Origin of the sequence: Pseudofrankia coriaricola (genome assembly GCF_001854805.1) — a bacterium.
Lineage (GTDB): Bacteria > Actinomycetota > Actinomycetes > Frankiales > Frankiaceae > Pseudofrankia.
The window spans coordinates 1-52,666 of sequence record NZ_MBLO01000037.1 but is presented as its reverse complement, the minus strand read 5'-3'; the positions used below and the strand labels follow the sequence as shown (position 1 = coordinate 52,666).

At 71.7% G+C, this 52,666-nt stretch carries 49 protein-coding genes; 31 read left to right on the top strand and 18 right to left on the bottom strand.

The genetic code is table 11. The features are described 5' to 3' along the window. Positions 1-535: enoyl-CoA hydratase/isomerase family protein (locus BCD48_RS08010; RefSeq protein ID WP_131803833.1), on the bottom strand; the 535-nt coding region annotated here is incomplete at its 3' end. Positions 536-757: 222 nt separating this feature from the next. On the opposite strand from BCD48_RS08010, the gene BCD48_RS08005 reads away from it, so the two are divergent. Continuing rightward, on the top strand, positions 758-1,555 hold the full coding sequence (locus BCD48_RS08005) for an enoyl-CoA hydratase/isomerase family protein (protein ID WP_071047672.1): 798 nt from the start codon (positions 758-760) through the stop codon (positions 1,553-1,555). A gap of 279 nt (positions 1,556-1,834) precedes the next feature. On the opposite strand, the gene BCD48_RS08000 is transcribed toward BCD48_RS08005, so the two are convergent. Both BCD48_RS08000 and BCD48_RS07995 read right to left on the bottom strand, forming a co-directional pair. Next, a complete protein-coding gene (locus tag BCD48_RS08000) occupies positions 1,835-3,295 on the bottom strand; it encodes an aldehyde dehydrogenase family protein (protein WP_198543142.1) in 1,461 nt (486 codons plus the stop codon). Then, positions 3,295-4,359: an NAD(P)H-dependent amine dehydrogenase family protein gene (locus BCD48_RS07995; protein WP_071047671.1), complete on the bottom strand. Its 1,065-nt coding sequence runs from the start codon at positions 4,357-4,359 to the stop codon at positions 3,295-3,297. The genes BCD48_RS08000 and BCD48_RS07995 overlap by 1 nt, the downstream gene beginning before the upstream one ends. 304 nt (positions 4,360-4,663) lie before the next feature. Here BCD48_RS07995 and BCD48_RS07990 point away from each other — a divergent pair, with 304 nt between their 5' ends. The 3 genes from BCD48_RS07990 (at position 4,664) to BCD48_RS07980 (ending at position 7,806) form a co-directional block, all read left to right on the top strand. Further along, a complete protein-coding gene (locus BCD48_RS07990) occupies positions 4,664-5,446 on the top strand; it encodes a PaaI family thioesterase (protein WP_071047670.1) in 783 nt (260 codons plus the stop codon). Between the two features lie 127 nt (positions 5,447-5,573). After that, positions 5,574-6,860 (top strand): phosphotransferase family protein, encoded by a 1,287-nt coding sequence (locus tag BCD48_RS07985; protein ID WP_241841583.1) that lies wholly within the window; start codon positions 5,574-5,576, stop codon positions 6,858-6,860. Next, positions 6,853-7,806 (top strand): DUF7064 domain-containing protein, encoded by a 954-nt coding sequence (locus BCD48_RS07980; protein ID WP_071047669.1) that lies wholly within the window; start codon positions 6,853-6,855, stop codon positions 7,804-7,806. The genes BCD48_RS07985 and BCD48_RS07980 overlap by 8 nt, the downstream gene beginning before the upstream one ends. A 119-nt stretch (positions 7,807-7,925) precedes the next feature. On the opposite strand, the gene BCD48_RS07975 is transcribed toward BCD48_RS07980, so the two are convergent. Beyond that, positions 7,926-9,011: a TIGR03857 family LLM class F420-dependent oxidoreductase gene (locus tag BCD48_RS07975; RefSeq protein WP_071047668.1), complete on the bottom strand. Its 1,086-nt coding sequence runs from the start codon at positions 9,009-9,011 to the stop codon at positions 7,926-7,928. Positions 9,012-9,188: 177 nt separating this feature from the next. Further along, a complete protein-coding gene (locus BCD48_RS07970) occupies positions 9,189-10,406 on the bottom strand; it encodes a cytochrome P450 (RefSeq protein WP_071047667.1) in 1,218 nt (405 codons plus the stop codon). Positions 10,407-10,850: 444 nt separating this feature from the next. On the opposite strand from BCD48_RS07970, the gene BCD48_RS07965 reads away from it, so the two are divergent. After that, on the top strand, positions 10,851-11,819 hold the full coding sequence (locus tag BCD48_RS07965; RefSeq protein WP_071047666.1) for a M48 family metalloprotease: 969 nt from the start codon (positions 10,851-10,853) through the stop codon (positions 11,817-11,819). A 49-nt stretch (positions 11,820-11,868) separates the two neighbouring features. Here the strand turns inward: BCD48_RS07965 and BCD48_RS07960 are convergent, their stop codons facing one another. Next, entirely contained in the window at positions 11,869-12,270 is a 402-nt protein-coding gene (locus BCD48_RS07960) for a BlaI/MecI/CopY family transcriptional regulator (RefSeq protein ID WP_241841582.1), read from the bottom strand. Between the two features lie 515 nt (positions 12,271-12,785). Here BCD48_RS07960 and BCD48_RS07955 point away from each other — a divergent pair. Beyond that, positions 12,786-13,388 (top strand): M50 family metallopeptidase, encoded by a 603-nt coding sequence (locus BCD48_RS07955; RefSeq protein ID WP_071047679.1) that lies wholly within the window; start codon positions 12,786-12,788, stop codon positions 13,386-13,388. Here the strand turns inward: BCD48_RS07955 and BCD48_RS07950 are convergent. Together BCD48_RS07950 and BCD48_RS07945 are read right to left on the bottom strand one after the other, a co-directional pair. After that, positions 13,381-14,334, bottom strand: coding sequence for an ABC transporter permease (locus BCD48_RS07950; protein ID WP_083418311.1), 954 nt, complete (start codon positions 14,332-14,334; stop codon positions 13,381-13,383). The genes BCD48_RS07955 and BCD48_RS07950 overlap by 8 nt on opposite strands. After that, positions 14,331-17,045 carry an alpha/beta fold hydrolase gene (locus BCD48_RS07945; protein ID WP_071047665.1) on the bottom strand — a complete coding sequence of 905 codons (2,715 nt, stop codon included), beginning with the start codon at positions 17,043-17,045 and terminating at the stop codon, positions 14,331-14,333. Before BCD48_RS07945 ends, BCD48_RS07950 begins: the two co-directional genes overlap by 4 nt. 509 nt (positions 17,046-17,554) lie before the next feature. On the opposite strand from BCD48_RS07945, the gene BCD48_RS07940 reads away from it, so the two are divergent. After that, entirely contained in the window at positions 17,555-18,463 is a 909-nt protein-coding gene (locus tag BCD48_RS07940; RefSeq protein WP_071047664.1) for an oxygenase MpaB family protein, read from the top strand. A gap of 109 nt (positions 18,464-18,572) precedes the next feature. Here the strand turns inward: BCD48_RS07940 and BCD48_RS07935 are convergent, their stop codons facing one another. Beyond that, positions 18,573-19,175 carry a TetR family transcriptional regulator gene (locus tag BCD48_RS07935; protein ID WP_198543141.1) on the bottom strand — a complete coding sequence of 201 codons (603 nt, stop codon included), beginning with the start codon at positions 19,173-19,175 and terminating at the stop codon, positions 18,573-18,575. A 53-nt stretch (positions 19,176-19,228) separates the two neighbouring features. Between BCD48_RS07935 and BCD48_RS07930 the strand changes: the two genes are divergently transcribed. After that, entirely contained in the window at positions 19,229-20,128 is a 900-nt protein-coding gene (locus BCD48_RS07930; protein ID WP_071047662.1) for an SDR family oxidoreductase, read from the top strand. Between the two features lie 43 nt (positions 20,129-20,171). On the opposite strand, the gene BCD48_RS07925 is transcribed toward BCD48_RS07930, so the two are convergent. After that, complete coding sequence (locus BCD48_RS07925) at positions 20,172-21,470, bottom strand: ABC transporter substrate-binding protein (RefSeq protein ID WP_083418310.1); 1,299 nt, start codon at positions 21,468-21,470, stop codon at positions 20,172-20,174. 30 nt (positions 21,471-21,500) lie between these two features. Beyond that, complete coding sequence (locus BCD48_RS07920) at positions 21,501-22,472, bottom strand: alpha/beta hydrolase (protein ID WP_071047661.1); 972 nt, start codon at positions 22,470-22,472, stop codon at positions 21,501-21,503. A 236-nt stretch (positions 22,473-22,708) separates the two neighbouring features. Here BCD48_RS07920 and BCD48_RS07915 point away from each other — a divergent pair, with 236 nt between their 5' ends. The 6 genes from BCD48_RS07915 to BCD48_RS07890 all read left to right on the top strand — a co-directional run bounded on the left by BCD48_RS07915 (position 22,709) and on the right by BCD48_RS07890 (position 27,630). Continuing rightward, entirely contained in the window at positions 22,709-23,962 is a 1,254-nt protein-coding gene (locus tag BCD48_RS07915) for a helix-turn-helix domain-containing protein (RefSeq protein ID WP_071047660.1), read from the top strand. A 188-nt stretch (positions 23,963-24,150) separates the two neighbouring features. Beyond that, entirely contained in the window at positions 24,151-24,612 is a 462-nt protein-coding gene (locus tag BCD48_RS07910; RefSeq protein WP_198543140.1) for a hypothetical protein, read from the top strand. Positions 24,613-24,623: 11 nt separating this feature from the next. Next, the gene (locus BCD48_RS53285) at positions 24,624-24,842 is read left to right on the top strand and encodes a helix-turn-helix transcriptional regulator (protein WP_241841581.1); all 219 of its coding nucleotides are present in this window, start codon (positions 24,624-24,626) and stop codon (positions 24,840-24,842) included. Then, positions 24,839-25,819 carry an NAD(P)-dependent alcohol dehydrogenase gene (locus BCD48_RS07900; RefSeq protein ID WP_071047658.1) on the top strand — a complete coding sequence of 327 codons (981 nt, stop codon included), beginning with the start codon at positions 24,839-24,841 and terminating at the stop codon, positions 25,817-25,819. The genes BCD48_RS53285 and BCD48_RS07900 overlap by 4 nt, the downstream gene beginning before the upstream one ends. 227 nt (positions 25,820-26,046) lie before the next feature. After that, on the top strand, positions 26,047-26,469 hold the full coding sequence (locus BCD48_RS07895; protein WP_071047675.1) for a YciI family protein: 423 nt from the start codon (positions 26,047-26,049) through the stop codon (positions 26,467-26,469). Positions 26,470-26,484: 15 nt separating this feature from the next. Beyond that, positions 26,485-27,630 carry an RNA polymerase sigma factor gene (locus tag BCD48_RS07890; RefSeq protein WP_071047657.1) on the top strand — a complete coding sequence of 382 codons (1,146 nt, stop codon included), beginning with the start codon at positions 26,485-26,487 and terminating at the stop codon, positions 27,628-27,630. A 13-nt stretch (positions 27,631-27,643) separates the two neighbouring features. On the opposite strand, the gene BCD48_RS07885 is transcribed toward BCD48_RS07890, so the two are convergent. Then, positions 27,644-29,116, bottom strand: coding sequence for an aldehyde dehydrogenase (locus BCD48_RS07885; protein ID WP_071047674.1), 1,473 nt, complete (start codon positions 29,114-29,116; stop codon positions 27,644-27,646). 241 nt (positions 29,117-29,357) lie between these two features. Here BCD48_RS07885 and BCD48_RS07880 point away from each other — a divergent pair, with 241 nt between their 5' ends. The 3 genes from BCD48_RS07880 to BCD48_RS07870 are packed head-to-tail and all read left to right on the top strand — an operon-like array spanning position 29,358 to position 31,821. Beyond that, positions 29,358-30,647 carry an aromatic ring-hydroxylating oxygenase subunit alpha gene (locus BCD48_RS07880; RefSeq protein WP_071047656.1) on the top strand — a complete coding sequence of 430 codons (1,290 nt, stop codon included), beginning with the start codon at positions 29,358-29,360 and terminating at the stop codon, positions 30,645-30,647. Beyond that, positions 30,644-30,979 (top strand): hypothetical protein, encoded by a 336-nt coding sequence (locus BCD48_RS07875; RefSeq protein WP_071047655.1) that lies wholly within the window; start codon positions 30,644-30,646, stop codon positions 30,977-30,979. Before BCD48_RS07880 ends, BCD48_RS07875 begins: the two co-directional genes overlap by 4 nt. After that, the gene (locus BCD48_RS07870) at positions 30,976-31,821 is read left to right on the top strand and encodes a TauD/TfdA dioxygenase family protein (RefSeq protein ID WP_071047654.1); all 846 of its coding nucleotides are present in this window, start codon (positions 30,976-30,978) and stop codon (positions 31,819-31,821) included. The genes BCD48_RS07875 and BCD48_RS07870 overlap by 4 nt, the downstream gene beginning before the upstream one ends. Before the next feature lie 34 nt (positions 31,822-31,855). Here the strand turns inward: BCD48_RS07870 and BCD48_RS07865 are convergent, their stop codons facing one another. Then, the gene (locus tag BCD48_RS07865) at positions 31,856-32,491 is read right to left on the bottom strand and encodes a TetR/AcrR family transcriptional regulator (RefSeq protein WP_071047653.1); all 636 of its coding nucleotides are present in this window, start codon (positions 32,489-32,491) and stop codon (positions 31,856-31,858) included. A gap of 218 nt (positions 32,492-32,709) precedes the next feature. Between BCD48_RS07865 and BCD48_RS07860 the strand changes: the two genes are divergently transcribed. The 6 genes from BCD48_RS07860 to BCD48_RS07835 all read left to right on the top strand — a co-directional run bounded on the left by BCD48_RS07860 (position 32,710) and on the right by BCD48_RS07835 (position 37,486). After that, positions 32,710-33,474 (top strand): SDR family NAD(P)-dependent oxidoreductase, encoded by a 765-nt coding sequence (locus BCD48_RS07860; RefSeq protein WP_071047652.1) that lies wholly within the window; start codon positions 32,710-32,712, stop codon positions 33,472-33,474. Between the two features lie 173 nt (positions 33,475-33,647). Further along, the gene (locus BCD48_RS07855) at positions 33,648-34,307 is read left to right on the top strand and encodes a carboxymuconolactone decarboxylase family protein (protein WP_116271452.1); all 660 of its coding nucleotides are present in this window, start codon (positions 33,648-33,650) and stop codon (positions 34,305-34,307) included. Positions 34,308-34,319: 12 nt separating this feature from the next. Beyond that, positions 34,320-35,579, top strand: a complete 1,260-nt coding sequence (locus BCD48_RS07850; RefSeq protein ID WP_071047650.1) for an aromatic ring-hydroxylating oxygenase subunit alpha — start codon at positions 34,320-34,322, stop codon at positions 35,577-35,579. After that, a complete protein-coding gene (locus tag BCD48_RS07845) occupies positions 35,576-35,908 on the top strand; it encodes a hypothetical protein (protein ID WP_071047649.1) in 333 nt (110 codons plus the stop codon). The genes BCD48_RS07850 and BCD48_RS07845 overlap by 4 nt, the downstream gene beginning before the upstream one ends. After that, positions 35,905-37,149, top strand: coding sequence for a metal-dependent hydrolase family protein (locus BCD48_RS07840; protein WP_071047648.1), 1,245 nt, complete (start codon positions 35,905-35,907; stop codon positions 37,147-37,149). The genes BCD48_RS07845 and BCD48_RS07840 overlap by 4 nt, the downstream gene beginning before the upstream one ends. 25 nt (positions 37,150-37,174) lie before the next feature. Then, positions 37,175-37,486: a DUF4286 family protein gene (locus BCD48_RS07835; RefSeq protein ID WP_071047647.1), complete on the top strand. Its 312-nt coding sequence runs from the start codon at positions 37,175-37,177 to the stop codon at positions 37,484-37,486. 144 nt (positions 37,487-37,630) lie between these two features. Here BCD48_RS07835 and BCD48_RS07830 read toward each other — a convergent pair whose 3' ends face one another. The 4 genes from BCD48_RS07830 to BCD48_RS07815 form a co-directional block, all read right to left on the bottom strand. Then, a complete protein-coding gene (locus BCD48_RS07830; protein ID WP_071047646.1) occupies positions 37,631-38,473 on the bottom strand; it encodes a TIGR03620 family F420-dependent LLM class oxidoreductase in 843 nt (280 codons plus the stop codon). Between the two features lie 227 nt (positions 38,474-38,700). Beyond that, a complete protein-coding gene (locus BCD48_RS51095; protein ID WP_071047645.1) occupies positions 38,701-39,264 on the bottom strand; it encodes a hypothetical protein in 564 nt (187 codons plus the stop codon). Between the two features lie 4 nt (positions 39,265-39,268). Continuing rightward, positions 39,269-39,853: an RNA polymerase sigma factor gene (locus BCD48_RS07820; protein ID WP_071047644.1), complete on the bottom strand. Its 585-nt coding sequence runs from the start codon at positions 39,851-39,853 to the stop codon at positions 39,269-39,271. 30 nt (positions 39,854-39,883) lie between these two features. Then, positions 39,884-41,344 (bottom strand): S8 family peptidase, encoded by a 1,461-nt coding sequence (locus BCD48_RS07815; RefSeq protein ID WP_071047643.1) that lies wholly within the window; start codon positions 41,342-41,344, stop codon positions 39,884-39,886. A 180-nt stretch (positions 41,345-41,524) separates the two neighbouring features. Here BCD48_RS07815 and BCD48_RS07810 point away from each other — a divergent pair, with 180 nt between their 5' ends. From BCD48_RS07810 to BCD48_RS45685, 3 genes are all read left to right on the top strand, one after another. After that, positions 41,525-44,449 carry a CHAT domain-containing protein gene (locus BCD48_RS07810; protein WP_131803831.1) on the top strand — a complete coding sequence of 975 codons (2,925 nt, stop codon included), beginning with the start codon at positions 41,525-41,527 and terminating at the stop codon, positions 44,447-44,449. A gap of 146 nt (positions 44,450-44,595) precedes the next feature. Then, complete coding sequence (locus BCD48_RS07805; protein WP_071047641.1) at positions 44,596-45,465, top strand: leishmanolysin-related zinc metalloendopeptidase; 870 nt, start codon at positions 44,596-44,598, stop codon at positions 45,463-45,465. Between the two features lie 57 nt (positions 45,466-45,522). After that, positions 45,523-45,870 (top strand): LuxR C-terminal-related transcriptional regulator, encoded by a 348-nt coding sequence (locus tag BCD48_RS45685; protein WP_083418308.1) that lies wholly within the window; start codon positions 45,523-45,525, stop codon positions 45,868-45,870. A gap of 71 nt (positions 45,871-45,941) precedes the next feature. Here BCD48_RS45685 and BCD48_RS07795 read toward each other — a convergent pair whose 3' ends face one another. Continuing rightward, complete coding sequence (locus tag BCD48_RS07795) at positions 45,942-46,880, bottom strand: ribose-phosphate diphosphokinase (protein WP_071047640.1); 939 nt, start codon at positions 46,878-46,880, stop codon at positions 45,942-45,944. A gap of 443 nt (positions 46,881-47,323) precedes the next feature. On the opposite strand from BCD48_RS07795, the gene BCD48_RS07790 reads away from it, so the two are divergent. From BCD48_RS07790 to BCD48_RS07765, 5 genes are all read left to right on the top strand, one after another. After that, positions 47,324-48,274, top strand: a complete 951-nt coding sequence (locus BCD48_RS07790; RefSeq protein ID WP_083418313.1) for an alpha/beta hydrolase — start codon at positions 47,324-47,326, stop codon at positions 48,272-48,274. Positions 48,275-48,364: 90 nt separating this feature from the next. Beyond that, positions 48,365-49,066, top strand: a complete 702-nt coding sequence (locus tag BCD48_RS07785) for a maltokinase N-terminal cap-like domain-containing protein (protein WP_071047639.1) — start codon at positions 48,365-48,367, stop codon at positions 49,064-49,066. A gap of 638 nt (positions 49,067-49,704) precedes the next feature. Beyond that, positions 49,705-50,475: a VOC family protein gene (locus BCD48_RS07775; protein ID WP_071047637.1), complete on the top strand. Its 771-nt coding sequence runs from the start codon at positions 49,705-49,707 to the stop codon at positions 50,473-50,475. 169 nt (positions 50,476-50,644) lie between these two features. Beyond that, a complete protein-coding gene (locus BCD48_RS07770) occupies positions 50,645-50,956 on the top strand; it encodes an antibiotic biosynthesis monooxygenase family protein (RefSeq protein WP_013423807.1) in 312 nt (103 codons plus the stop codon). Between the two features lie 609 nt (positions 50,957-51,565). After that, complete coding sequence (locus BCD48_RS07765) at positions 51,566-52,567, top strand: NAD-dependent epimerase/dehydratase family protein (protein ID WP_198543138.1); 1,002 nt, start codon at positions 51,566-51,568, stop codon at positions 52,565-52,567. The last annotated feature ends 99 nt before the right edge of the window (positions 52,568-52,666 follow it).

Sequence of the window (52,666 nt, the reverse complement as noted above, 5' to 3'; positions counted from 1 at the left end):
GGGAGCCGAGGGCGGGGCCGAGGAAGCGGGTGGCGGGCATGCCGAGTTGGGTGTTGCGTCCGACGACGGCGATGTCGGCCATGAGTGCGATTTCGAAGCCGCCGCCGAGGGCGAGGCCTTCGACCTGGGCGATGGTGGCTTTGGGGAAGCCGAGGAGTTCGTGGTAGAAGCCGAAGGTCTGGCGGTCGACGGTGAGGCGGCGGCGTTGGCTGGGTCGGCGGGGCTTGGTGGGCGGCGTGCCGTTCGTGGCGGTCGTGGTGGTGTCGGGGGTGGTGCCGTTGGTGGTGGTGGTGTCGTCGTACCAGCCGTAGGCGTTGCGCATGTCGGCGCCGGCGGAGAAGTAGCCGTCGGTGCCGCGTAGGAGGACGACCTTGGTGTTGTCGTCGGTGGCGGCGGTGTCGAGGTGGGTGGCGAGCTGGTCGCGCATGGTGGCGTCGTAGGAGTTGCGCCGGTCGGGGTTGTTCAGCGTGATGCGGGCGATCCCGGTGTCGGGGTCGCGTTCGAGCAGTACGCGTCTGTCAGTCAACGCGGTCATCCTTCTCCCGTTGCGCCTGGGTCCTGGCCATCCTAGGGTTAATGTCTAGATATTTCCAGCGAGCCGCGTGCGGTCGACCCTAGCGAGGCAGAGGGAGGCGTCACGTATGGACTTCCGTCTCAGTGACGAGCAGCTTGCCCTGCGCGACACCGTTGTGTCGTTCTGCAACGGCCATTCCGACGTGGCAGGCAGGATGGGCGGGGCGACGAAGGTGGTGAGCGGATGACGGGGACGGACCGGCCGCCCGCATACGGCACGATCAAGTACGAGGTGACGCCCGACAAGGTGGCCACGATCACGCTGAACCGGCCTGAGGCGCTGAACGCGTTCGACCGCCAGATGTGCGAGGAGATCCGCGACGCCTGGAAGCGGATCAAGGACGACCCGGCGGTCAACGCGGTCGTGCTGCGCGCCGCCGGCGACCGGGCGTTCTGCGCCGGTCTGGACGTCAAGAAGAGCTACGGCCAGCCGGACGACGTCTGGAACCACGAGGACCCCGGCGAGCTGCTCTCGCCCAAGTGGCGGAAGGTCTGGAAGCCGGTCGTCTGCGCCGTGCACGGCATCTGCACCGCGGGTGCCTTCTACCTCGTCAACGAGTCGGACATCGTGATCTGCTCCGAGGACGCCACCTTCTTCGACTCGCACGTCAGCCAGGGAATGGTGCTCGCGCTGGAGCCGATCGGCCTGATGCGCAGGATCGGCCTCGGCGAGACGCTGCGGATCGCGCTGTCGGGCAACGACGAGCGGGTCACCGCCGCCACCGCACTGCGCATCGGGCTCGTGACCGAGATCGTCGATCGCGACCGGCTGTGGGAGCGGGCCCACGAGATCGCCGCCGGAATCGCCGAGAAGCCGTCGTCGGCCACCCAGGGCACGGTCCGCGCCATCTGGGAGTCGCTCGACCGTCCCTACCGCGCCGCCATGGAGCAGGGACTGATCTACACCCGGCTGGGCAACCCGATCGGCATGGCCGAGGCCAGGGCCAACCCGCGGCTGAAGCGTCAGCCGAGGCTGCGATGACAAGCGTCGAGAAGGTCGGTCAGGTCATGCCGCACTGCCCGGCCGCATCGCCGACACCTTGATCCTGAAGCCGGCCGCGCCCGCGCCGTTCCTGGAGCTCCAGGGGAGCTGTCGCTCCGAGGATTTCACCAGATCACGAACGGCTCGCGCGTTTCGGGCCAAGGCGCGCGGCGCGGCGCCGACGGCGGCGTCCGGTAGCCCCGTGTGGAGGGCCACCGGCCGCCGTGGGACCGGCAAACAGTCAGACTGGGGTTCCCACCTGCCACGTTTCGGCTCGGGTCAGGCGGGCCAGCCGACGGTCTTGGTTTCGGTGAAGATCTCGAGTCCCTCGATGCCGCACTGGCGGCCGATGCCGGACTGCTTGTAGCCGCCGAACGGGGCGTCGGCGCCGTACCAGAGGCCGCCGTTGAGGCCGAGCGTGCCGGTGCGGATCCGGCGGGCCACGTTCTTGGCCCGCTCCAGGTCGCTGGACATGATGGCGCCGGAGAGGCCGTAGACGGAGTCGTTGGCGATGCGGACGGCGTCGTCGTCGTCCTCGAAGCCGATGACGACGAGGACCGGGCCGAAGATCTCCTCCTGGGCGATCGTCATGCCGGGGGTGACGTCGGCGAACAGGGTCGGCTCGACGAAGTAGCCGCGGTCGAGGTTCTTGGGCACCCCGCCGCCGAGCACCACACGGGCGCCCTCGGCGCGGCCCTTCTCGATGTAGCCGAGGACCCGCTCCTGCTGGCGCTTCGAGACCTGCGGGCCCTGCAGCACCGAGGGGTCGGTCGGGTCGCCGTACTTGACGCCCTCGAAGGCGGCGGTGGCCAGCTCGATGGCCTCGTCGTAGCGGGAGTTCGGGACGAGCAGCCGGGTCGGCATCGCGCAGCCCTGGCCGGCGTGCATGCAGACCATCGCGGCCCCCGGGATCGCCTGGGCGAAGTCGGCGTCGTCGAGGAGCAGGTTGACCGACTTCCCGCCGAGCTCCAGGAACGTCGGCTTCACCGTGGCGGCCGCGGCCGCCATGATGCGCCGGCCGGTGACCGTCGACCCGGTGAAGGCGACCATGTCGACCAGCGGGGAGGTCGAGAGCACCTCGCCGACGAGGTGGTCGGCCGACGGGACGATGTTGACGACGCCGGGTGGGATGTCGGTGTGCTCGGCGATGAGGCGGCCAAGGCGGGTGGTGTTCCACGGGGTGTCCGGCGCGGGCTTGAGCACGCAGGTGTTGCCCATGGCGAGGATCGGGCCGAGCTTGTTCAGCGCGATCTCGATCGGGAAGTTCCACGGGGTGACCACACCGACGACCCCGACCGGCTCCTTCCACACCTCCCGCGCCGACGGGTAGCCCATCCCGAACGCGTCCTTCTCACCGAGCTGCCGCGTCCACGGGAAGGACTCGATCTGCTCGGCGGGCCAGCGCAGCGCCTCCCGCAGCGGCGCGTCGAGCTGCGGCCCGTAGGTGGTGATCACCGGGCAGCCGACCTCGGCGACGAGCTCGGCCCGCAGCTCCTCGACCTCGGCCTCGATCGCGGCCTGCAGCTGCAGGATCGCCTTCTTGCGACCGGCGTGGTCGGTGGCCCAGTCCGACTGGTCGAACGCCGAGCGGGCCGCGGCGACGGCCCGCTCCATGTCGGCGCGCGACCCGTCGGCGGTGACGCCGAGGACCTCCTCGGTCGCCGGGTTGACGTTGTCGAAAACCCGGCCTTCCTCGGCGTCGACGAGCTTGCCGTTGATTAACATTCGCTGCTCGGACATCACTTCTCCGGATAGGTCGGCGACGAGACGATCTTTCTCGGCAGGGGGAGCGGAAGGTCGGCGTAGGTCACGATTCCGGGTGGCGCGGCGACGACGGCGGGAATGGCGTGCACCGCCGGCATGGCCGTCATCACCATGCCCAGAACCATGAAATCCGCGAAAGTGGTTCCCTGGAAGTCGGGAGGCGGCAGGATCTCGACCTTCGTCCGGATCGTCGGCCTGCCGTGGACCTCGATGACGTAACCGGTGTCGATCTTCCAGTTGGGTTCCAGGGACTGGCCCTTGCGCCACCGGAAACGCAGGTCGACGACGGTGCGGCCGGCCACCCTGCCCTGCCAGCTGCCGGCGATGCCCGCGACGCAGCCGGCGGAGATCTTCCAGGAGCCGAGGTCGAGATCCTCGGTGGTCTTCGCGTACTCCGCCTCGCAGACCACCTCGTCGAACTCGACGCCGAGCGCCGCGCCGAGCAGGCGGACGGCGTCCTCGAACACCGCGGTGCCCTTGGTGGTCATCGCCAGCAGGTCCGGGTCGTCGATGGGGCGGGCGAACCCGACCGGCAGCTCGGTCGCGGGGGAGTCGTAGCCGGTGGCGTCGGCCGTCTCACTGACCACGATCTTGTCGACGCGGTCGCAACCGGCGGCGGAGACCATCGCGATCAGGTTCGCCAGGCCCGGGTTGATGCCGGAGCCGAAGACGGAGGTCTGACCCCGGGCACAGGCCTCCTGGATGCGGCCACGGCCCTCGCCGAGGGAGTGGCCGGTGATGAAACCCGCCGTGCTGACGATGTTCGCTCCCGACTCGAGGATGCGCACCATCTCGTCGACGTCGAGCCACATCGGGTTGTAGATGACGCAGTCAGGCTTGAGTGTGAGCAGGGCGTCGACGTCGTTCGTCGCGGCCACCCCGGCGGGCGCCGTACCGCACAGCTCCCCGACGTCCTTGCCGACCTTCTCGGGCGACCACGCGTAGCAGCCCACTAACTCCAGGTCCGGATGGGTGAGTACCGCCTCGACCGACTGCCGGCCGACGTTGCCGGTGGTCCACTGCACAACCCGGTAGGTCATCGCGCATCTCCGCTCCGGACGCGACAAGCTGGACATGGCGCTCGGCGTCCTGCTGAAGGTTCTACCGCCTGAGAGACGAGTCATCTAGATGTATCGCGCATGTTGCCCGCGGGTGCGTCCCGCCGGGCAGGGCCGCTGACGGACGTGCCGCGGGCGGTCCCGTCGACCGTGACCTCCGGGGTGCCGCCGGGCGGCGTCACTCCCCAGGGCGTCCGTGTCCCAGCCCGCTTCCTCTGATAAATATATAGATGTATCGTGCCAGGGCTGTTTGGACCGGCCCGGTGGAACTGGAAAGGATGTCGCCGTGACAGCGGCCACCCACATCGTCACCGAGCTCGGCCTCTCCGTCGCCATCGACGGCCCGCTGGCGGTGGGACGCGCCGCGATCGTTCCGGAGGTGTGCGTTCCGGGGAGCGTCGTGCCGCGGACCTCGGTCCTGGCCACCTGGGCCGACGTGATCACCGGGACGCTCTGCATCTCCGCCGTCGCGCCGCGCATTCCGCTCACGCTCGATCTCGAGGTCCAGGTGTTCGAGCCGCCCCTCGAGGGCGACACGGTCACGGTCGAGGCCAGCATCGTCAAGCGGGGCCGGACCGTCGTCGTGTCCGAGGCCCGGTTCTACGTGCGGGGGTCCGCCGCGCCGGCCGCGCTCGCGCTGGCGTCGTTCATCGCGTCGCCGGACCCGAGCCACGTCTTTCCCCCCGACTTCCACCCGCCGCTGCGGCAGGAGGCCGGCCGGCTGTCGGTGCCGTTCGCCGAGCGGGCCGGGTGCGCGGTCAGCACCCCCGGGACGGCGGTGGTCCCCCGGAAGCCCGACGGGCTCAACTCGTCCGGCGGGATCCAGGGCGGCCTGGTCGCGCTGGTCGCCGAGGAGGCCGCGGCCTCGCTCGCCGACCCGCCGGTGTTCCTACGGTCTCTGATGCTGCGTTACCTGAGGCCGTTCGCGGTGGGGCCGGCCCGGGCGACGGCCGAACGCCACGGCGACACCTGCCTGGTGCACCTGACCGACGCCGGCGTCGACAAGCTGAGCGCCCTCGCGACCGCCCGCCTGGCCGACGCGCCCCGGCTGCGCGCTGCCCGGGCGTAGTTGTCCTGACCATGGCGTTGGCGGCGGTACGCACCGAACTCACGGCACCCGGCTGAATCCCTGCCCCAGCGGTCCCGTCCGCGCGTCGAAGGCACACAGATGCCGCGCGGGTATTGAAGACATGTAGATGTATGGCCTAGTCTCTGCGGGCAGCGCCGGGGCCGCCGCGCGAGGGAGGCTGCATGGACAGCGAACATCCGGAGCGATCCGCCGCTCCGGCGCCGGACCGGTTGGCGCCGGACTGGTTGACGGCGGTCACGGGCGGCGGCGGGTCGCCCGTCGACCTTCCGGGCACGGCCGCCGCCGGGCACGAGGCGACGACCGAACGGGCTCGGTCCTGAGCACCGGCCCGGCCCCGGACGACGAACCCGGCTTACCCGACGGCGGCCCGGGCCCGCCGACCGGCACCATCGGCGTCGACGCGCGGCGGGTCGCCACGTGGCTGCGCGAGAGCCTGCACCCCGCTGTGTCGTCGGCCGCCGTCAGCAAGCTGCCCGGCGGCCACTCCAGCGGGGTGTGGCGCGTCGACGCGGTCATCGACGGCGACGTCCGGCCGATGATTCTCAAGGCTCCTGAACAGCCGAGCGTCGTGTACCAGCGGGATGCCTGCCGTGAGGCGCGGATCCTCGCCGCCGTCCGCGGGATGGGCGCGCCGGTGCCGGACGTGCTCGCCGTCGACACCGGGAAGGCCACCGGCCGGCGGTGCTTCGTCATGGAGCACGTCGAGGGACACGGGCTGGCCGACTCGTCGTTGGCGGGCCCGCATGAGGACACCTGGCTGCAAGGCATGGGCCCGGAAGCCCGGCGGGCGATCTGGGACTCCTTCCACGACGCGCTCGCCGCTCTGCACTCGGTCGACGCGCGGCGGGTTCCCGACGCGAGCCACGGGCCGCGCGGCGCGGTCGATGTCCTCGACTACTGGCGGGCGGCGCTGCTGGACGCCGCGCCGGCGCACTCGGTGCCGCGGCAGCTGAGCGCGCTGGACTGGCTGCGGGACAATGCCCCACCGGGCGCCGACGACGCGCCGGCGGTCTGCATGGGCGACGCCCGCATTGCCAACTGCCTCATCGACGGGAGCGAGGTACGCGCGCTGGTCGACTTCGAGGTCGCCTACGTCGGGAATCCGGCCGCCGACCTCGCCTACAGCATCTTCTTCGACGGCCTGCACAGGGCAGGCGCGCGACAGCCGCTCGACGGGCTTCCGTCGGCGGCCGAGACCTGGAACCGGTGGAGCCGCGCGACCGGGCGGCCCGTCGACAACCCCGCCTACTGGACGGCCTTCGGCGTGACGATCCTCTGCGTGACGGCCACCCGGGCGATGATCCAGTGGGGTCTCGCGAACCAGGGGATCGAGTCGGCCAACCCGATGGTCGCGCGCTGGGAGGCGTGCGTGGAAAGGGCAACCCATGCCTGAGTCACCCGCCAGGTTCACGGCCGACGACGAGAACCTGCATCCGGCCGACCCGCACGTGTGGTCGTGGAACGAGTCCTGGTACTTCTCCTGGATCGACCTGGACGGCGGGCCGGCCGGCTTCTTCCGGCTCGGGCTCCTGCCGAACCAGCGGCGGGCGATGCTGTGGTGCTTCGTCCACGTCGACGGCGCCTGGCATGGCGTCGAGGAGTCCCGGCTCGCGCTCGACCATGTCGACCTCGCCGCCGGGCATTCCTACGACAGGTGGGCCCTGCGGTTCGGCTGGCGCCCGGAACTGCCGCTGGCCGGCGCACACTTCACCTTCGCCGGAACCCTGCTCACCCGGTCCGGCGCCGACACGGGCGCCCAGGTGCCCGTCTCGATCGACCTGACCTGCGCGGCCACGAGCGAGCGCGTCGGCGCGGCGCCCAGCGCCGACACGTCGTATCCGGCGGACCGCTTCGAGCAGTCGCTCCGGGCATCCGGGACCGTCGTCGTCGGTGGCGACGCCCGCCCGGTGCGTGCCGGCGCGCACCGGGACCGGTCCTGGGGGCCGCGCGAGTGGCGCCTGCCGTTCGCGATCGGCGACCTGCAGGGCGGCGACCGCCAGCTCTACTTCGTCGGCTCGCCCAGGCACGGGCGCGGCTCCGGATACCTACGCGACGGCTCCGCCGAGCCGCGCCGGCTCAGTTGGGCCGGCGGGACCGTCGGGTACGACGACGAGGCGCGGACCATCACCCCCGGAACACTGCGCTTCGAGGACGCCGACGGCGCCCCGATCGAGGTGGAGCTCGAACCGATCGAGCCGAGCGTCTGCTTCGACATGGCCCACACCGGCCAGGAACCGGAGCAGTGGCCGTACTGGCGCATCCTCGTGCGGGCCAGGGTGCCCGGGTGGGAAGGCCCGTGCCGCGGCTGGTTCGAAGCCAGCCGCTACGGGATCCTCTGACCTCTGGTCATTGCCGTCTCGGCTGTGCCGCCGAGGCCGCCGAGGCCGCCGAGGCCGCCGCGTCGCCCGAGGCCGCCATCCGTCACCCCGCCGTCCGTCACCCGCCATTCGTCGTCCGGCTACGGCTGGGCCGTCTTCTGGTATTCGGCGACGATCGGGGTGAGCTCCGCTGGGGTCGCGCCGTGCATGATGACGCCGTCGCAGCCGAGGGCGAGCTGGTTGCGGACGGCGGCGACGCACTGCGCGGGGGTGCCGGTCGCCGCGGGCGCGAGCCACTCCGGCGGGATCAGCGTCGCGGCGTGCGCCAGCTGCTCGGGGGTGCCCCTCACGTCGAGGCCGCGCACGCCGGCGATCACCGGGTCGGCCAGGAACCGCCTGAGCACCTCGGGGTCCCAGCCGTTGGTGCGTACGAGCAGGTCGCCGTACCCCTGCAGGTAGGTCCCCAGGCGGCCGACGAGCTTCATGAGCCGCTGGTCCTCCGGGACATGTTCGCCGACGGTCGCGAAACAGGACCAGACCTTGACCGAGCCGGGGTCGCGCCCTGCCTCCTCGGCTGCGCGCTTCACCGTCGCCACCGCGCGCGCCGTGGTCTCGTCGGTGAAGAAGGTGTGCAGCACGACCTGGTCGAACAACCGCCCACCCAGCTTGAGCGTGTTCGGCCCGAACGCCACGATGCCCATCGGCAGGTGCTCGTCGAGCGTCCCGTCCAGGTGGAGCACCGGCCAGGAGCCGGCCGGGCCGTTGTGGCCCATGATGACCTCGCCGCGGAAAAGCCGGCGCATGAGGTTGGTGAAGTCCTCGAGCTGCGCGGTCGTGACCCGGGGGATACCGTACGTGTCCTGCTGCAGGGGGACCCCGCGGCCCAGGCCGAGGACGAAGCGGCCGCCGGTGAGGCTCTGCATGGTGCGGGCGTAGCCGGCGGTCACCATCGGGTGGCGGGTGTTGTGGTTCGTGGCCCCGGTCGCGATCGTGATGCGCTCGGTGACGGCGCCCGCCGCGCCGGACAGCGCCGCGGCCTCCTTCTTGTTGAACCGCTCCGAGATGTAGGCGGTGCCGAGGCCCAGCCGTTCGGCCTCGACGGCCTCGACGAGGATGTCGTGCGACGACTTCGCCTGCCCGGCCAGCAGGTAGCAGCCGAGCTCCTCGTGCACCTGGCCGGTGCCGCTCACGCCGTTCGTGGTGGCGGCGGCGGTGGCGGTGTTCATGGTTCACTCCCAGGAGGACGTCAGACCGGCACCAAAAAAGTCTAGATGGATCCCATCAACGGATCCCATCAGCCGAGCGGGGCCCGCGCAAGCGGCCCGCGGAGACGGCCCGCGCGGGGGCCGTCCTCCGACGGACGTGCCTGGAGGCGTCTCAGGCCATGCGGTACGGGAGACGTCTCAGGCCATCTGGTACCGGATGGGAACGCTCTTGGGACCGCCCACGAAGAGCGTCTCCACGTACTCGGCGGGGCCGGCCAGCTCGATGGACCGGATCCGGGGCACCAGCTCAGCGTAGAGGGCCCGCCCCTCGAGGCGGGCCAGGTGGGTGCCGAGGCAGTAGTGGGCGCCGAACCCGAAGCCGACATGCTTGTTCGGCGTGCGGCCGACGTCGAACACCTCCGGGTTGGCGAAGACGGACTCGTCCCGGTTGGCCGACGGGTAGGAGAGCAGGACCGAGCCACCGGCCGGGATCGTCACCCCGCGCACGACCGTGTCGCGCGTTGCGGTGCGCATGAAGTGCTTCACCGGCGACACCCAGCGGATCATCTCGTCGACCGCGGTCGGCACGAGCGACGCGTCCGCGGACAGCCGCCGCCACTGCTCCGGGTTCTGCAGCAGGGCGTGCATCCCGCCGGAGATGGCGGCGCTCGTCGTGTCGTGGCCGGCGGTCGCGATGAGCACGTAGTAGCCGACCGCCTCCAGCTCCCCGATCAGCTCCTCCTGGATCGTGGCGTTGGCGATCACGGAGGCCAGGTCGTCGGTCGGGTTCTCCCGGCGGTTCGCGATCAGCCCCTGGAAGTACTGGAAGAAGTCCAGCAGGGCCAGCGCGGCCGCGTCGTCGCTGGAGTCCCTCGCCAGGTCCGCGTCGTCGGCGCCGAACAGCTCCTGGGTGAGCTTGAGCATCCGCGGGAAGTCGTCCTCGGGCATCCCGAGCAGCGACAGGATGACGTAGAGCGGATAGTGCGCCGCCACGTCCCGGAAGAAGTCACACTCGCCGCCGAGGTCGGCCAGGTGGTCGACGTAGCGCTTCGCGAGCTGCGCGATCCGGTCGGACAACCGGCGGACGCCGGCGGGCTTGAACCACTCGGCGCTGATGTGCCGGTAGAGGACGTGGTCCGGCGCGTCCATCTGGACGAGCGTGCGCACCGGCGGCGCCGGGTCCGCCGGGTTCTGGTGCACGGTCGTGCGCGGCGCGTTGTGCCACAGCTCCGCGTCGCGTGAGATCTCCATGACGTCGTCGTAGCGGGTGACGGCCCAGAAGGGCGGATACTTGCCGTCGTCGACCCGGTGCACCGGAGACTCGCGACGCAGTAACGCCGTGGCGGCATGGAACCGCTTCTCGTCCGCGTACGCCTTCGGGTCGGTGAAGACGCCGCCCGCCTCGTCCAGCTCCATGCTCAGCCCTTCTTGGCGCCGCCGCCTACGGTGCGCAGGTATCCCGATGGATTGAATGGTTCGCCATACCTAGAACACTGTTCGCCCGGGTATTCGGGAGAGCGGTCCGGCGGCCACCGTGACGTCGGCCAGCCGCGACGCGACTGGCCGAGTCGGTAGCGACGTGCGCTGTTGTAGGGCGGCAGCGCTGGAGCCGACCAGTCAGGCACGATGCCTCCCCACGTCGGCAGCCCGGTTGCGCACGTGCATGCGATCCTACAAAAACATCTATAGGTATTCAACGGCTTGCCACCTGTCGGTAATCGGCCGGTCGATGCCGGGGTCGGGTAGGTTCTGGTGGAAAGGAAGGTTAACCTTCCCATTGGGCGCAACGAGCCCCGGGCCGGAGGTGCGCCGTCCGTCACCGAGCCAGGCGGCGTCCGCGCAGGTGGTCGGGAGGCTCGCATGTTTGATCATTTCGTCGTGTCCGTGCTGGTCGCCCCGCTGCTGACGTTGATCGGTACGTGGTGGCTGGCCGACCGCATCAGGCCGGACCTCGCGGCGCGGGTGATCGCCTGGTCGTCGGTGGTCGTCGCGACGGCGAGCTTTGTGAACCTGCTGGCCTTCGCGTTCAAGGCGCTCGCGGAAACCCGCCAGGTGGCGAGCATCGGCAACTGGTCCTCCGCCATCGTCCGGGCCGACACCGAGCACGTCGCCTGGGTCTCGGCGGTCGCGCTGGCGTGGGCCTCGCTCGCGACGCTCGCCGCCGCCGACGGGTACCGCCGCTACCGCCGTGCCCTCAGCACGGCCTGGTCGACGGTGGACGGACTGACGGTGGACGAACCGACGCTCGACGGGCTGGCTGGCGACGGCGAGGTGGTGGTGGTCCCGGACGAGCGGGTCGACGCCTTCGCGCTGCCCGGCCGCCGCGGCCAGAACGGACGCGTCGTCGTCACCTCCGGGATGCGGGCGGCGGTCGACAGTCACCTGTACGGGGCCATCGTCGCCCACGAGCATGCGCACCTGGCCGGCCGGCACCACCAGCTGGTGTGGCTGGCCCGGCTCGCCGGGCTGCTCCAGCCGATACTCTGGCCGGTGATCAAGAAGGTCGAGTACCTGGTGGAGCGGGCCGCCGACGAGGCGGCGGCGCGGTCGGTCGGTGACCGGGACGACATGGCCCGGGCGATCGCGCACGCCGCCCTCGCCGCCCTCGGCACGGACGGCACGTCGCGACGCCGGGTCGGGCCGCTGGCGATGAGCTCGCAGCCGAGCGTCGTTCCCCGCCGGATGGCCGCGATGACGAGCCCGGCGAAGGCCCGTGGATGGCTGCTCGCCCTGCCGCTGCTTCTCGCCGCCTTCACCGTCGCCTGGACCGGTGAGTGCGCCTACGACCTCCACGAGCTCCTCGCCCTCGCGGGCAGCGGCGGGGCGTGAAGGCTCTGCGCGCGCGTGGGGCCGGCGACGGGGCGAACGACCGGGCGGGCTACTGGTCCGACGGTGGTCGGGACTCCCGTTTCGGGGCCCGGGCGTCGAGCTGTTCGAGCATCCGCCGCATGACGCGCTCGTCACGCTTCGACAGCGATCCGAGGAACCTGCTCAGCACGACCTCGCGGTCCGGCCCCTCGTCAAGGATCTGGTGAATCCGCCGCGCCGCCAGCCCGGGCTCGTCGGCGACCGGCCGGTAGGCGAACGCCCTGCCCGCGCGCTCCCGCTCCACCAGGCCTTTGGCGTGCAGGCGGGACAGGATGGTCATGACGGTCGTGTAGGCAAGGTCGCTCCCGAGGCGGGTCATGACCTCGCGAGGGGTCAGCGGCCGACCGGCCGCCTGCAACGCCTGCATGATCGAGCGTTCCAGGTCGCCCGGCGGGCGCTTCTCGCGATCCACGGCACCTCCGCCTGACCAGCGCCCGAACACCTCTCGACGACGGCACCGCTCCGCTCGAGGACGATGGGTCCGCCACCGGCCGCCACCGGCCGCCACCGGCCGCGACACCGCGGCCGTTCAGGTCCGATCCTCCCGAGCGGACGCCCACGTCCGACGCGCCCTGGTCACGGCTGGCGATCGTCGAAATGACCGCCATCACCAGTCGGATCAACCGCCCACCCATGCTATCGGTCGTGAACCGCCCCCTCCGGCGACACGTCCGGGGACGGCCAGGTGACCCGTTGGAAGGCTGTCCGCGACGCTCAGCGCGACCAGACCCGCGGCGCACCCGAGTTCTGGCGCCCAGGCCGCTGGACTACTGGTCCAGCCCGCACGGCTCGGCCGCTCCGGCGACATCGCGTTCAGCCGGACCGCCGCGTCGTCGCCGGCGCTGGCCAGCGTTCGTCCACCCGGCGAGAACCCAACGACGTCACCCGAGCGGAGTGGCCGTCGCCGTCGTGCCTATCGTCGCGAGGGTGAAACCAGGGGAGCTGCGGACCCTGGAGGCCGTGCGGGCGGAACTCGCGCGGCTCGTGCGCTACGACGACGAGTCGCTCGTTCATGACGTCTGGGTCAGGCAGCGGTACGAGGGCGGGTTCGCCGGGACCTACGCGCCTGCTCGGGCGGAGGCGGTGGCCACGGCCTGGCATGAGGCGGGCCACGCGGTGGCGGCGCTGGCCGCCCGGGCGCGGTTCAGTTCGGCGTCGATCCGCGCCGGCGCGCGTAGCTCCGGGCGGGTTCATGCGATCACCAGTGGCGGCGCGGACGAGTTCGTGATCGCGGCTGGCGGGCGGGTCGCGGAGGGCCTGCGGGGGTGGACGCTGCCGTCGTCGGACGCCGAGGTGCGGGCATGGCTGGCGTCGTGGCGGGACGACGGCGGGGACGCGCGACGGTTCCGGGCCGCCCTGGCGGGAACCCGGTTCGCCGCCGACGAGGCCGCCGCCTGGCGGCACTGCGTGGACATGCTGACCCCGCTGCGCCCGCAGATCCGCTCGCTGGCACGCGGCCTGCTGGTCTGGCCGCGACATCTGCCGTACGCGGTCGCGGCGGCACTCGCCGCTCCGGGGCCTGCTAGCTGACGATGTCCTTTCGCTGGAAGTGCCACCAGGCGAGGGCGAAGAACACCGCCGAATAGACCAGGACCAGGCCGCTCCCGCGCATCATGTTGTCCCATTGGATGCCGGGCCCGACCGCGTCGAGCCAGGCGTACTGGAAATGGGTGGGCAGGAACTTGCGGTACGGGTCCAGGGCCGTGATCGAGTCGAGGATGTTCGACAGGACCACGACCATGGTGGCCCCACCGACCGCGCCGAGCGGGGCGTCGGTGAGCACGCCGAACAGGAACGCGAGCGCCGCGACCAGCAGCGACTGCAGGCTGGCGTAGCCGACGACGATCAGCAGCCTCGTCAGCCCCTCCCCGGTCGTGAAGGAACCACCCAGGGGCGACTGCGCCGGCGCCCACCCGAAGAACATGCCGCCGATCACCAGCGCCCAGGCGGGCAGCAGGACGTTCGCGCCGAGGCTCAGCGACAGGGCAACGATCAGTTTCTGCCGCAGCAGCCGGGCGCGGGGCACCGGGATCGCGAGCAGGTAGCGCAACGAGGACCAGCTCGCCTCGCTGGCCACCGTGTCGCCGCAGAAGAGGGCGACCAGCACGACCAGCAGGAACGACGCCGAGGCGAACTCCGTGAACAGGGCGAAGTTGATCGCGCCCTTCGTGGCCAAAGTCGCCAGCAGCGGCCCCGAGAAGTTGCCGTTGTTCGTCCCAGAGGAGGAACCGGGCGAGCTCGCCTGGAAGGCGAGCGCGATGGCCAGCGGCAACAGCAGGAGAATGAGGGCGACCAGATGGGTCCGCCGGCGGCGCAGCTGCCGGACGAACTCGACCCCTGTCGGCAGTGTGCGGTTGGGCCGGAAGCCGCCGTCGCGGGCCCCGGCCACGTCGATGTCCATCAGCATGTCGTGCGCGCCGCGCTGGGTGGGGGGCGGCCGCAGCCCGTCGGGGGCGTCCGTGGGTGGCAGTGTCATTGATCCGCGCCGACCATCCTGAGGAACACTTCCTCCAACGAGCGTTGGGCTGGCATGATCTGCGACGTCATGCCGGCGGCGGTCAGGATGTGCTGCGCCTCCTCGGGATTCGCGACCGCGAGCTGCGTCCTGCTCGCGCCGACGATCTCCTCCACCGACCCGGCCGCGACGAGCCTCCCCTTGTGCATGACCACGACGTGGGTGCAGGTCTGTTCCACCTCGGCGAGCAGATGGCTGGAGATCACCACCGTGCGGCCCGTCGTGGCGTAGCGGCGCAGGACCTCCCGCATCTCCGCGATCTGCGGCGGGTCCAGGCCGTTGGTCGGCTCATCCAGGACCAGGAGCTCGGGCAGCCCGAGCATGGCCTGGGCGATCGCGAGGCGCTGGCGCATGCCCTGGCTGTACGTCTTGACCCGCCGCTCGACCGACGCTCCCAGCCCGGCGATCTCCAGCGCGGTGTCGACATGCGCGTCCCGTGGCGGCCGGCCGGTCGCCGCCCAGTACAGGCGCAGGTTGTCCCGTCCCGACAGGTGCGGCAGCAGCCCCGGGCCCTCGATGAACGTCCCGACCTTGGCGAGGACCGGTGCTCCCGCCTCCACGAGCTCGCCGAACAGGCGGACGGTGCCCGCCGTCGGCCTGATCAGCCCCATGAGCACGCGCAGCGCGGTGGTCTTTCCCGCCCCGTTCGGCCCCAGCAGCCCGACGACCTGGCCGCTTTCCACCCGGAAGCTCACGCCGTCCACCGCGCGGTACCCGTCGCTGTACTCCTTGACCAGGTCCTCGATGACCACCGGCACAGACGTCAGCTCGGCCGTCCCGGCTCGTCGGCGCCGGTGCCGGAGCCTCGAGACCAGCGTGCCGAGCAGGAGCAACGCCATCGCCGCGACGCCCGCCACCAGCCAGATCCATGGCAGGCCAGACCGCGCGAGCTGCCCGTCGATCGTGGCGACGGCCAGGTCGCCACGCAGAGACGTGCTGTCCAGCGCGATGACGTAGCTGCGGGGCGAGGCCGGCAGCTGGTAGGCCGAGTCGGTGGTACCGATGGCCACCACGATGCGGTGGCCGGCCGGTATCTGGGTCACGACGCCGGGCAGGGCCACCGTCACGGTCTGCGCGACGCCGGGCCGCAGGCCGGTGAGCTGGATCGGCGCCACCAGGCCGTTCGGGAGGTCGGGAGCCCCGTCCGGGGCCACGTCGACCAGCGACGCGAACAGCGTCGCGTCCGTGGCATCCCGCGCGGTCACCTGCAGGGCGATCGTCGACGATCCCCCCACGAGCATCCCGGCGGGCAGCGGCTCGGACACGAACGCCGCCACCTGGCCGGGAATCGTGGCCAGGCCCGTCAGCCCAGATCCGGACCCTGCCCCGGGCCCGGATCCGGACCCCGACCCGGATCCGGACCCCGACCCTGAGGTCGCCCCCGTCGACCTCGAAAGCGCGGTCGCGTTGGCCAGCAGGCCGCCCAGGCCCGGGATGGTGGTGATGGCGGCCGGGCTGCCGCCGGCCGGCGCGTAGATGGTCTGGGGCGGGCCCGCGACGGTCACGCGGTCAGTCCGCCGGCTCGTCGCGTCGTCGTCCGCGCGGAGAATCCGCGCGATGGTCTGCCCGGTCTGGGCGGAGATGCTGCTGCCGGGCACGGCCACCTCGAACGAGGTGTCGAGCTGCCCGCGTCCGAGCAGTACCGGCGCGAACCAGTCGTCGACGTGCCGGGCCAGGACGTCGGCGGACGTCGTCCCGTCGTGGCCGCCGCTTCGCCAGATCTCCTTCACCGGGGTGCCGTGGGCGGCGATGCCACGGGCATTCGCGTCCGCCTGGCCGAGGGAGAACAACGAGTCCCGCTCGCCCTGGATGAGCACTGTCGGCGCCCTGATCCGGTCGAGCACGCTGGCCGGGCTGGACGCCCGCAGCAGCGACACGATCGTCGCGTCCGCCTGTCCGGTGGTGGCCGCCCGCTGGTAGGCGGCGCACAGGTTCGGCGCGAACCGCCCACACTCGCCGGGCCGCTGGTCCGCGGCGGAGGTGAACAGCACGCCGGCCCACTGCTTCTTGAAGACGCCCGGCCGATCGGCGGCGGCTGGCTGGCCGGCGGCGGGGGCCGCCTGGCCGGTGGCGACGGCATTCGGAAACAGCGCCTGCGACAGGTCGTTCCAGGTGATGTCGGCCGCGACCGCGTCGATCCGCTTGTCATTGCCGGCCGCGAGCAGCCCGAGCGCGCCGCCGTAGGACGAACCGGCGACGCCCACGCGCGGGTCGCCGGGCGCGTCCTTGCGCACCTGGGGCAGCGTGGCCAGGTAGGTGATCAGCTTGCTCGCGTCCGCCACCTCGTACTCCGGAGCGTCCAGGTGGACCAGTCCGCCGGATCGACCGAAGCCCCTCGCCGTGTAGGCGAGGACGAAGTACCCGCGCTTTGCCAGGGAACGAGCCGCGTCGGCGAGGTCATCCTTGGAGCCGCCGAACCCCTGGGCGAGCAGGATCGCCGGCGCCGGCGTGGCGCGCGGCCGGTAGCTGGTGGTATCCAGCATGACCGCCGAGCCGTTCTCCGCGGTGCCGGCGACGAACCGGGACTGGGTCCGGATCGAGGCGTCGGAGCTGGGCACCACCACAGCCACCAGGGCGCCAGTGACTGCCAGGACCGCCACTCCGGCGACGACGACAAGACGGCGCCGGCCCTTGAGCCGGGCTCTGAGTCGACCCTTGAAAGGAGCCTTCACCGCGGCTGGTTCGGCCGACGGACCAGGTGGGCCACCTCGATGGGACGCCGCGCCGGGCGAACCGCCGGCGAGAGGCGTCGCGCGCGGCGGCCAGGCGGTCGCCGGCCCACTCGCCGTCCGTCGCGACCGTGACCGTCGCGCACACCGGTCGAGCTCACAGGTGCCACCGGGATGTCACTCCTTCCGCCGCGAACGATGGTCAGACGTCGAGCATCTGGTCGTCCGGAACGAGCTGGCCACGTCGACCGTAACGGCACCGGTGAATCCCGCATCACCCCGAGGTAGGCCCGACTACATACTCACAGTGGCACCAGACCAGCTCGGCGGTCTCGGCAGGCCATACCTGGCGGCTTCGGCCTACTCGCCTGCCCCCACGACGTGACGCCGGCCGCTGGGCCACCGCGGCGGCGCCCGCTCACCTGTCTGGACGGTCCGGCCGCTTGTGTGCCGGTCTTCATGCTGACAGTTCTGGCCGGTCCGGTCGACGGGACGGCGCGCATGATGGGGTGATGGTGCTGCCCAGGGTGCCCAGGCTGTCCGTCGATGCGGGCGAGATCCGCTCGTGGGTCGGCGGCGAGGTCTTCGCGCGGGTCGCCGGGCCGGATGGCCCACAGCGGCGCGAGCGGATCTTTGAGGCCGCAGGCGAGCGATGGTTCGCCGAGGACCGCCCGATCCGGCGGGTGCACGGCGACTCGGCGATGTTCGTCGGCGGCCTGCGCGCGCTTCTGCTGCAGTCGCTGCATCCGCTGGCGATGGCCGGGGTGGCCGCGCACTCGGACTTCCGCGCCGACCCCTGGGGCCGCCTGCAGCGGACCAGCTACTTCCTGTCGGCGACGACGTTCGGGCCGGCTGACGAGGCGGAGCGGGCGATCGCCCGGGTGCGGGGCGTGCATCGCCGCGTCCGCGGGACGGCGCCCGACGGCCGGCCGTACGCGGCCTCCGACCCGCATCTGCTGCGCTGGGTGCACCTCGCGGAGGTGGACAGCTTTCTCGCGGCCTATCAGCGCTACGGCGCGGCTGCGCTGACCGCGGCCGAGCGGGACGAGTACGTCCTGGACACCGGTCTGGTGGCGGAGAAACTCGGCATCGACGGCCCGCCGCGCACCGTGGCGGAACTGTCCGACCAACTGGCGGGCTACCGCGCGGAGCTCGCCGGCACGCCGCAGGCGCGCCAGGCCGCGCGGTACCTGCTGGTCGGCGCGCCGCTCCCCCTCCCGGCCCGGGCGCCATACAGCGCGCTGGGAGTGGCCGCGGTCGGTCTGATGCCCGCGTGGACGCGGTGGCCGCTTCGGCTGCCCTACCTGCCGGTCGTCGAGGCGACCGTCGGCCGGCTGGCCGGCTGGGGTGTGGTGGCCGGCGTCCGCTGGGCGACGAGCCCGGCCGCGCGTTCCGAGGAGGTTCACCGGCCGGCGCCCTGACGGCGTCCGTTCCTGGGTGCCCCGGACGGACCCACACGGGTCACCTGGACGTTGACGTCCCGTACTCGTGGCCCAGAGGTGGCGGCGCCCGTCAGGCCAGGGAGCTCCGTCAGGTCAGGGCGCGCAGCGCCGCGGCGGCCTGCGCGATGCAGGTGGCGACGTCCTGTGGCTCTTCGGCGGGGACCTCGGCGGAAAGCCAGTGCGCGAACCCGACCTGGAAGACCGTCACCGCGCTGTGGGCGGCGAGGCTGGCGGCGGGCTCGGCGACTCCGCGGGTGCGCAGCGCCTCGGCGGCCGTGTCGGCCATGGCCGCGAGCTTGAGCAGTTCGCGCTCCTGCAGGCTCGGGTTGGCTGCGATGATCTTGGACCGGCGGATGGCGTGGTCGCGGCGGCCCTCCAGCAGGCTGCCGCCCGCGACCACCCCGGCGAGCGCCGCGTCGAGCGGCGACAGGTCGGCCGGCGCGGCCAGGATCGCGTCATACGCCGTCCGCTCCATGGTCTTCGAACCGTCGAAGAGGACCTCGCGCTTGTCGGCGAAGTGCCGGAAGAAGGTGCGCTCGGTGACGCCGGCGCGCTCGGCGATGTCGCCGGCGGTGGTCTGCTCGAAGCCGCGCTCGACGAAAAGCTCCACCGCGGCGCGGATCATCCGCCCCTGTGCGTCCGGCAGCCAGCGCCCCATATCAGGGAGTGTAGTGATGACAGGCGCTGACATGTCATGCTACGGTTGATGTCAGTAACTGACATACCCGTGGAAGGAAACCCACCATGCGCGTCTTCGTCACCGGCGCCTCCGGCTGGATCGGCTCGGCCGTCACCGACGAGCTCCTCGTGGGCGGCCACCAGGTCGTGGGCCTCGCCCGCTCCGGCGAGTCGGCCGCCGCCCTGGCGGCCAAGGGTGCCACCGCCCACCGCGGCAGCCTGGACGACCTTGACAGCCTGGCCTCAGGCGCCGAGGCCGCCGACGGCGTCATCCACCTCGCCTTCAAGCACGACTTCTCCGACTACGCCGGCGCCGGGCGCACTGAGCACGCCGCCGTCCAGCGCATGCTCGACACGCTCAAGGGCAGCGACCGGCCGTTCCTGGTCGCCTCCGGGCTGGCGTCGGGCGTCGCCGGGCGGCCGCTGACCGAGGACGACGCCTCGCCGTTCCACGGCGCCGACTCGATGCGCGGCGGCAGCGAGAACCTCGCCCTGGGGTTCGCCGACCGAGGGGTCCGCCCGGTGGCCCTGCGTTTCTCCCCGACCGTGCACGGCATGGCGGACCACGGCTTCACCGCGGTCCTGACGAAGATCGCGAAGGAGGCCGGGGTGGCCGGCTACATCGGCGACGGCGCGACCTGCTGGGCGGCCGTGCACCGCTCCGACGCCGCGCGGCTGGTCCGCCTCGCGCTGGAGAAGGCACCGGCGGGTTCGCGGGTGCACGCGGTGGCCGAGGGTGGCATCCCCTCCCGCGACATCGCCGCCGCCATCGGGGACTACCTGGGCCTGCCGACGGCGTCGGTCTCGCCGGCGGACGCGGAGGCCCACTTCGGCTGGATCGGGCGCTTCTTCGGCATGGACGCCATCGCGTCCAACGCCCATACCCGGGAACTGCTCGGCTGGACGCCGACCGGCCCGACCCTGTTGGAGGACATCGCGGCCGGCGCCTACGCGTTGCCGGAGTAAACGCTCCTTGCCGAAGGAAGCCGGGCGGCGATCCTGGATTCCGTCAGTCTCCGATGGGGGTGGAACCCAGCACGTCGAACCTGGAGGGCTGGCCCTTGTCGTCGAGGGCCGTCGACAGGCCGCCCCGTACGCAGACCGCCGGGTTCGCCGGGTCGGCCTTCCCGTTGCAGCGGAACTTCTGGCCGCCCGAGCCGGGCAGTTCCTTCTCCGGCATCGCCTGGATGGTCGCGTTGACGGTCGCCGGAGTGATGTCGCCCTTGATGCCCTCGACGGCGGTGGCCAGGCCGGCGAGCGTCATGAACATGCTCCGGCCGATGACCGCGTCGGTGCCGGTGATGCCGTGGCTGTAGGTCTTGAGCACGGCGTCGTAGAGCACGGTGGAGGGGTCGGTGCCGCCGTTGGGGACGGTGGCGGAGACGACCATTCCGTTGAGCACGTCGGCGGGCACGGCCTTGCGGGTGGCGTCGGTGATGCACTGCGAGATCGCACTGATCGTGCCGTCGTAGCCCACGGCCTTCAGTCCGTTGAACGCGCTGATGCAGAAGGTGTCGTTGCCGATGACGAACACGAGGCCGGGCTTGCCGTCGATGGCGTTCTGCATCTGGGGCGTCATGTCCGCGGTGCCCGGCGGCACCGTGACGAGCTGGTATTCGAGGCCCGCCTTGGTGAACGCCGCCGGCGCGATGTCCTGGGCGGTGTGCAGCGCGGCGGGCACGTCGATCACCACCGACGTCACCTTCTTCACCCCCAGCTTCTTCGCGAGGCTGATCGGCATCTGGAGCACCGCGTAGGTCGGGTCGCCGAGGGTGAACGACGACTCGCTGTCGGCGAGCACGTCGGTGCTGCCGGCGCCGTAGAGCATCGTGGGTATGTTCGCGGCAGCCAGGGGCTTCCAGACGTCGTCGACCACCCCAGACTCGGCGACGGCGACGGCGACGACGTCACCTGCGACCAGTTGGTTCGCGCAGTCGGCGGCCTTCGACGGGTCCGCCTGCGTCTCGCACTTCACGATTTTGATCGGGCGGCCGCCGAAGCCGGAATGCCGTTCGTTGAGGTAGGCGGCGGTGGCGTCGGCGACGTCGAGCTGAGAGGAGGCATCGAAGGCGGGGGTCGCGCCGTCCGAGATGACGCCGATCTTCACGGGCTCGCCGCTCGCGGCCTTCACGGGCCCGAGCACGTCGGCGTTCGCCGTGGTGTTCGCGGGCGCGGGGGTGTCGTCGTCCGACCCGCAGGCCGCCCCGAACACCACCAGGGCCAGCGACGCGGATAACAGCGCGCCCAACGGTCGTCGTCCCGGTGAGGCGCTCGTCCGTCGTACGGGCGAGACCACTCTTCTCCGCATGTCCACGCTCCTCTTTGCCGGGGGCAGAAATCAGTCGGCGGATGTGGGGGACAGTCCGAGCGCGGCGGCCAGGACAGCCGTCGCCTCCTTGTTTTCCCGCTGGCTGACGATGGCCTGCGCCGCGATTCCCGAGCCGTGGAACGTGCCGGGGTACAGGTGGAGCTCGACCGGCACCTCGGCGGCGAGCAGCGCCTGGGCGTAGGCGATGCCCTCGTCGCGCAGCGGGTCGAACTCCATCACCGAGATGTAGGCGGGTGGCAGGCCAGTCAGGTCGGTTGCCCGGGCCGGCGCGGCGTAGGGCGAGACGCCGGGCGTGCCCGGGACGCCCTCGCCGAGATAGGAGTTCCAGCTGATGACCGCGTTGGGCCGGTTCCACATGGGGGTGTCGACGAACCGGCGCATGCTCGGGGTGTCGAGCCGGTCGTCGATCTCGGGAACGCCGAGGAACTGGAAACACAGCGGGGGGCCGCCGAGGTCGCGGGTCAGCAGCGCGAGCCCGGCCGCGAGGCCCGCGCCGGCGCTGATCCCGCGGACCGCGATCCGGGTCGGGTCGACGCCGAGGTCGGCCGTGTTCTTCGCCAGCCATTCCAGGGCGGCATAGCAGTCCTCCAGCGGGGCCGGGAACGGATGTTCCGGGGCCAGCCGGTATTCGACCGAGACGACGACCACGCCCAGCGCGCGGACCAGGTCCAGGCAGGACCCGTCGTCGATGCTGATGTCACCGATCACGAACCCGCCGCCGTGGATGTTGAGCACGCCGGCGGTGAGGCCGGCAAGCGTTCCGGAGCCCGGGCGCGCCGGCCGGTAGACCCGGACGGGGACCTCGGGTGCGCCCGGCGGCCCGGGAACGCGCAGGTCCCGCACGTCGACCCCGGTGGTGTCGGACCGCATGCCGTTCCTGAACTCGTCGAGCAGGGCACGGAACGAGGCCAGGTCGGTGAAGTCAGGCGTCGGCAGCATCGGGATGACAGCTGCCAGCTCGGGGTCGAATCGGTAGGTCATCGCGGATCTCCCTCAGCGGATATCCCTCAACGGTGGCTGGCAGCACTCTGCCCAACCCGCGGGTCCCGGTCATCCGCCAGTCGTCGGACGTTCGCGCGCCAGCACCCGCCACCTGGCGACGGGCGCGGATATGGCTGGTGACGGGTTGCCATCGTTGGGGTGTGGCGGCGTCGCCGAGGGAGGCCGTAACCTCCCGGTGTGCGAACGGCTGCCTGGACGAGCGGCGGTGGCCGGCGGTGAAGGGCCTGCTGCTGCAGCTGTCCGCGCTCGACGCGGACGCCGAGAGCGCGGTCCGGGTCATCGCGTACTTCGATGCCCTGGTGGCCGCCCGTGCCGACGCCGCCTCCCTGGTCCGCGCCACCGCGGCGCTGGCCGAGTGCGGCGCCGGGCTGGAGACCCCGGACACCGGCCAGGTGCGGTACCGCCAGGACGGTACTTCCGCGCCGCCCCCACAGCCCGCGACGGACGGGTCCACGGTGCCCGGGCATGTCTCCGGTTGGATGAGCCTCGGCGACGACGGCGGCCGGGTGTGGCTGGAGCGGCCCGGCCCGCCTCGCCCGCTGGACGAGATCGTCCTGGAGCGGATGGCGATCGCCGCGCGGGCCATCGGCACGAGGGCCCGTCCGTCGCTGCACATCGCCGACCCGGCCCTGGTGGAGCTAGTGCTCTCCGACCGGGAGTCGGCCGAGGACCGGGCTCGGGCGCTGCGCCTGCTCGGGCTGCTGCCTGACGTCGCGGTGCGGGCGGTGGCGATCTCCCCACCGGCGGGGATGGACGTCGGAGTGCAGGCGGTCGCCCTGATGGCCCGCGGCCGGCTCGGGCGGCGCACCGTCCGCGTCGCGGTCCTGGGCCGGATGGCGGCGGTGCTGCTCCAGGACCGGTCCGCGGCGGCGAGCCCTGCCAGCGACCTGCGCCTCGCGCTCGCCGAGCGCCCGTCCAGCCGGACAGGCGCGGAGGTCCTGCCGGACGAGGAGCGGGACGAGACCTCTCCCGGCGGGAGGCAGGGGGGCGGTGGCTTCGACCGCTCGACCTCCACCGGTCACTGGGACGCCGCCGCGCAGCCGCGGGTGGGCATCGGCGGCCCGGTCGACGGGCTCGACGCCCGGCTCTCCTGGCGGCAGGCGCGCCTCGCGCTGAGGTTCGCGGCCCCCGGATCGGCCGACGCACTGGTCGTCGACTACGCGGAACTCRGCTCGGTCGCGCTGCTCGCCGACGTCCCCGTCGACCGGCTGCGCTCCGACCCGGACGTCCGCGCCCTTGACGCGCTCGCCCAGGCGCCGGCCGGGGCTGGCGACATCGCTGTCCTCGAGGCGTACTGCCGGGCGACCTCGCTACGACAGGCGGCCGCCGGCCTGTACCTGCACCACAGCTCCGTCGCCGCCAGGGTGGCGCATCTGGAGGACATCCTCGGCTGGCGTCTCGACGAGCCCGAGGGACGGTTCCGCGCCCGCCTCGCCCTGCTGGCCCGCCGCCTCGCGACCGCGCCGTAGCGGCCGGCGCCAGGAAGGGCCGGCCCGGCGCTTGCCGCCGTGGCGATCCCATCGTGGGCGGGGTCTGGTGCGCCGCGGGCGATGTTGTCGGGGATGGCTCCGGGCTCCGCCGGACAGCCGGGCTGGATGATCGCCGAGCTGGATGTAAAGTTTTCTAGACATCAAGTCAAAGATGCTCTACCTTCGGGATGTCAAAGATTCTGGACATCGAGGGGTCGGGCATGACACACGAGCAGAAGAGGGCGTGGATCAGACTCGTCGTCTCCGTCGTCGCGTACGCCGCCTACGTGGTCGTCGTCGCGGCGCGGACCGACGGACGTCCGCTGTCTGGCGCGCCGTACGTCGCGGCGCTGCTGTGGAGTGTCGGCGCGGCCATCGCCGCGTCGATCGTGGTGGAGATCGCGATCGGCGTGACGAACCCAAGGGCGTCCCGGGTGGTCGACGAACGTGACCGTGAGATCGGCCGGCTCGGCGAGCACGTCGCCCAGTCGTTCGTGGTCATCGGCGCGGTCGCCGCGATGCTCATGGCGATGGCCGAATGGGACACCTTCTGGATCGCCAACGTGATCTACCTGTGCTTCGTGCTGTCGGCGATCCTCGGCGGCGTCACCAGGGTCGTCCTCTACGGCGGGGGCGTCCCGCGGTGGTGAAGCCGACCCGCGTGACGAACCGCATCCGCGGGCTGCGCTTCGCCAACGGCGAGATGACGCAGGCCGAGCTCGCGGAGCGCCTCGGAGTGACCCGGCAGACGGTCATTGCCATCGAGCAGGGCCGGTACTCGCCGTCCCTTGAGACGGCGTTCCAGATCGCCCAGGTGTTCGGTGTCCGGCTCGACGACGTGTTCCAGTACCCGGATCCGGAGGAGGAGAAGCAGCGATGAAGGCGATTGCTCAGGACGGGTACGGCCCGCCCGACGTGCTCATGCCGCGGGAGGTCGACAGGCCGACGATCGGCGATGCGGAGGTGCTCGTCCAGGTGCGGGCCGCCGGGGTCGACCCGGGTGTCTGGATCTTCATGGCTGGCCGGCCGTATGCCGTGCGGCTGGCGGCCGGGCTGCGCAGGCCCAAGGTCTCGGTGCGGGGCCGCGCCTTCGCGGGGGTGGTCGCGGCCACCGGCGACGGCGTGACCGGGTTCCAGCCCGGGGACGAGGTGTACGGGACGACCCCACGCGGGACGTACGCCGAGTACACGGCGGCGCGGGCGGACCGGATGGCCCGCAAGCCCGCGAACGTGACGTTCGACCAGGCCGCGGCCGTTCCCATCTCGGCGCAGACCGCGTTGCAGACCGTGCGCGACCGCTGCGCCGTCCAGGCGGGGCAGCGGGTGATGGTGATCGGCGCGACGGGCGGCGTCGGGTCGTACGCGGTGCAGCTCGCCAAGGCGTACGGCGCGGCGGTGACGGCCGTGTGCGGCCCGGGACGGGCGGAGCTGGCACGGTCCATCGGCGCCGACGACGTCATCGACCACACCCGCGAGGAGATCGACCGCGACGGCCCGGTGTACGACGTGGTCATCGACACCGCGGGGGACCGCCCACTGTCGCTGCTGCGGCGCGCCCTCACGCCCCACGGGACGTTGGCGATCGTCGGCGGCAGCTACCGCCAGGGCCGGCTGCTTGGCGGCGTCAGCCGGCAGATGCTGCGCGCGCCGCTGCTGTCGATGTTCGTGGGCCAGCGGCTGCGCAACGTCACCGCGACCGAACGCGCCACCGACCTCACGGAGCTGACCCGGCTCATCGAGTCCGGCGCCGTCACCCCGGTCGTCGACCGCGTCTACCCCTTGGCCGAGGCGTCGGACGCCCTCCGCCATCTCACCGACGGGCACCCCGCCGGGAAGCTCGTCGTCACCGTCGCATAGGCACTGCCAGCCGCGTGCCGAGGCCGAGGCACGGGCACGGGGCATGGACACGGGGCGTCGTGCGGGACCTCGCGGCGGGCCGTGGACCCCGAGGGCGGCGAGGCGGCTCACCCTTTCTCATGTACGGGAGAAAAAAGTTCGGGCGGCGATGTCGAGAACTTGTGGCTGGCTCCGTCCCGGCGGTGAACGTGACCAGTATGGGTCGCTCCAGGACCGAGGAGAACACGATGGCCAAGTACTTGCTGCTCAAGCACTACCGCGGCGCTCCGGCGGCGGTCAACGATGTGCCCATGGACCGGTGGACGCCGGAGGAGATCTCGGCGCACGTGGGGTACATGAACGACTTCGCGGCCCGGCTCGAGGGGACCGGCGAATTCGTCGACGGTCAGGCGCTCGCGCCCGAGGGGATGTTCGTCCGGTACGACGGTGAGGGGCGTCCGCCGGTCACTGACGGGCCGTTCGCCGAGACCAAGGATCTCATCGCCGGTTGGATGGTGATCGACGTCGACAGCTATGAGCGTGCCATCGAGCTGGCCGGGGAGCTGTCGGCCGCCCCCGGGGCTGGCGGGAAGCCGATCCACGAGTGGCTTGAGGTGCGTCCGTTCCTGGGCTCGGCGCCCACCATCACCGAGTGCCATGGCCATGGGTGAAGAGTGACTTCTCGGGTGAATGAGGCCCTGCTGCGGAGCCTCACACCGAGCGTGCTCGGGATCCTCGTCCGCCGCGGAGCAGACTTCGCGGCGGCCGAGGACGCCGTGCAGGACGCGCTGGTCGAGGCGGTCCGCGTCTGGCCGGCCGACTCGCCGCGGGACCCGAAGGGCTGGCTGATCACCGTGGCCTGGCGCAAGTTCCTCGACGCGACCAGGGCGGACGCCGCCCGCCGCCGGCGTGAGGACCTCGTCGACGAGGAGCCGGCGCCCGGGCCCGCGCCCGCGGTGGACGACACGCTGCAGCTCTACTTCCTGTGCGCCCACCCGTCGCTGACGCCGTCGTCGGCGGTCGCGCTTACGCTGCGCGCCGTCGGCGGGCTGACCACCCGCCAGATCGCGCAGGCCTACCTGGTGCCCGAGGCGACCATGGCGCAGCGCATCAGCCGTGCCAAGCGCACCGTCTCCGGCGTGCGGTTCGACCAGCCCGGCGACGTCGCCACCGTGCTGCGCGTCCTCTACCTGGTCTTCAACGAGGGCTACTCCGGCGACGTCGATCTCGCCGCCGAGTCCATCCGGCTCACCCGGCGGCTCGCGGCGGCGATCGACCACCCCGAGGTGGCCGGGCTGCTCGCGCTCATGCTGCTCCACCACGCCCGGCGGGCCACCAGGACCGCGCCCGACGGCAGCCTGGTGCCGCTCGCCGAGCAGGACCGCGGCCGGTGGGACACCGCGTCGATCGCCGAGGGCGTCGAGATCCTGCAGGCGGCCCTCGCCCTCGACCGCCTCGGCGAGTTCCAGGCCCAGGCCGCCATCGCGGCGCTGCACGCCGACGCGCCCACCGCCGAGGAGACCGACTGGGTGCAGATCGTCGAGTGGTACGACGAGCTCGCGCGCCTGACCGACAGCCCGGTCGTCCGGCTCAACCGCGCGGTCGCCGTCGGCGAGGCCGACGGACCGCGTGCCGGGCTGGCGGCGCTCGCCGCGCTGGACGACTCCCTGCCGCGCCGCGCCGCCGTCGCGGCGTATCTCCACGAGCGCGACGGCGACCTGGCGACGGCGGCGGGGCTGTACGCCGAGGCGGCCCGAAAGGCGCCCAACCTCGCCGAACGCGACCACCTGACACGCCAGGCCGCCCGGCTCAACGCCCGCCGACGTCGCTGACGGGTCGCGCCTGCTATCCGGCGCTATCCGGTGGCGATGGAGATTGGGCGATGGAGATTGATTTGGTGTTGAGGTAGCTTTCGAGGCCTTCGCGGCCGAGTTCGCGGCCGTAGCCGCTGGCCTTCACCCCGCCGAAGGGTGCCGCCGGGTCCATGGAGTACCCCTGGTTCACACCGAAGGTTCCGGTCCGTACTCGGCCGGCGATGTGGAGGCCGTGGGCGGTGTCGGCTGTGAAGACGGAGCCGGCGAGGCCGTATTCGGTGTCGTTGGCGATCCGGATCGCCTCGTCCTCGTCGCGGTAGGGGAGGACGACGATCACCGGGCCGAAGATTTCCTCGCGGGCGATGGTCATCGCGGGGGTGACGTCGCTGAAGACGGTGGGTTGGACGTACCAGCCGGTGTCGAGGCCGGTGGGCGGGGCGCTGCCTCCGGTGGCGAGTCGGGCGCCCTCGCGCAGGCCGGTGTCGATGTAGCCGCGTACCCGTTCCTGCTGGCGCCTGGTTACCAGCGGGCCCATCTGGGTGTCCGGGTCGGATGGGTCTCCGATTCTGATGGTCGAGAGTTCCGCGGTGAGCGCGTCCGTGTAGTCGTCGAGGCGGCCCGCGGGTGCGAGTACGCGGGTGAGGGCGTTGCAGATCTGGCCGGCCATGCCCATGCCGGAGAAGCGGACGGCTTTCGCGACGGTGGCTGGGTCGGCGTCGTCCAGGGCGATGGCGGCTGACTTTCCGCCGAGTTCGAGGCTGACCTTGGTGAGGTTGGCGGCGCAGGCGGTGGCGACCTGCCGGCCGGCGGCGGTCGAGCCGGTGAAGGAGACCTTGTCGATGCCGGGGTGGCCGACGAGGTGGGCGCTGACGTCGCGCTCGGCGGGCAGGACGCTGACGACGCCGGGTGGCAGGCCGGCCTGGGTGAACAGGTCGGCGAGGAACAGTGCGTCGAGGGGTGACTCGGGTGCCGGCTTGAGGACGACCGCGCAGCCGGCGAGCAGGGCGGGAATCAGTTTGGTCACGGTCAGGAACTGCGGCATGTTCCACGGGACGATCGCGGCGACGACACCGACGGGCTCTCGGCGAAGGACGATGTCCTGCCCGTAGACACCCGGGCGGTTCTCCTGCCAGGGGTAGGCGGCGGCGATGTCGGCGAACGCGCCGATCATTGAGCCTGGCAGGCCGACCTGGGCGCGTCTGGCGAAGGAGATCGGGGCGCCGAGCTGGGCGGTGATGATCTGGGCCAGTTCGTCGCGCCGGGCGCTGTAGAGCGTGGCGAGCCGGCGGATTGCCTTGACGCGTTCGGCGGGGTCGGTGCGTGGCCACGGCCCTTCGTCGAAGGCCTGGCGCGCGGTGGCGACGGCACGGTCGACGTCCGCGGTGCCGGCCGCGGCGACGCTTCCGACCGGCTTCTCGCTGTGTGGGGAGATCACCTTGATGCGTGCCCCGGTGCTCGGGGTGACCCATTCGCCGCCGATGAACAGCTGTTCCTGCTCGTGCATGATCACTCCCTGTGCCGATCTCCGCTGATCGCGACCGCGCCGCCGGCCGTCTCCGGCCACCTCCGGGCACCAGCCGTCCCGTCCGCGGTGCCGCCGCGCCGGGTCATGGCCGCATGCCCGCCGCTCGGTCTGGGGGTCTTGCGGCTCGCGGCGAGCCTATGTTAGTCACTTGGAGAGCGTTAGTCAGTCGTAGAAAGCCCTCGATCGGTGATCTCGAGCGACCTCGACGGAGGACTGGGCCATGGCACGTGCCACCAAGTCGGCGGAGGCCAGCTGGACGGACCGCTACCCGGGGCTGGGTACCGGCCTCGTGTCGTACGAGGACTCGATCTCGCCCGAGTTCTACGAGCTGGAGCGCGAGGCGGTCTTCCGGCGGGCGTGGCTGAACGTCGGCCGGGTCGAGCAGCTGCCCCGCAAGGGGAGCTTCTTCACGAAGGATCTCGCGGTCGCGAAGACATCCGTCATCGTCGCGCGCGACCTGGACGGCCGGGTCCGCGCCTTCCACAACGTGTGCCGCCACCGGGGGAACAAACTTCTGTGGGAAAGGACGCCGAAGGAGGAGACCAGCGGCGTCTGCCGTCAGTTCATGTGCAAGTACCACGGCTGGCGGTACGGGCTGGATGGCCAGCTGAACTTCGTCCTCCAGCAGGAGGAGTTCTTCGACTTCGACAAGGCCGACTTCCCGCTCGTGTCGGTGCACTGCGAGGTCTGGGAAGGCTTCGTCTTCGTCAACCTGAGCGACGAGCCCAGCCAGACCCTCCTGGAGTTCCTCGGGCCGATGGTGCGCGGCCTGGAGGGCTACCCGTTCGATCTGGTGTCCGAGCGGTACGCGTTCAAGGCCGATCTCAACAGCAACTGGAAGATCTACCTGGACGCTTTCCAGGAGTACTACCACGCGTCGATCCTGCATTCGCAGCAGCAGGTACCGAGCCTGCGCAGCTTCGAGTCCGGCTTCAAGGCGCCGCATTACCAGATTGACGGGCCACACCGGATGGTCAGCACCGGCGGCTGGAAGGGCGTGCCGCGGCACATGCTGCCGCACGACCAGATGTACCCGATCGAGCCCCTCACCGAGGCCGGCCTCATGGGCCCCTGGCAGCGCCCGGACATTCCCGAGCTCGACCCGGCCAACCTGCCGGCGGGGCTCAACCCCGGCGGGCTGGACCCCTGGTCGATCTCGAACTTCCAGATCTTCCCCAACTTCGTGATCCTGGTCTACGAGCGCGGCTGGTATCTGACCTACCACTACTGGCCGACGTCCCACAACACGCACGCGTGGGAGATGTCGTACTACTTCCCGCGGTCGCGGACCGCCAGCGAGCGGATCCGTCACGAGGTCACCGCCGTCATTTCCAAGGAGGCCGGCCTCCAGGACGCCGGCACGCTCGACGGCACCCAGATGGGCCTGGAATCCAGGGTCATCGACAAATACCCGCTGTCCGACCAGGAGATCGCCGTTCGTCATCTGCACAAGGTCACCGGCGACTGGGTGCAGTCCTACCTTCGAGACGGAAGGGGGGTCCGGGCATGAGTGACTCGTTACTCCCGGAGGAGTTCGCCGACCTCGAGCCCTTTGCCGCCAGGTGGTGCATCCCCGGCGAGCCGGCCAGGTACACCGCGCGGCTGAACAGCACGATGGCGGACATGCAGGCGTTCTACGACGCCGCGTTCCCACGGGTACGAGACGCCATGGCGTATCTCGACCAGTTCCGGCTGGACGAGCTGCCCGAGCGGGCGGAGAACCTGCTGCACCTCGTGTACTCGTTCGTCATGGTCTCGCTGCCGGTCGAGGTCTGGCACCAGCCCAGGGTCATCGATGCCGGCACCGCCTACTTCGACCGCTACCTGGAGCCCGCGCCGTGACGACGACCATCACCTGCGAGCCACTCGCCGCCACCGTCGGCGCCGAGGTGAGCGGCGTCGACGCCGAGCGGCTTGCCCAGGACGACACTGGCGCGGGGGCGATCCTCGAGGCACTGGAGCACTATGGCGTGCTGGTCCTCCGTGGCCTGCATCTCGACCCGGACGACCAGGTCGCGTTCTGCCGCCGGCTCGGTGAGATTGACTTCGAGCAGGGACACCACCCGGTCGCGGGTATCTATCGGGTCACCCTGGACCAGTCGAAGAACTCCTCGGCGGCCTACCTCAAGGGCACCTTCGCCTGGCATATGGACGGGTGCACCCCGCTGCACGGCGAGCCGCCGCAGAAGGCGACCATTCTCAGCGCCAAGCAGGTGGCGGCGAACGGCGGGGAGACGGAGTTCGCCAGCACCTACGCCGGCTACGACGCGCTGTCCGACGGGGAGAAGGAACGGTTCGCGTCGCTGCGGGTGGTGCACACCTTCGAGGCGTCCCAGCGCACGGTCTACCTGGACCCGACCCCGGAACAGCTCGAGCGGTGGCGCGCCCGGCCGACCTCGACGCACCCCCTGGTCTGGACGCATCGCACCGGCCGTAGGTCGCTGGTCATCGGCGCCCACGCCAGCCACATCGTCGGAATGGATCTCGGCGAGGGACGGGCGTTGCTGGGAAAACTGCTCGACCACACGACCGCGTCCGGGCTCACCTACCGCCACGAATGGTCGGTGGGGGACACCGTCATCTGGGACAACACCGGCGTCGTGCACCGGGCGGCGCCGTACGACGCGGCCTCGCCGCGCGAGATGCTCCGCACGACCGTCTTCGGGGACGAGCCGATCCAGTGACCGCGGTGGCCAGCTTCGGCCAGCCAGCGGCCGGCTAGCTGGCCCGGCGGCCGGCGACGGCGTCGACGACCTCGTCGTCGGCCGGCCGGCGGTCCCCTTCCAGGGCGCGGATCTCGCGCTCGACGACGGCGATCAGCTCGCGGTGGCCGGTGTCGACGTCGAAGGCCTCCTCGATGTGCAGGAACCGGGAGATCGCGGCCATGGCGAGAATCAACGACGCGGGTGGCCACCGATCGGGATCGACACCGTAGCCCTTGAGCACGTCCGAGAGGGTCTCGAGCTGCAGCCGCCGGAACGTCCGCGAGTAGGAGGCGATCTCGGCACGGATCGCCTTGCGGTGGTTCGCCAGCGCGGTGAACTCCATCGTGCGCGCGTTGTTCGAGGACTCCTGGACCAGTTCCCAGAGGGCCCACAACGGCTGCGGCGAGCGCATCGCCCGCCGGAGCCGGTCCAGGCTGCGCTCGGCGCCGCGGCGGAACAGCTCGACGAACAGGCCGTCCATCGTGCCGAAGTAGTAGTAGACGAGCCCGTTGTTGACGCCCGCCCTGGTCGCCAGCCGGCGGGTGGTGACGGCGGCGTAGCCCTCCTCGAGCATCAGGGCCTCGGTGGCGTCGAGGAGCGCCGTGCGCGTGACCGAGTCGTCGACGGCGCTCCGCCGTGCCCGCGTCATGTCTGTTCCTCTCGCTGCTCCCGGTGCTCCTCGCCAGTCCCAGTCTCCCCCTGTCCGCCGCGGGGCGGCCCTTGCCTCGGGCCACACTCCATGTTAGTCATGTGAAGAACGCGTTAGTCGTTCGAAGAACACCGATGTCCGAGCGTGTGCGGGCGGCGAAGGGCGGTGCCCGTCACCCGCGTCATCGAAGTCGTCTTCGAGTGAGGAAGGACAGAACGATGCCGCGTAGCAGGGTGCAACAGGCGCGCGTGGCCGTGGTCACCGGCGGAGCATCGGGCATCGGCGAGGCCACCTGCCATCACCTGGCCGAGCGCGGCCATCGCATCGCCGTACTCGACCTCGACGACCACGGCGCGCGGCGAGTGGCCAAGGAGCTGCGGGCCGAGGGGACGGAGGCACTCGGCCTCGCGGTCGACGTCACGGACCGCCCCGCTCTCGATGCCGCCTTCGCGGAGATCCGCTCGTCGCTGGGCCCGACGGAGATCCTGGTGACCAGCGCCGGCCTCGTGGACTTCCAGCCGTTCGAGCAGATCACGCTCGAACGGTGGAACCGGGTCGTCGAGGTGAACCTGACCGGCACCTTCCACTGCTGCCAGGCAGCTGTGCCGGACATGGTCGCGGCCCGGTGGGGCCGGATCGTCACGATCTCCTCGTCGAGCGCCCAGCGCGGCTCGCCGAACATGGCGCACTACGCGGCGGCCAAGGGCGGCGTCATGGTGCTGACCAAGTCCCTGGCGCGCGCCTATGCCTCCCACGGCATCACGGTCAACTGCGTCCCGCCGTCGGGGATCGAGACCCCGATGCAGCATCGTGACCAGGCCGCGGGGAACCTGCCGCCCAACGAGGTGATGGCCGCGAGCATCCCGCTCGGCCACCTCGGGACCCCGGACGACCTGGCCGCGGCGGTCGCCTTCCTCGCCTCCGAGGAGGCCGGCTTCATCACGGGCCAGGTGCTCGGGGTCAACGGCGGGTCCGTGCTGTGAGCATAGGAGCAAACGAGCGGAGTGGGCGTCCGAGGCGGACCTCCCAGATCGACTCCGTCGATCCGGCAGGAACCCCGGAGGACGGCCGCGGAGAGAGCGCGGCCGGACCTCCCAGATCGACTCCGCAAGCTCCGTCGATCCGGCAGGAACCCCGGGAGCGAACTCGGGACGTTGTGAGGCCAGCCTTCACCCCCCGGATGGGGCCGCTGCCGGTGTCGGAGTGGACCGAGGAGGACCGCGAGCTGCTGCGTGGCAACCTGGCCCGTGCCGACCGCTACCTGTCCGGCGAGGCGGATGCGCCGCCCATGCCGCCGATCCTCGGCCTGTTCGCCCGCCACTCCCGGCTGGGTGCGCCGTGGCTCGCGTTCAGCGGGAAGCTGCTCGACGACGGCGCGCTCGATCCGCGCGACCGTGAGCTGCTGATCCTCCGGGTCGGCCATCGGACGGGTTGCCGCTATCAGTGGGCGCAGCACGTCGGGATGGCGCAGGCCGCCGGGCTGACACTCGAGCAGATCGCCGCCGTGGCCGCGGCCGCCGTGGCCGCGGGCTCCGTGGCCGACGCCGGCGCCGCCGACGCGTGGACGGACCGCGACCGTGACCTGCTGCGCGCCGTCGACCAGCTCGTCGACGATCACGTCATCGACGACGCCACCTGGGCGCGGCTGGCCACGCACCTCGACGAGCGCCAGCTGCTGGAGCTGACCTTCGTGGTGGGCAGCTACGTATGCCTCGCCATGGTGCTCAACAGCGTCGGTCTGGAACCCGCGGTCCTACCAGACCCGGACGGCGAGAAAAACAGCCGCGCCGTTCCCGACGCCGCGCCGATCCCCTGAAGGAGGCAGCGCATGCCACGTTTCCCGAAACCACCGGAAGGCAGCTGGACCGAGCACTACCCGGAGCTCGGCACGGGCCCGGTGTCCTACGAGGACTCGATCTCGCCTGAGTACTTCGAGCGCGAGAAGGAGGCGATCTTCAAGCGGGCATGGCTGAACGTCGGCCGGGTCGAGCAGCTTCCGCGGGTCGGCAGCTACTTCACCAAGGACATCAAGGCCGCCCATGCGTCGATCGTCGTCGCGCGGGACAAGGCGGGCGAGGTGCGCGCCTTCCATAACATGTGCCGCCACCGGGGCAACAAGCTCGTCTGGACCGAGGACCCGAAAAACGAGAGTCAGGGCGTCTGCCGGCAGTTCACCTGCAAATACCACGGCTGGCGCTATGACCTCGACGGCTCGCTGACGTTCATCCAGCAGGAGGGCGAGTTCTTCGACGTCGACAGGAGCCAGTGGGGGCTGGCGCCGGTGCACTGCGAGGTCTGGGCGGGGTTCATCTTCGTGAACTTCTCGCGGGAGCCGTCACAGTCGCTGCGCGAGTTCCTCGGGCCGATGGTGACCGACCTGGAGGGCTACCCGTTCGAGCGGATGACGGCCCGTTTCGGGTACAGCACCACCGTCGGGGCGAACTGGAAGCTCTTCATGGACGCCTTCGCGGAATTCTACCACGCCCCGGTCCTGCACGGGAACCAGTCGCCGGAGAAGTACTCGAAGGCCGCCGTGCAGGCCGGTTTCGAGGCGCCCCACTACCAGATCGAGCGTCCGCACCGGCTCGTGAGCACGTCCGGCGTCCGGTTCTGGGAGATGGACGCGGACATGATCAAGCCGATGGAGGCGATGACCCGCGGCGGCCTGTTCGGCCCGTGGGACAAGGCCGAACTCGGCGAGATGCCGAAGGGCCTGAACCCGGCGAAGTGCGACCCGTGGGGGCTGGACTCCTTCCAGCTCTTCCCGAACTTCGTGATCCTCATCTGGAGCCAGGGCTGGTACCTGACGTACCACTACTGGCCGACGTCCCACAACACGCACGTCTTCGAGGGCAACGTCTACTTCCTGCCGGCGACGAATGTCCGTGACCGGATCTCCCAGGAGATGTCGGCGGTGACGTTCAAGGAGTTCGCGCTGCAGGACGCGAACACGCTCGAGGCCACCCAGATGATGCTCGAGACCCGGTACGTCGACCGGTTCCTCCTGGGCGACCAGGAGATCCTCTGCCGCCACCTGCACGCCGAGGTCCGCGACTGGATCGACACCTACGAGGGAGCGTCCCGGTGAGTGCCTTACTGCCGGCCGAGTTCGCCGATCTCGAACCGTTCGCCGCGAAGTGGTGCCTGCCCACGGAGCCCGAGCGGTACGGCACCCGGCTGGCCAGCACCACCGAACAGATGCAGGTCTTCTACGACGCGATCACCCCGCGGCTCGAGGACGTGTTGGCCTACCTGGAGAAGCTGCCGTACGACGCACTGCCCGACGACGCCACGAACCTCCTGTGCCTGCTGTATTCGATGATCCAGGCCTCGTTCCCCGTCGAGATCTGGCGCCAGCCGAAGGTTCCGGATACGGGTGCCACCAGCTTCGACTGCTTCGTGGAGCCGGTGCCGTGACCGCGCCGACCGTCCTGCGTGCCGACCGGTGGCTGGACATCGATGCCGGCGAGGTCCGGTCGCCCGCGGTGATCGTGGTCGAGGGCAGCCGGATCGTCGCGGTCAACCCCGCCCAGCTCCCCACCGGCGCGGTGGAGATCGACCTGGGTGACGTGACGTTGCTGCCTGGGTTGATGGACATGGAGCTCAACCTCCTGATCGGCGGGCCGGAGACCCCTACGGGCCTGCCGCTGCCGATGCACGGCGTCCAGGACGACCCGGCGTACCGCACCCTCCGCGCCACCATCAACGCCCGCAAGACCCTGCTGGCCGGATTCACGACCGTCCGGAACCTCGGCCTGATGGTCAAGACGGGCGGGTATCTGTTGGACGTCGCGCTGCAGCGCGCCATCGACCAGGGATGGGTGGAAGGCCCGCGGATCATCCCCGCGGGGCACGCGGTCACCCCCTACGGCGGCCATCTTGACCCGACGGTGTTCCAACGGCTTGCTCCGGGGATCATGCCGCTCAGCGTCGGTGAGGGGATCGCGAACGGCGTCGACCAGGTCCGGCACTGCGTGCGCTACCAGATCCGCCATGGCGCCAAGGTGATCAAGGTGTCCGCCTCGGGCGGCGTGATGTCACACAGCACCGGCCCCGGCGCCCAGCAGTACTCCGACGAGGAACTCGCCGCGATCGCCGACGAGGCGCACCGGGCCGGCATCCGCGTCGCCGCGCACGCGGTGGGGGACCGGGCGGTGCGGGCCTGTGTCGAGGCGGGGATCGACTGCGTCGAGCACGGCTTCCTGGCCAGCGACGAGACGCTGAAGCTGATGGCCGAGACCGGCACGTTCCTGGTGTCCACCACCTACCTGACCGACGCGATGGACATCGCCCGCGCGGCGCCGGAGCTGCAGGCGAAGGCCGCCGTCGTGTTCCCCCAGGCCAGGGCCATGCTTCCCCGGGCCGTCGCCGCCGGCGTGAAGATCGCCTGCGGTACCGACGCTCCGGCAGTCCCGCACGGCGACAACGCCAAGGAGCTGGCCGCCCTCGTCACCCGCGGCATGACCCCGCTACAGGCACTGCGCGCGGCCACCGTCACGAGCGCCCAGCTGGTCGAGCGCGACCACGAACTCGGCCGGGTCGCCGACGGCTACCTCGCCGACGTCATCGCTGTTCCCGGCGATCCGACCCAGGACATCATCGTCACCCAGGACGTCCGGTTCGTCATGAAGGACGGCCGCGTCTACAAGGGCGCCTGAACCCCGACCGAAAGGAGCTCCACCCATGGCCAGTGGCGTGCTCATCGTCGAATCGCGACCTGCCTCGCCCGCCGAGCTGGCGGCATATCACGACTGGTACGACCACAAGCACCTTCCCGAGATCCTCAAGGTGGACGGCTTCGTCTCCGCCCGCCGGCTGGAGTCTCTCGACACCGACACCTTCATCGTGATCTACGAGATCGACGGTGACGTCGAGGCCGCCAAGGCGGCGCTGGGCGAAGCGCAGGCGACGGGCGCGCTGTCGCGGCCGGAACGCGTACAGCTCAGCCCACCGCCAACCGTCCGTTACTTCCGCCAGATCAGCTCCGCCGAGTAGGCAGGACGCATCCCGCCGCCCGCTGGTCCAGGGGCTGTCCTGCCATCCGGATCCGGGTTCTCGACCAGCCGGACGCAGCCTTCCCGCATGTCGTCGTCGGTACCGCGCGGGTGGTCTGCGCCCGGCTGGGCGTCAGTCGGTGGCTCAGCTGAGCAGGGCCTCCGCGAGGCGGGACTGCCACGCGGCCGTCGAGCTGGGATCGCTGTCGGGGGGCAGGCGCAGGCCGAGCACCACCTGGTCAGCCCCGGCCGCCTGGTAGTCGGCGATCCGCGCCACGATCGACTCCAGGCCGCCCCACACGGTGATGCCGTCCACGAAGGCGTCGCTGAGCCCGGTGATGTCGGCCTCGTCGAAGCCCATGCGGACGAAGTTGCGACGATAGCCGGGACGGGTCGTGAAGAAGCGGACCGAGGCACGGGCGAGCTCCCGTGCGGCGCCGGGGTCCGCCAGGGGAATGACCGGCACCTGCACCGCGAGTGCCGGCCCGTCTCCGAGCAGCTTGCGCGCCTCGGTCACGTAGTCGGTGGTCACCAGGTAGGGGTAGGCGCCGCCCGCGCGGCCACGGGACAGGTCGAGCATCCGCGGGCCGAGCGCGGCGAGGATCCGCTCCGACGCGGGCACCGGGGGCGTCGCGGTGTCCAGCGCGTCCAGGTAGGTGTTGAGCGTCGGCAACGGCCTCGGGCCGTGCGCGCCACCGAGGCCGACGACGAACCGGCCGGGATGCTCGGCCGCCAACGCGGCGTGGGCCGCCGCGACCTCGGTGGCCGGCACCCGGTCGACGGAGATGATGGCGCTCGCCACCCGCAGCGTCGACGTGCCGCGGACGACCCGGTCGATCTGCGCGAGATTGTTGCCCTGGCCGCCCGGTAGCCAGAGCGTCTGATATCCCAGTTCTTCCAGCCTGGCGGCGGCGTCGATCTCCGCGGCTGGTTCCGCTGTCGGGTCTAGGGCTAGGCCGGCGATACCGACCGGTCCCGCAATGGTCATAACCAGCGGCAACGGGCGTCGGGTGGGGACTGTTCCCAGTCCGGACAAAGTTGGGCTGGGCATTTCGTCATGTTTTCAGGATTGTGATCAAGCGTGAGCGGATGACACAGATTTGTGCGCGGACGGTTAGCGGAAAGTTAATTGTCGTGGCGATCTGTCAGAAGCCTGCCGGTCGGCGGACTCGCCGTCGCCGAAGAACCGTCCGATCTCCTTGTCGGGCACGTTGGCTAGAGGACGAACCATTCGGTGACGATCTCGCGGCGGTCGGTACCGGACAGCCGGACGTGAAGCTGGAAGGTGCCGGTGGGGCGGGGGCGCAGGACGAACCAGCCGACGGCGTCCGCCTCCGCCGCCTGGGCCGCGGCGCCATCCCGCGAGCGCAGCTCGATCAGGCCTGGCTGGGCCGGTACGACCTGACCGACCAGGCCGTCGTCCGCCACCTCCAGCTCGATGGTGAGGTCACTCGCGGTGAACGTCATCGCGCGCAGCCGGGCGACCGAGGCGCGTGTCCCGGCCAGCGCGCCGTCGGGCAGCGTGTCGCGCTCACCGCCGGCCGAACCTGCCTCGCCGCCTGCCTCGGCCTCGCCGCCCGGATCGGCCCCGCCGGGCCGCCCGGCCGCGTCGGTCGCCGAGTCGAACGTCAGCTCGGCGAGCTCGGCGTCCACCGTGCGCCAGACGAACGCGGCCCTGCCGATGTCGGCGATCCGGGTCGGCACGGCGCTGGCGGCGTCCAGCGCGCCACCGAGGTCGAGCAGAAGGCGGACGTCGTCGTCCCAGGGTGGTCTCGACATGACGTCATCTCCCGCCGGCCACAGTGGTGTCCATCAGCGCCGCGATCGCCGGGTTCTCCCGGAGCTTGTCCAGGCATCGGCCGCGAGTCGGGCCGATGCCGCCCTTCTTCATTCCCAGGGCCGCCACGATCCGGTTGTACCGGTCCGCCTCGTCCTCGTCGCGGAACAGCATGGCCAGCAGGCGCCGGCAGTGTTCAGGCAGGTCGGCGTAGGCGACTCGCAGGGCGAGGTGGCGTTCCTCGCGCAGGAGCCACTCGTCGGTTGCCGTGTGGTCGGTCTGGTCCGGGATCCGTTCCGTCTCGACCGGCAGCTGCCTGCCGCGGGCGTTCAACGCCTGCAGGCAGGCCCGCCGGGTGGTGGACGCGAGCCATCCGGGCAACGCCGCCGGCTCGCGGATCGTCGCGAGGCGCTCGACCAACCGCAGCCACACGGTCGCCGCGACGTCCTCGGCGTCGGCGCCGCCCAGCCCGTGCCGTCGGCAGATCGCCCAGATCAGCGCCGCGTACCGGTCGACAATCTGGTTCCAGGCCGCCTGGTCGCCGTCGCGGGCCCGTTCGACGAGCGTGACCACCGTCGGGTCATCGCGCATGCCGCCACCTTCGTGCTCGTGCCGGTCTGCTCAGCTGGGGATGTGGACGTAGCGCTGGATGGCCGAGGCCGGGTCGGCGAAGAGCTCCGCGAGCGCCTCGGCCGGCGTCAGCGTGCTGGCGCGGGCCGTGCCGTCCGCATGGGTCGTCATCCGCGCCGCGATCGCGCCGGAAACGGTCGCCGTCGCGAACGACGTGCCGCTCCACCGAGCGACACCGTCCGCGAACTTCACCGACGTGCCGCCGGGCAGCGTGACCTCGCCGGCGAGGTAGAGACTCACCACGTCGACCGCGTCGGCGGTCGCGTCGACCCAGAACCTGCGCGGACTGAACTGGGATCGGTACTCGGTGTTCGCACCGACCGCGACCACCTCGGTCAGCGCGGCCGGCCAGACCGCCTCCGGCGGGTCGGGCAGGCTCGCCCGGTTCCCCGCCGACGCCACGACGAGCAGGCCCGGGCATCTCGCGCACAGCGCCTCGATCGCGTGCCGGATGATGAACGGCGGCTCGTCGTCCTCCGTCGCCACCCCGAGCGACAGGTTCAGGATGCTGATGTTCTCGGTGGCGAGCGCGGCCATCGCCCGGGCGACGTCCCAGGAGGTGCCGGCGCCGTCCCAGGCCCGCAGCCCGGGACTGGCCACGATCCGCGCGCCGGGCGCCTGCCGCCGGACGAGTCCGACGACGAAGTTCCCGTGCCCGGCCCAGGAGGTGGGGAACTCGGCGAGCTCCTTGGGGTGCGCCAGCTCGACGACCCGATCCGTCTTCAGCGCGGGAAGGTCGCTGGTGACCAGCGGGAGATCGACGACTCCCACCGACACGCCGTCACCCGGGCCGCCGTCCGGGATCGGCGCCCATTGGTGCCGGTACGGCTGCCCGCCTGGCGCGAGGTCCGGCTGGGTGCCGACCGGGATCGGGTCGACCGGGTCGCCGGCCAGCTCGATCGGGTCGAAGCCGATGCCGCCCTTGCTCTGGGGTTTGCTTTGGGGCTTGCTTTGTGGACTACCGCTGATGCCGCCGCCCTTGCTCTGGGGGTTGATCGTGACGACGTCCCGGTTCTTTCCCATGGCGGGGACGTAGCCCAGCTTGTGGCCGAGATCCACCCGCAGGTCGAACATCAGCAGCTCCAGCTCGGTGAAGCGGCGCAGGCTGCGGCGTTCGAGCAGCTGGAGCTCGTTGGCGTACGCCCGCGGCCGGGCTGCCAGCGTTTGCGGGCTCGCGGCCGCCGTGCCGATGGCGGGGTGCGCCGCGGTGCGGCGTAGCCGGGCCGCATACTGGCGCAGCTCCCTGGCGGGCAGCCGGAACAGCACGAGTCCCAGGGTCTGGGCGAGCGTGGTGTCGACGTCGCCGGCCGGGATACCGCGCGCGGCCAGCTCCCGCTGGACGTCCTCCTGGCAGGCCGCGTGCACGGCCAGCTCGGCCGGCGGTTCGTCGGGACCCGGCGCCGTTCCGGGCGCCGGGTCCAACGCCGGGTCGAGTGAGACAGGAATGGTCATAGGTCGTCCTTCCCCGTAGGAGCGTCCTTGCCGCGAGGGGCGTCTACGCCATACGGATACGCGATCTGGGCCCGTGATACCGCGTCATGCTCCCGACAGTCCGAAAAGTTCTCGCCCTCATGGCCGTGAGCGCGGCATCCTTGCCCGGAAGGTGGTTCGACGAGCAGGGAGCGGGGCCGGGTGGCGGCGGCTCGGGAATCGGTGGCGGAACAGGCCCACGAGGCAATGCGGCGCGCGGACTGGGATCCCGGACGCGCGGTGCGGTTCGCCGCGGCGGTGCTGGCGCGGGCGCTGCGGGCGGACGCCCCGGCCGCGGCGTCGCTCGCGGCGCGGGCGGCCGGCCGGGCGGCCCGGCAGACCGGGCAGGTCGACACCGCCGTCCGCTACCTGCGCCAGGCCGTCGAGCTGGCCGGTCAGGTGGAGCCGAGGCCGCTCGCCGTCGAGCTCGCCGGCGAGGCTCGGATCCCGCTGTCGGCCGCGCTGCTGCACCTCGGCCGGCCGGAGCGGGCACTCGACGAGATCGACGAGGCGGTGCGCCAGCTCGGCTCGCTGGCCGCGCTGTTCGGCGGCGTCGAAGGCCAGGCTGGCGACGATCGAGCTGGTGAGGATCGGGCTGGTGAGCGCGACGGGTCCGGCCGGCGGGCCGGGCTCGCGCGGGCGCGTGGTCAGCGGGCCGACCTGCTGCGCCAGATCGGCCGTCCGGGCGAGGCGCTCGCCGAGTTCCAGGTCGCGATCCCGCTGCTGCGGGCGTCCGGCGCCGAGGTCGACCTGCAACGGTCGCTGGTCAACCGCGGCATCGCGTACACGGAACTGCACGCCTTCGCCGACGCGGAGGCCGACCTGCTGGAGGCGGACCGGCTGGCCCGGGCGCTGGGCCGGCAGCTCGCGGTCGGGATCATCGCCGAGAACCTCGGCTACCTGGAGATCATGCGTGGCGACGTGCCGGCCGCACTCGCCCACCTCGAACGCGCCGAGCAGATCATCGGCGAGCACCGCGGCCAGCTCGGCCCGGTGTTCGCGGACCGCAGCGAGCTGCTGCTGTCGGCCGGGGTGTGCGCCGAGGCGCGTGAGGCGGCACTCGCCGCGATCACCGAGTTCGAACGGCACCGCCGCCGGCTGCTGGTGCCCGGCGCCCGTCTCTTCCTCGCCCAGGCCGCGCTGCTCGACAACGACCCGCCGGCGGCGCTGGTACAGGCGCGGCTCGCCCGCCGCGCGTTCGCCCGCCAGGGCCGTGCCGAGTGGGCGGCCTGCGCCTCGCTCGTCGTCGTCCGCGCCGAGCTCGCCACCCGCGACGACCGTGCCACCCTCGACGGCCGGGATGACGCGGGCGTCCGGCTGAGCATGACCGTCCGCGAGCTGGAGCGGATGGTCGACACCCTCGCTCGCGCCGGCTGGCCGGCCGCCGCGCTCGAGGCGCGCCTCGTCGCCGCCCGGGTCGCCGGGCTGCGTGGGCGGGCGGCGGACCGCCGCCGTCACCTGGAGCTCGCGCGCACAGCGGCGCGGCGCGGTGCCACGGCCCCGGCGGCGCTGCGCGCCCGCGGCTGGTACGCCGAGGCGCTGCTGCGCCGCGACGGCGGTGACCGCCGCGGGGCCGCCGGTGCCGCCCGCGCCGGTCTGCGGGTTCTGGACGAGCACGCGGCCTCGCTGGGCGCGACCGACCTGCGCGTCCACTCGGCCGTGCACCGCGCCGAGCTGAGCGAGCTGGGCCTGCGGATGGCGTTCGACGGCGGCGGTCCGGCGGCGGTGTTCGAATGGGCGGAACGGGGCCGGGCAAGCCGGCTGCTGCGCCGCGCCGTGCTGCCGGCCGAGGACCCGGAACTTGCCGGCCTGCTCGCCGAGCTGCGCGCCACCATCGCCGAGATCGACCGCGGCCGGCCCGATCCGGTCGCCCAGGTCCGCACCGCCACTCCGACCGCGGACCGGGGGCGTCCTCGGCTGACCCAGCGGCAGGTGGCGCTGGAACGGCGCATCCGCGATCACATCCGGCTGCACCCGGTGCGCGGGAGCTCCGCGCCGGCGGCACCGGTCTCGCTGGCCCAGCTCACCGACACGCTCGGCGGCCGGGCGCTGGTCGAGTTCGTCCAGCTGGACGGCGAGCTGCACGCCCTGGTGCTGGTCGACGGCCGCCTGCGGCGCAGGCCGCTCGGCCCGGCGTCCGTCCCGGCCGGCCTGGTCCAGCGCCTCTCCCACGCCCTGCGCCGGCTGGCCCGCGCCGACGGCGGCCCCTGGGGCGTCGGGGCCCCGGCCACCGGAACGGCCCCGGGCGTAGACGAGGCCGCCGGCCGCTCCCGGCCCGGGGCACGGCCGGCGGCCTCGCGCGACGCCGCCGTGGCGCTGCTCACCGACGCCGCGCGCCGGCTCGACGAGGTCCTGCTCGGACAGGTCCCGGAGATCGAGAGCCGCCCGCTCGTCGTGGTCCCGACCGGCCCGTTGCACAGCGTTCCGTGGTCGGTGCTCCCGTCCCGGGCGGGCCGTCCGGTCACCGTCGCTCCGTCCGCGACGCTCTGGCACACCGCCAGCACCGCGGCCCACGTCCCGGGAACCGCGATGGTGGCCGCCGGGCCGGGCCTGCCCGGCGCCCGCGAGGAGGCCACCGCCATCGCGGCGATCCACGGCGTCGAGCCGCTGCTCGACGACGCGGCGACCGCGGACGCGGTGCTGGCCGGGCTGGCGAAGGCCGACGTCGCGCACCTCGCGGCGCACGGGACGCTCACGACGGACAACCCGCTGTTCTCCACGCTGCGGCTGCACGGTGGCCCGCTCGTCGTCTACGACGTCGAGCGCCTCGCCACCGTCCCGCGCACCGTCGTGCTGGCCTCCTGCGACAGCGGTCGGTCGATGGTCCACACCGGCGACGAGCTGCTCGGCCTCGCCGCCACCTTCATCGCCCGCGGCGCCGCCGAGCTGGTCGCGTCGGTCGTACCCGTCCCGGACGGCGCGACCGCCCCACTGATGATCGCGCTGCACCGCGGCCTCGCCGCCGGAGTCCCCGCTCCGGTCGCCCTCGCCGAGGCCCAGCGGGAGCTGCGCGACCGCTCGCCGGCCGGCCTGGCCGCCGCGGCCGGCTTCGTCACCCTGGGCGGAGAGTCGCACGCCGCGCGCTGACGCCGCGCCCGTATCATCGCCGTCCTGCGGCGATCCGTGGAACGAGTGGCGATCCAGCCACCCACGGTCGGGCTCGCCGACTCGCCGCGGGACGCACCCGCGGCAGCGGCCTGAACCGCCGTGTCCCTCGACCGCGAGGACGCCCCATGGACACCTACGTCGCCAGAGCCGACGCCGACCGGGCCAGGGAGCTGGCCGACACCGAGTCACCCTTCACCATCGAGATCCGGTTCCTCGACGGGCTCACCGAGACCGAGCAGGCGGCCTTCGCCGCCGCGGCGGACCGCTGGGCCCGGGTCATCGTCGGCGACCTGCCGGACGTCCGGATCGGCGACGACGTCATCGACGATGTCCTGATCATCGCCCAGGGCAAGAAGATCGACGGCCCCGGCCACGTCCTGGGCAGCGCCCGCCCTACCCACCTGCGGGTCGCGCCGGACGGGTCCCTGCTCCAGCCGTGCCGCGGGGAGATGAGCTTCGACGTGGCCGACCTCGCGGAGATGGCGGCCGACGGCACGCTCGGCGACGTCATCACCCACGAGATGGGGCATGTGCTCGGGATCGGCGGAAGCCTCTGGGACCGCAGGCGCCTGGTCGTACCCGGCCCGGACAACCCGGCGGCCCTGGAGGACCCGGTGTTCGTCGGCTCGGCGGCGATGGCCGAGTACGGCCGGCTGACCGGCGGCGACGGCGCCCCGCCGCGGCCCGTCCCGGTGGAGAACCGAGGCGGGTCGGGTACCGCCCGTTCCCACTGGCGGGAAAGCGTCTTCGACGCCGAACTGATGACGGGCTTCGTCGACCCCGCGGGCAACCCGATGAGCCGGGTGACCGTGGGCTGCCTCGAGGACCTCGGCTATCAGGTCGACTACGCCGCCGCCGACCCGTACACCCTGCCGAGCCCGGCCCTCCTGGCCGCCCGTCGCCACCGACGGCCGCGCGTCGTGCATCCCCACCCGGCCCCCGGCGCCCACCCCGTCGCGGCGGAGGCCGACCCGGTTCTCGTCGTCGTCAAGTAGCGACCCCGCCCCGGCATTGCCATCCGGGAATGGGAAAAGGAGGGTGCGGTGCCCAGCATGGCGTTGCGAACGTCAGCGACCGATCGATTGGCGACGTTGAGTGCCCGTGAGCTTGAGGTTCTCGCCCTGATGACCGACGGACGGTCCAACCGAGCGATCGGTGATCAGCTCTTCCTCACACAGCGCACGGTGGAGTCCCACATCCGCAACATCTACGGCCGGCTCGGCCTGCTACCCGGGTGCGGCGACCACCGTCGGGTACTGGCCGTCCTCCTCTATCTGCGCGCCGGCTCCTGCGCGCAACATCCACCATCGACCGGTGGCGAACTGAGGTTCGGCCAGACTCGGGCTCTGCCTCGGATCAAGCCTGCCCACGCGTCGGCCGTAATGGCGCCAGTCACCTAGACCGCCGCGACCGTCGCACGGGACAGGACACGGTCTTTCCGGGCGACGGTCGCGCCGTGGCCTCGGCCGGCTCAGTCGAACAGTGAACTGACCGACTCGCCGTTGTGGATGCGTCGCATGGCCTCGGCCAGCGCGGGCGCGATGGACAGGATCTTCAGCTTGGAGACCTGTTCCTCCGCCGGGACGGGAACGGTGTTGGTGCAGACGATCTCGAGGACGTCGGGCTGGTCGCCGATTCGCTTGAGCGCGCCGCCGGCGAACAACCCGTGGGTACAGGCCACGCGGATGGAGCGGACACCGATGTCGTGGAGCTTGTTCAGCAGCTCCAGGACGGTACTGCCCTTCGCGATCTCGTCGTCGAGGATGATGATGTCGCGGTCGGCGACGTCGCCGATGACCGCGCTGATGGCGACCCGGTCGTCGGCGAACCGTTGCTTGGCGCCGGCCGCGACCGGGACACCCAGCCGCCGGGCGAAGCTCGCCGCCTCCTTGGCGTTGCCGAGGTCGGGCGAGACCACGGTGGTGTTCGACAGGTCGTACTGGCGAAAGTGCTCCGCCAGTTCCCGCAGCGCGTGCAGGTGGTCGACGGGGACGCTGAAGAAGCCGTGTACCTGGGGTGAGTGCAGAGTCATCGCGAGGATCCGGCTGGCTCCGGCGGTGGCCAGCAGATCGGCGACGAGCCGCCCGCCGATGGAGATCCGAGGCGCGTCCTTCTTGTCTGACCGGGCGTACGAATAGTGCGGCATGACAACCGTGGTACGCGCCGCGGACGCGCCCTTCGCCGCATCGATCATGAGTAGCAGCTCGACCAGGTTCTCCTGGACCGGCTTCACGAGCGGCTGGATGATATAGATGTCCCGTTCGCGGCAGTTCGCCTGCAGCTGCACCTCCAGGCAGTCGTTGGCGAATCGATCGATGCGAACCGGCGACAACGGCGTCTTTAGGTGTCGGCACACCTCCTCCGCCAGCTGCCGATGTGCACTTCCGCTGAACACGACAATCTCTCGCACAAACCGCCCCTGACATTAGTGCGACGCTGCGGGCAGGCCCATCATACAGGTGGGATCTTGCTGACCTGGTCGATCCTCGGTCCGAGGAGGATCCGAAGCGGTATCCGAGCCTCGTCGTCGCGGTGGGGATCATCGGCCGGAATGTCGCCACCAGATTCCGACAAACAAACGATGTGGACGTGGCGAGAACCGGCCCTGATTTCCGTGGTGAAATGCCGCCGGCCGGCGGGCGCCACGGCGCGGTGTCGCGGTGCGGTCCACCTGGAAGATTTCGGCCGCGAGGCCTGACGGATGAACGCCCCAGGCGCTCGACCGGGGCATGGCTGGTTCTCGGCGAGTACTCGTGGGCGAAGCCGGGCCGGCGCGGTGCGGCGCGGTGAGTGCCTCGGCCGCTGGACGGCCGGCTGGGCGGGGCGCTGCCCGGCGATGGGACGATCCTGGGCGTGCGGCCGAGCAGACGAACGGTACTGCTGGCGGCGCCGACCTTCGCGGCCGGTGCCGTCGGCGGCGCCCTGTGGGCAAGACGCTCCGGCGACGCCGCGGCCGGTACGCCGGGCGCCGCCTCGGGCGGCGAGCTGGCCGGCCCGACGGCCGGCCCGACGGGCGGGGTGGCGGCGTCGACAGGCGGCGGCGCGGCGGTCATACCACGCGGGCCGGCGGTGGTGACGCGGACGGCGTTCCGGAGTGCGGCTCGGGGTCGGGACGTCTCGATGGTGGTCGTCTCGCCGGTCACAGGCGCCGTCGACGGACTGCCGGTGTGTCTCGTCCTGCATGGCCGTGGCGATGACGCGCCGCGCGGAGTGGCGCTTCTGGGCCTGGATACCGCGCTCGCGGACGCGGCGCGCGCCGGAGTGGCGCCGTTCGTCGCCGTCGCGGTCGACGGTGGCGAGACCTACTGGCACCCGCGCGCGGCTGGCGACGACCCGGAACGGATGATCCTGGCCGAGGTCCTGCCCCGGCTCGCGGATCAGGGGCTGCATACCACCCGGCTGGCGGCAATCGGCTGGTCGATGGGCGGCTACGGCGCCCTGCTGCTCGCCCAGCGCCACCCGGACCTTGCCGTCGCCGTGGCGGCGAGCAGCCCGGCGATGTGGCACGCCTACGGCGCCAGCGCGCCGGGCGCGTTCGACTCCGCCGCCGACTTCGCCGCCCACCAGGTCCTGGGAGAGCCACCGCCGGCGGACGTGGCCTACCGGATCGACTGCGGGCAGAGCGACCCGTTCTACGCGGTCTCCCGCCAGGCGGCCGGCGAGCTGGCGGCCACCGAACACGGCTTCGGGCCGGGCGGGCACGACCCCGCGTTCTGGCGCTCGGCCCTCCCGGCCCAGCTCGCCTTCGTCGGCCGTGCGCTGGTACGTGCCGCGTCCCCTGGACCCCGACCCACCGCTGGATGACGCGTCTGGCCAGGCCGTCGTGCCCGGGCGACCGGCCGCCGGGCCGTGACGCCGGCGCGGCAAGGTAAGTGCGGCGAAGATAATTCGAGGATGGCGACAGTCCACAACACCACCTTGGCTCCGTCGAAGCTGGAGCTGCTGACGGCCTGGCTCCCCGGTCAGCCCTGGTACCTCGACGCCGGCCTGACGCCCCAGCTCACCAGGGCCGGCGGGTTCCGGCTCGATGACCCGGCGGGCGAGGTCGGCATCGAGTTCATGATCGTCACAGACGCGGCCGGCGGCGGCCCCGTGAGCTATCACGTGCCCATGACCTACCGCGCCCAGGCACAACCGGGCTCGGAAGCCGGCCTCATCGGGACGACCGAGCATGGCGTTCTCGGTACCAGGTACGTGTACGACGCGACGCACGACTGGGTGTTCGTCACCCAGCTCGTCGCGCTGATGCAGGGCCAGACCGAACCGCAGGCGCAGAGCCTCAGCGACACCCCAGACCCGACCGTGCGCAGCCAGCCGGTCCTGCCGGGCTCCAGCCTCGTCGTCACCGCCTGCGCCCTCGCCAGCAACGGGCCCGACGGGACGAGACTGCGGATCTCGACCGCGGACACGGCCTCGACCGCGGACGGGGACGGGGACGGCGAACCGACGGACCTCCTGCTGCGGGTCATCCGCGCCCTCCCCGTCCGCCCTGGCGCCGCGGACCAGCGCGGTGGCTACGTCCAGGTTCCCTGGCGTCAGGCGGACGGGACCGAGCCGAGCGGAGTCATCGTCACCGCGGCACCGGCGGTCGAATAGCCGAACAGGGGAGGCGAAACCGCCGCGGGGCACGACACTTGGTCAGGTGGAGCTGGCTGGTCAGGTGAAGCCGACCGCCGCCGCTCGCCTGCGTGCCGGCGCCTACCTGGGCGCGGGGGAGGACCGCCGCCAGCTGCAGCTGGCGGCCCGCTGTGCCGGAGCCGACCACCTCGCCGACCGTCTCGCTCACGACGGCGCCCTGCCGTGGACCGCGGAGTGGATCCTGCCGGTAGAGGAGACGCATGACCGCAGGCTCGGGGCTCTGCGCGGGCCGGCGCCGGTGGTGGTGTCTTCGCGGAGGCGCCTGACGCCAGTCGTGGCGGGCGCGACATGCGGGCCGTGTCCGTGGTCACCGATCCCGCTGCTGGGCGCGGCGTCGGGAGCCGCCCGTCGTCCCAGCCCGGCACGTCGCCAGCGGCCGGTGATTCTCGTGGACCCGCCGGCCCTGGGAATGCGGCCGTGTCCAAATACGCGAAATTCGCTGGCTGTTTGCGCCGGCACTGGCGGTTCGCGTGCGCCAAGGGACCCGCGGATTCACCGATGGGACCCCGCGGGTCGCGGGAACTGTCATACCTGCCCGCTACCGTCCTTCGCAGGACACGCAGGGGTGTCCGTCAAATGTGCGGGAGGTGGTCGTAATGGCCGAGTTCACGTCCTACGAGCCCGGAACTCCTTGCTGGGTAGACCTTGGCAGCCCGGATGTGGAGGCCTCCAGGGCCTTCTACGGCAGCCTGTTCGGCTGGGAGGCGAACGTCTCGCCGGATCCGGCGGCGGGCGGCTACACGTTGTTCACCTTGCGCGGCAAGCAGGTCGCGGGCCTGGGTCCGCTGTTCGGCGAGGGACAGCCGGCCGCCTGGAGCACCTATGTCCGGGTCGACGACGCGGACAAGACGGCCGAGGCCGTGGTCAGCGCCGGTGGCCAGGTCGTCGTCGCGCCGATGGACGTCCTGGACGCGGGCCGGATGGCGGTGTTCCTCGACTCCGGCGGTGCCGCCATCTCTGTGTGGCAGCCGGGGGCGCACAAGGGAGCCGAGCTGGCGAACGAGCCCGGTGCCTTCTGCTGGAACGAGCTGGACACCCGCGACGTGGCCGCGGCGAAGGCCTTCTATCCGGCCGTGTTCGGCTGGGCCACGGACGACTCGGGGGCCCAGGGCGGCCCGATGGAGTACTACGAGTGGAAGCTCGGCGGCGCCGTCATCGGTGGGATGATGCCCATGCCTGAGATGGTGCCCGCCGAGGTGCCGTCATTTTGGATGACCTATTTCGCCGTCGCCGACGCCGACGCGGTCGCCGCGAAGACCGTGGAGCTCGGCGGGTCGGTCATCCTCGGACCGGCCGACATCCCGATTGGCCGGTTCGCGATTCTCACCGGTCCCCACCAGGAGACCTTCGCCATCATCAAGGTCTGACCCGGCGGACGGGCCGGCGGTAGGCGGTAGGGAGCGTCCGGCGGGCGGCGAGCGGCGAGCGCGACGTTGCCGCCGCCCGCCGCCCGCCGCCCGCCGCCCGCCGCCGCTGGCGAGCGGCACGGGGCGGTGGCGCTACTCCGACTCCCGGGTTGGCCGTAGGCTGGGCGGCGTGACCGTCGTGAAGATCAATGCGATCGAGGTTCCCGAGGGCGCCGGCCCCGAGCTGGAGAAGCGGTTCGCGAACCGGCTGCACGCGGTGGACGGGCAGCCAGGCTTCGTGTCGTTCGAGCTGCTGCGGCCGGTGAAGGGCGACAACCGGTACTTCGTCGTGACGCACTGGGACAGCGAGGAGTCGTTCCAGGCGTGGCTCACCGGGCCGGCCATGGAGGCGCACTCGGGAGAGCGTGCCCGCCCGGTGGCGTCCGGCTCGTCCCTGCTGGAGTTCGAGGTCGTCCAGCGCTCGGTGGCGGGCGGTTCCTGACAGGCCTCGGCAGCGCTTTGCCGGGTCCCGCGTCAGGCGGCACCGCCAGTACCGGGCGGTCAACCGCCCGAGCCCGTGACCTGCGCGGCCGGGGAACGGAGAGCGCGAACCAGCTTTGATCGCCGCCGACGTGTTGTCAGCGTCGCGATTTTGCCGTACCCGCGACGGCGACAACATGCTCATGGCGATCTCTCACGGCGAACGATGCGTGGGGCGGCACCGGCCCGGCGCGCCGGGCGAACCACCGTTACGGCCACCCGGACGCGGTCGCCGCGCGCCTCGACAGCGGGCGGCCGCGGGCGGCGTCCACCGCCCATGGGCCGGGCGTCCGCGTCCTGGACCACGGTCCTGGAACAGCACCTGTCGTGTGGTATCCCGATCGTCCTGACAGCTGCACGCAGCCACATGCTGAGGCAGGGACGTATGCCGCCGAACTGGGAAAATTGATCTGTGATACCTATGGTTCGCGCCTGCTTGTCCTTGCCGCCTTCGGGAAGGGCTGACTCCAAGCCGGAGTGTCACCGCCACCCGCACCGCCTAAGGGACGAGACAGCCGAACGAGCCGGCGCAGCGGTCGGACGCGAGCAAATCTGAGGAGACGGTCGGGTCGTGGTCGGCACACAGCTGGTTATGGGAGCGAGCGGCTTCCTGGGTTCGCACGTCACGCGGCAGTTGGTGGAGCGCGGCGACGACGTTCGGGTGTGGATCCGTCGAACCAGCTCGACGCGGGCTTTCGACGACCTGGCCGTGCGGCGCCACTACGGCGACCTGACCGACGACGACGCGATGCACGAGGCGATGAGCGGTGTCGACACCGTGCACTACTGCGTCGTCGACACCCGGGCCTGGCTGCGCGACCCGGCGCCGCTGTTCGCCACGAACGTCGACGGCCTGCGGCACGCGCTGGACGCCGCGGTCGAGGCGAAGGTGCGGCGTTTCGTCTTCTGCAGCACGGTGGGCACCATCGGCCTGTCGGCAGACGGCGGCCCGGCCAACGAGGACCTTCCGCACACCTGGCAGCACCTGGGTGGGCCGTACATCCAGGCACGTGTGGCCGCCGAGGACCTGGTGCTGAGCTACCAGCGTGAGCGGGGGCTCCCCGCGATCGTCATGTGCGTGTCGACGACCTACGGAGCGCCCGACTTCGGCTCGCCGCACGGCCGCATGGTGTCCGACGCCGCGCACGGCAAGATGCCGGTCCATTTCGGCGACGCGGCGATGGAGGTCGTCGGCATCAAGGACGCCGCCCGCGCGTTCCTGCTCGCGGCGGAGAAGGGACGCGTCGGCGAGCGGTACATCATCAGCGAGCGCTACATGTCCTGGAAGGAACTGTTGACGACCGCGGCCGCCGCGGTCGACGCGAAGCCCCCGCGTTTCGGCATCCCGCTGCCCGCGATGAAGGTGGTCGGTCGCGTCGGCGATGTGGTCGGGCGCGTGCTGCGCCGCGACATCCCGATGACCAGCGTCAGCGTCCGGCTCATGCATTTCATGCCGCCGCTCGACCACGGCAAGGCCACCCGGGAGCTCGACTGGTACCCCTCCCCGACGCCGGACGCCGTCCGCGAAGCCGCGAAGTTCTACGTCGAGCAGAAGCACGAGAGCGCCCCCTGACCGGGCTGACTGGAAAACCTGACGCAACGTGGTCAGGCTCGCGCCCACCGGGGCACTTGGCCGCTGGTGGGCGTGGGGGCGGCGGTTCGGGTGTGGCTG

Bases quoted from the DNA above. Each gene is read 5' to 3' on its own strand.
- BCD48_RS07920 (WP_071047661.1), bottom strand. From the start codon at position 22,472: ATGACCTACCGATTCGACCCCGAGCTGGCAGCTGTCATCCCGATGCTG.
- BCD48_RS07820 (WP_071047644.1), bottom strand. From the start codon at position 39,853: ATGCGCGATGACCCGACGGTGGTCACGCTCGTCGAACGGGCCCGCGAC.
- BCD48_RS07900 (WP_071047658.1), top strand. From the start codon at position 24,839: ATGAAGGCGATTGCTCAGGACGGGTACGGCCCGCCCGACGTGCTCATG.
- BCD48_RS07985 (WP_241841583.1), top strand. From the start codon at position 5,574: ATGTATGGCCTAGTCTCTGCGGGCAGCGCCGGGGCCGCCGCGCGAGGG.
- BCD48_RS07980 (WP_071047669.1), top strand. From the start codon at position 6,853: ATGCCTGAGTCACCCGCCAGGTTCACGGCCGACGACGAGAACCTGCAT.
- BCD48_RS07925 (WP_083418310.1), bottom strand. From the start codon at position 21,470: ATGCGGAGAAGAGTGGTCTCGCCCGTACGACGGACGAGCGCCTCACCG.
- BCD48_RS07970 (WP_071047667.1), bottom strand. From the start codon at position 10,406: ATGGAGCTGGACGAGGCGGGCGGCGTCTTCACCGACCCGAAGGCGTAC.
- BCD48_RS07835 (WP_071047647.1), top strand. From the start codon at position 37,175: ATGGCCAGTGGCGTGCTCATCGTCGAATCGCGACCTGCCTCGCCCGCC.
- BCD48_RS07975 (WP_071047668.1), bottom strand. From the start codon at position 9,011: ATGAACACCGCCACCGCCGCCGCCACCACGAACGGCGTGAGCGGCACC.
- BCD48_RS51095 (WP_071047645.1), bottom strand. From the start codon at position 39,264: ATGTCGAGACCACCCTGGGACGACGACGTCCGCCTTCTGCTCGACCTC.
- BCD48_RS07860 (WP_071047652.1), top strand. From the start codon at position 32,710: ATGCCGCGTAGCAGGGTGCAACAGGCGCGCGTGGCCGTGGTCACCGGC.
- BCD48_RS07895 (WP_071047675.1), top strand. From the start codon at position 26,047: ATGGCCAAGTACTTGCTGCTCAAGCACTACCGCGGCGCTCCGGCGGCG.
- BCD48_RS08005 (WP_071047672.1), top strand. From the start codon at position 758: ATGACGGGGACGGACCGGCCGCCCGCATACGGCACGATCAAGTACGAG.
- BCD48_RS07865 (WP_071047653.1), bottom strand. From the start codon at position 32,491: ATGACGCGGGCACGGCGGAGCGCCGTCGACGACTCGGTCACGCGCACG.
- BCD48_RS07950 (WP_083418311.1), bottom strand. From the start codon at position 14,334: ATGACACTGCCACCCACGGACGCCCCCGACGGGCTGCGGCCGCCCCCC.
- BCD48_RS45685 (WP_083418308.1), top strand. From the start codon at position 45,523: ATGGCGTTGCGAACGTCAGCGACCGATCGATTGGCGACGTTGAGTGCC.
- BCD48_RS07880 (WP_071047656.1), top strand. From the start codon at position 29,358: ATGGCACGTGCCACCAAGTCGGCGGAGGCCAGCTGGACGGACCGCTAC.
- BCD48_RS07805 (WP_071047641.1), top strand. From the start codon at position 44,596: ATGGACACCTACGTCGCCAGAGCCGACGCCGACCGGGCCAGGGAGCTG.
- BCD48_RS07775 (WP_071047637.1), top strand. From the start codon at position 49,705: ATGGCCGAGTTCACGTCCTACGAGCCCGGAACTCCTTGCTGGGTAGAC.
- BCD48_RS07815 (WP_071047643.1), bottom strand. From the start codon at position 41,344: ATGACCATTCCTGTCTCACTCGACCCGGCGTTGGACCCGGCGCCCGGA.
- BCD48_RS07910 (WP_198543140.1), top strand. From the start codon at position 24,151: ATGTCAAAGATTCTGGACATCGAGGGGTCGGGCATGACACACGAGCAG.
- BCD48_RS07940 (WP_071047664.1), top strand. From the start codon at position 17,555: ATGGTGCTGCCCAGGGTGCCCAGGCTGTCCGTCGATGCGGGCGAGATC.
- BCD48_RS08000 (WP_198543142.1), bottom strand. From the start codon at position 3,295: ATGTCCGAGCAGCGAATGTTAATCAACGGCAAGCTCGTCGACGCCGAG.
- BCD48_RS07930 (WP_071047662.1), top strand. From the start codon at position 19,229: ATGCGCGTCTTCGTCACCGGCGCCTCCGGCTGGATCGGCTCGGCCGTC.
- BCD48_RS07935 (WP_198543141.1), bottom strand. From the start codon at position 19,175: ATGTCAGCGCCTGTCATCACTACACTCCCTGATATGGGGCGCTGGCTG.
- BCD48_RS07830 (WP_071047646.1), bottom strand. From the start codon at position 38,473: ATGACCATTGCGGGACCGGTCGGTATCGCCGGCCTAGCCCTAGACCCG.
- BCD48_RS07875 (WP_071047655.1), top strand. From the start codon at position 30,644: ATGAGTGACTCGTTACTCCCGGAGGAGTTCGCCGACCTCGAGCCCTTT.
- BCD48_RS07995 (WP_071047671.1), bottom strand. From the start codon at position 4,359: ATGACCTACCGGGTTGTGCAGTGGACCACCGGCAACGTCGGCCGGCAG.
- BCD48_RS07785 (WP_071047639.1), top strand. From the start codon at position 48,365: ATGGCGACAGTCCACAACACCACCTTGGCTCCGTCGAAGCTGGAGCTG.
- BCD48_RS07885 (WP_071047674.1), bottom strand. From the start codon at position 29,116: ATGCACGAGCAGGAACAGCTGTTCATCGGCGGCGAATGGGTCACCCCG.
- BCD48_RS07850 (WP_071047650.1), top strand. From the start codon at position 34,320: ATGCCACGTTTCCCGAAACCACCGGAAGGCAGCTGGACCGAGCACTAC.
- BCD48_RS07965 (WP_071047666.1), top strand. From the start codon at position 10,851: ATGTTTGATCATTTCGTCGTGTCCGTGCTGGTCGCCCCGCTGCTGACG.